Origin of the sequence: Brevibacillus nigriterrae, assembly GCF_049846925.1 — a bacterium.
Taxonomy (GTDB): domain Bacteria; phylum Bacillota; class Bacilli; order Brevibacillales; family Brevibacillaceae; genus Brevibacillus_H.
The window spans coordinates 23,393-76,172 of sequence record NZ_JBNCMT010000027.1 but is presented as its reverse complement, the minus strand read 5'-3'; the positions used below and the strand labels follow the sequence as shown (position 1 = coordinate 76,172).

Sequence of the window (52,780 nt, the reverse complement as noted above, 5' to 3'; positions counted from 1 at the left end):
TTTCATACCTTCTATAACACTTTATCATAATACTGCAGTTTTAACGTTGCTTCATTAATTAACCCCATTCCTTCCAGCATACACGGTTCTTGCATGAGTACTTTTTCTGCCTTGGCAGCAGCCTCTTTATTATCCCATCCTACAACCTCAATCCATTCTTCACTTGTATGATTATAAAACACTTCACGATGGATAAACCCTTCCAAACCTGCTACCATTTCTTGCAGTTTTTTTACATAGTTCATATAGCTTTCTTTGCTAACACCCTGTTTCAACTGATAGGTTACCACTTCTAAGCATGACATCATTCTTTGATTCACTCCATTCATACAGGCAGATTTTTGCTTACAACTTCACTATAGACCTAAATATAGACAGATTCTGTCACCTTTCTGTGTTATATTTTTTCTGAGGTGAGCGGAATGAATAAATCTCAACGACTTCTTGAGCTATTGCTAACAGTGAATACTCGTCAAAAGTATACACTCAAGGAGCTTTCTAACCGTTTTGGGGTTTCTAAGCGAACCATTCTACGTGACATAAACGAATTAAGTTCGCTTGGAGTTCCACTTTATTCAGAATTAGGTGTCCACGGCGGCTATCGAGTCATTAAAGAACGAACGCTTCCCCCGCTTTCGTTTACAGAAAAGGAAGCCACAGCGCTTTACTTTGCTGTTCAATCTCTGCAATATTTTCATTCATTACCGATGGAGTCTGACTGGAAATCTGCACTCGCCAAGTTTTATTCTGTGTTACCTGAAGACATTCGTGAGCGTTTAAATAAGCTTCAGCAGCGACTATTGTTCTGGATTCCTGTCCAAACTTGGGAAGCACCCCATTTAGCTGACCTTCTTGAAGGAGCTATCGATCAAAAAGTTTACCATATTCGCTATGAATCAGTACGTGGGATCAGTGAAAGGGATGTGCAACTGATCGGTTTGTACTCGATGAACGGAAGATGGTACTGCCCTGCTTTTGATTTTCTCAGCAACCAATATCGTCTGTTTCGTGCTGATCGCGTGATCTCCCTTTCCGTAAGCTCAAACCAAGTGCAGAAGAAAAACTTTGATGAATTCCCCATAACAGACTGGTTCAGAAAAGAAATGCAACATGAGGAAGAGAATGAGCGATATGAGTTAAGCGTACGATTGACAAAAAAGGGAGTTCTACTCTGTAAAAACGATGCATGGCTTGCGGAGGGACTTATTGTGACTAAGGATGGAAGTGGCATGATACAAAGGAAAATGACATCTGGTTATTTGGACTGGGCAGCTAGCTTTTTTCTAAGTTGTGGAGCGGAAGCAATCGTAGAGGCACCTTCAGAACTGCAACAAATGATCCGAAGGCACCTTGATGAAATGGCATCCCTTTATAAGAAGGAGGTTAGTAGTGAATGAAAAAAACAATGAATCTGAAAAATATTGGAGCGAAAACAGAGCCATGGTTACGTGAAATTGGTATACAAGGGTACGATGATCTAAATCAGCTCGGTTCAGTGGAAGCCTATAGACGTCTGAAAGAAAAATACCCTGAGAAAATAAACCTTCTTGCTTTATACGCCTTGGAGGCTGCACTTTGGAACATACATTGGCTTGAACTAGCTCCCGAAGTCAAGGAACAGTTGAAGCGGGAGGTCTCTGCCGGAGGTCCTGTTTAAAAGATAAACTTTTCAGTGCTGCAGTTTGGACGATTGACTGGCTTGAACTATAACCAGAAAGTAAGGCACAATAAAACATGGAATTTGAAGTCGCAAGATCGTTTGAAAGGAGAAATAAGGTAAATGGAAAAATCGATTTATTTCGTTGTAGCCTGGTCTGAAGCAAAACAGTATTCGGATGCGCTTAAATCTCTTGGAATTCGGTATGTGATCGAAACACCCGAGGATATCCCTACTATCGAAGCAGGAAATCTTGCCATCGTTTTCTCCAGCCTTCCTATTCGCATGTATGCAAAGGTCAAAACGCTTTTTGGCCGAAATGGGGAGCCCTATTAGGTGCTAATTTTGCCAGACGTAATGCAAGTAGTAAAGCAAAAAGTAAAAATCCGGAGATCATCGCAACGACACCTCCCCAACCAAATAAAGACCAAAAAACCCCTCCTGCCGTCCCACCAATACTGGAGCCCGCATAATAAAAGAACAGATAAAGAGAGGAAGCTTGGGCTTTGTCGTGAAGCGCTCTTCTCCCTACCCAACTACTCGCAATGGAGTGGCTTCCGAAGAATCCGAAAGTCAGGATCGGCAAACCCACAATCTTTATCCAAAGATGAGAATCCAGCGTCAAACAGGCTCCAGCCAGAGTAAGAAACAATGAGAAAAGCAGCACCTTTTGACGTCCGTATTGATCTGCCATTTTGGCCATCCAGACGGAGCTGACCATGCCTACCAGAAAAACGATGAAAATCCAGCCGACCAGTGTCTGACTGAGAAAATAAGGTGCGGATGTCAAGACATACCCCATGTAATTATACAAAGCAACATTACTGCCAAGAATGAGAAACCCGATTCCATACAAACAAAGTAGACCAGGATCCTTCAGATGACTGAACAATGATGCCGTCAACATTCGAAAATCCGGTGAACGTGGATGAAAATTTTGAGACTTTGGCAAGTTCACCCAAAAGATGAAACTGGCAATGATACTGATCAAACTGATCGTCCCCATCGCAATATGCCAGTTAAATAAATCTGTCATCATACCTGAAATGATTCTGCCACATACCGCTCCAAGTGAATTTCCGCTGATATAAAGCCCCATCGCCACACCGAGACTAGCAGGCTCCATCTCTTCTCCCAGATAGGCCATCGCAATAGAAGGAAGTCCTCCAAGTGCAATTCCTTGTAGTACTCGAAACAACAATAACGCTTCAAATGATGTACTGAATGCTGTCAAAATGGATAAGGCAGAAGCAAACAGCAAGGAGATGATCATCACCGGTTTACGTCCCCATACTTCAGAAATCGAGCCAAACAACAGCAAGCTGAATGCTAGTGAAATCGTTGACATGGAAAGCGACAGGCTTGCCATCGTGGGCGTAATGTGAAATTCTTTTGTAAATTCTGGCATTAATGGCTGCGTGCTGTAGAGTATGGCAAATGTATTAAAACCAGCAGCAAAAAAAGCGAGATTGGATTTGCGAAAGGCTGAAGTTCCTTGCTGTATGTATCCCATGCTGGTTAAGACCTCCCTGTAAAGCGTTCTGAATGTACTTTTATACTACCATCGCTGTTTTATGATGTATAATTTATAATAATCATCATTTTAATGCGTGTAGGTAATGATTCAGACAAAAATACAGTACCAGTGGAGGTTTCCCCCATGGAGTGGCAACAACTTGAATACTTTCAGACGCTAGCCAGTTTGCAGCATGTCACACGAGCAGCAGAATCTTTGTCTCTTTCTCAACCAGCCTTAAGCCGTTCGATTGCCCGTTTGGAAGAAGAACTGGGTGTCCCACTGTTTGATCGAATAGGCCGTACCATTCAATTGAATCGATATGGACAGCTTTTTTTGAAAAGGGTCAATCGAATATTGAATGAATTTGATGAAAGTAAAAAGGAGCTCCACGATTTGATTCATCCGGACCATGGAGAGGTTGCCATCGGATTTTTGCATACGCTTGGCACAACACTGATCCCTGACTTAATTGGAGCATTCCGTACTCATTCCCCCAACATCAGCTTCGAACTGACGCAAAATCACAGCTATTCACTGTTGGAGCATCTGGATGCTGGCGAGCTTGACCTCTGCCTGGTTGCTGAACCAACCGAGATGAAATTGCCGATTCAGTGGACCCCACTTTGGAGTGAGGAGATTTTTGTCATTGTCCCCCATGGACATCCGCTTGCAAACGCCGAGAATGTCACGCTGGAGGAAATCGCTAGCGAGCCGTTCATTTCTTTGAAAAAAGGCTATGCCATGCGAATGACCACCGATCGTCTGTTTACCCAAATGGGAATCAATCCGAACATTACTTTTGAAGGCGAAGAAGCAGCTACCGTAGCAGGACTTGTTGCAGCAGGCTTGGGAGTCTCTCTTCTCCCTCATCTAAGAGGGTTGGATGAGAGCAAGATTGTGCAAATTCCTGTCAGTCAGCCAAAATGCCATCGTGTGATCGGACTCGCATTCGTTCAGGGACGTTACTTATCACCAGCAGCTTTGCGATTCAAAGAATTTGTGCTTCATTTTTTTGATAATAGCCATCTCATGAAAGAAGGCCCTTAGGAGTTCTCCAAGGGCTTCTTCTAGGTCTCATGAACTTACACTAGTAAATTGAACAGATTCGAATCCTTGTTAAGCTCACTAAACTGAATGCCTCGTGCTACCATCCGCTCAATCAATGGTTCATAATCATCTCTTTGCTTAAGCTCAATCCCTACCAAAGCAGGGCCATTCTCTTTACTCGTTTTCTTTACATATTCAAATCGTGTGATATCATCGTTCGGCCCGAGGACATGTACCAGAAACTCACGAAGTGCACCTGCACGTTGTGGAAAATTCACCAGGAAGTAATGCTTCAAGCCTTCATAAATCAGCGAGCGCTCTTTAATTTCCTGCATGCGGTCTATATCGTTGTTGCCGCCGCTGATGACACAAACGACCGTTTTCCCTTCAATCTGATCCCGGTAGAAATCCAGCGCGGCTATGGATAAAGCTCCTGCCGGCTCGGCCACAATTGCATTTTCATTATATAGTTCGAGAATCGTAGTACAAACTTTCCCCTCGGGAACGACCACAATATCATCGATTACTTCCTGGCTGATCTCATACGTCAGTTCACCGACACGCTTTACCGCTGCGCCATCCACAAATTTATCAATCTCATCAAGCGCAACCACTTTGCCATTTTCAAGGGATTTTTGCATGGAAGGTGCACCTGCTGCTTCTACCCCAATGATCTGTACAGTAGGCTGAACGCCTTTCACATACGTCCCGACTCCGGCGATCAAACCACCACCGCCGATGCCCGCAAAAATGTAATCGACTGGCTCTCGCATGTCATTTAATATCTCCAGTCCTACAGTTCCCTGCCCTGCAACAATTTTCGGGTGGTCAAACGGATGGATAAACTGCATACCCTCTCGCTCGCAATACGCTACTGCCTCTCGTAAAGAATCATCAAATGTGTCTCCGATCAGAAGTACTTCCACATAGGGACCTCCGAACAGCTTAACTTGGGAGATTTTTTGGCGGGGAGTGGTCGCTGGCATAAAGATTTTCCCCTGTACCTCCATTGCTCGGCAAGAGTAAGCAACACCTTGCGCATGGTTGCCTGCACTTGCACAGACGACTCCCCTTTCAAGCTGTTCATCACTCAGGCTTCGCATCAAATTATAGGCACCACGGATTTTGAACGAACGGACTACCTGTAAATCTTCTCGTTTCAAATAAACATTGCAGTTATAACGCTCCGATAAAATCAGGTTCTTCTGCAAAGGGGTATGGTCCACGACATCCTTCAATAGGTGACCTGCTACAATCAGGTCTTCTAGTTTGATTCTCTCTGTATTCATCTTTTTTTCCTCCACTCCTGAATTCATCAAAAAATAAAAAATCCCGCCCCATGAAGGGACGAGATTTGAACTCGCGTTACCACCCTTGTTCCTGCAAGATCATGTAAGAAAATGATCCCACGGCACCTTATGCGACGTACTATCATACGCGTCCCTCGTAACGGCAGGAAACCGGGGCAGCTTACTAGTTTACATTCAGCTTTCCTTCTCGGAGAGGATTTTCAGCTAACTCCTGAACATTGGCTTTCAGCACGTGGCCAACTCTCTGGGGAACAAGACAGTAGCTTACTCGTTCTCGTCAATGAATTTTTGTTGATTTGTTGATCATAATGTTAAATTATTTTCTATTTTTACACTATTCATTATTCAATGTCAACTAAAGGAGTCAATCAATCAAGAAATTCGTTAATAAAATTTTATTATTCTGATATTGATTTCAGCAATACTCTTGAATAATATGGTAAAAAAACATCTGCCAAGCTTGAAAAGGTAGAATAGGAGACTGATAGAGTTGAAAGACAAGGGAGTTATTGTAATAGATGGTTTTGCGCTTGGCTATCGCATCGAGGGAGAAGGAGTTCCCGTCATGGTTGTGGGAAGTAAGGTCTACTATCCCCGACTTTTCTCACAGGAAATCAAGAAAAAATTGAAGCTGATTTTTATTGACCATCGAGGCTTTGTCCGACCACCACGCCAGTTGAAGCCCGAAGATTACACCCTGGATCGTGTGGTCGATGATCTGGAGACCATTCGAGAAACGCTGAATCTAACTGATTTTGTCATTCTAGGTCATTCAGGTCATGCTTTCATGGCATTGGAATACGCCAAAAAATATCCCAAGCATGTAAAAAAAGTCGTGTTACTCAATTCTGCGCCTTCTAACAGCAACGAAAGACAACAACAAAGCTTCGCCTATTTTAACGAGACAGCTAGTCCCGAACGAAAAGAAAAATTCGAACGTGACATCGCTTTACTCGCCAGCGATATTGAGAAAGAACCTGATAGACGATTCGCTCATCTGTTAATCCGAATGGGTGCTCACAGTTTCTATGATTTTACATTTGATGCAACTGCCATGTGGGATGGCGTCTATACAAATATGCAAATTATCGATTATCTGTGGGGAGAAGCCTTCGCCCAACTAGACCTCGTAAAAGGGTTATCCGATTTGGATAAACCGGTGTTCCTTGGCCTGGGCAAATACGATTATCTGGTCGCTCCCGCCTCCTTGTGGGACTCGATTGAAGACCAATGCCCTCATGTGACAAAGGCAGTTTTTGAGCAAAGCGGACATAATCCGATGTTTGAAGAACCTGATACTTTCGATACACTACTGACCAACTGGATCTACGAAAGGAAATAACGATGGTAACCTTACGTCATTATCAGCAAGGCGACTTTGAAGCATTAACCCATTACTGCTTGCCAAATGAGCAAGCGATTTACACCTCTATGCCTGTAGATGCCTTGAGAGAATGCGAGAAAGATTCGCAACAATGTCCAATCGTGATTTGTTTGAGTGATTCCATTATCGGTTTTTTCGTACTGCATTTTGGAGATTCAGCCAATCGATACACGGCGAACAAACAGGCGGTTATCTTCAAGTCATTTTCTATCGATCAGCGTTATCAGGGCAAACAATTGGCAGTAGACTCACTTCATCTACTGCCCTCCTTTGCCAAAAATCTATTTCCGCAAAGCAATGAGATCGTCCTGACTGTACATCATACGAATCTTCCAGCTATACATTTATACAAAAAATGCGGCTTTCTCGATAAGGGGAATCGGTATATGGGAGAACATGGCGAGGAATTGATTTTGAACTCTTCTCTCGCCATCCCATATGGATAATGCCTTACTTCTCCAACTTGCGGAAATCATCAGTCAAAATTCCTGCAAATCCCCAATTCTCATCCTCAATTTCTTGGATTACAATATGGGTATGTTCAGGTTTTTTGCCTAGCACCTGCACAAGTGTTTGTGTGAACTCTTTCACGATCTGTGCTTTTTGGTCTCTTGTTGCACCCTTCGTTATTTGCAGATTGATGTATGGCATCGCAATGGTCACCTCTGGAAAAAAATTGTTTTGGACACAAGTGCATGATAACATTTTTTTCCACCGGCGACTCTTTTTTTATTAAATTTTATCTAAAATAACCAAGAAGACTCCCTCTTCTATAAGAGGGTGATGAATCGGTGATTTTTGTGCACACAACCGAACGTATGTGCTATACTGTAGGAAACATCTACCAAAGGAGGTGGACGTTCCAATGTTGCACCACAAAGCCTTTCGCTTTCGCATCTATCCTACCAATGATCAGCAATTACTCATTCACAAAACATTGGGATGCTCTCGCTTTGTCTTTAACCACTTCCTTGCCAAATGGAACGTTACCTACAAAGAAACAAACAAAGGGTTGTCTTACAACACTTGTGCAACACAGCTTCCTGATATGAAGAAAACCTTTGCTTGGCTTAAGGAAGTTGACAGCATTGCCTTGCAAACCGCTGTTCGCCATCTGGCGGATGCGTTTGATCGCTTCTTTCAGAAACAAAGCGAAGCTCCTTGTTTTAAGAGTCGCAAGAATCCTGTGCAAAGCTATACCACCAAGTACACCAATGGCAACATTGCTATCGAAGGTAACTTTCTAAAACTCCCCAAGTTGGGATGGGTTCGCTTTGCCAAGTCAAAAGATGTAGAAGGACGTATCCTTTCGGCCACTATCCGCAAAAACCCGAGTGGCAAATACTTTGTTTCCATCCTCTGCGAAACGGAGATCCAACCGTTACCGAAAATGGATACCGCCATTGGGATTGACTTAGGGATCAAATCGTTTGCCGTTTGCTCCAATGGCGAAGTTGTTGCCAATCCGAAGCATCTACGTAAATTTGAGAGACAACTTGCCTTTTGGCAACGCAGGCTCTCTCGACGCACAAAAGGAGGTTCCAATTGGCACAAGGCCCAGGAAAAAGTGGCTTGTATTCATGAGAAGATTGCCAATTGTCGACAGGACTTCTTGCACAAGCTCTCAACGAAGTGGATTCGTGAAAACCAAACGATCTGCTTGGAAGATTTGCAAGTAGCCAACTTGTTGAAAAATCACAAGCTGGCTAAGTCTATCGCTGAAGTGAGTTGGGCAACGCTTCGTACGATGTTGGAATACAAGGCTACCTGGTATCGACGAGATCTAGTGGTCGTGGCGAAGAACTTTCCAAGTAGTCAGCTTTGTCATGTGTGTAGCAGTCGCAATCCAGATGTGAAAAATCTCAATCTACGAAAATGGATTTGTACGAAATGCGGAACTCGCCATGACCGTGACCAGAATGCCAGCATCAATATCAAGCAAGAAGGACTTCGTTTGTTGGCACACGCCAACTAAGCTGCGGGAACCGCAGAAACGCTTGCTAAGAAAGGGAAGAATACTTCTCTGTTCGCAAGAATCCCTCACCTCTAAAGGTGGTGGGAGTGTTCAATTTTGGAACCATCCGCTTGGTTGTACCCGTAAGTTGATATTGATCTGTTTGACCTCGGTGTACGCTTCATACCCATACGTGCCTAGCTCACGCCCGATTCCACTCTGTTTGTACCCACCCCACGGCGCCTCATTAAACGTTGGGTGATAGGTGTTGATCCACGTAATACCTGCACGAAGTTTGCGAATCACCCGCTGTGCTTTTGCTCCGTCATTGGTAAAGACAGCACCCGCCAAGCCGTATTTCGTGCCATTTGCCAGTCGAATCGCCTCGTCTTCGGTACGGAATTTCTGTATGACCAGTACAGGACCAAAGATTTCTTCCTGAACGATTCGCAAATCGGATCGGTGGGCCTCCAATATGGTCGGTTCTACGAAATACCCTTTTTCGAGACCTTCACTCACCATTCGATGTCCGCCGCACAACAGTCGGGCTCCCTCATTGATCCCAAGCTGAATGTAGGAAAGCACCCGCTCCATATGGCTGGCAGAAATCAGCGGTCCCATCTCCGTATTTGGGTCAAGCCCATTCCCCACGGTTATTTTCATGGCACGTTCCACTAAGCGCTCGACAAATTGGTCGTATATGCTTTCTTGCAAAATAAGACGGGATCCAGCCGAGCAGACCTCCCCTTGGTTGGCAAAAATGGCAAACAGCGCATAGTCAACAGCCGTTTCGAAGTCTGCGTCTGCAAACACGATATTAGGCGACTTGCCCCCAAGCTCCAGTGATAATTTCTTCACGGTGTCAGCGGCATTTTTCATGATGGTGATTCCGGTCTCCGTACCACCTGTGAAAGCAACCTTATCGACGAAAGGATTTTTGGAAATTTCATCACCGACCACACTTCCTGGCCCTGTTACCAAATTAGCGACTCCTGGCGGGAGGCCCGCTTTCTCCAGACATTCGAACAACATGATTGTGGAAAGTGGTGTCAAATCTGCTGGCTTTAATACTAACGTATTGCCTGCTGCAAGTGCCGGGGCAATTTTTTGTGCGTTCATCACAAGTGGATAATTCCAACACGTTATCGCACCCACCACACCGATGGGCTCCCGGACGACAAATGCCTGTATATCATCAGGTACATCGTACGTTTGCCCCTGCGGCTTGGTACATAACCCAGCGTAATAGCGGAATTGGTTGATAGCATCTGCTACATCATAGGTAGATTCCCGCAAGGGTTTGCCGTTGTTCAACGTATCGATGCGTGCAAACTCCTCTGCCCGCAGCTCGATCAGATCAGCCACCTTCCATAATAGTTCCGCTCTCTCCCGGGCATGGGAATCAGCCCAGCCTGACTCGTCAAATGCTTCTCTTGCGGCAAGAATGGCTCGTTGCGTGTCATCTCTGTTCCCTTTGGTGACATTGGCAATGACTTCTCCCGTAGCCGGATTCGTCACAGTGAATGTTTCTTGTGAACACGAATCAACCCACTCACCATTGATATACATTTGCTTATGGGCCATCAGTTCATCCTCCGCTCTCAGCTTATTACTTTGCACTCTTTGGCTAACTGTGCGATTCCCTCTTCGATGCAGGCGAGAACATAATCGATTTGTTCGTACGAGATGATGGCAGGTGGTTCGATACGGATGACTGTGGCGTTATTAATCGTGCCGCCAACAAGGATTTTCTTGCCAAATAGTTGTTTGGCTAGTGTATAGCCGAGACTGTTATTGGCAAACTCCATCCCAATCAGCAAGCCTTTGCCACGAACGTCAACGAGAATGTGCGGATACCTTTGTTGAATTTCTTTCAGATTTGATATGATATAGTCTCCTTTTTCCTTCGCCATCTGAGGGATATTCTCTTCCAGAATGGTATGAATCCCAGCGATCGCTCCCGCACAGCACAGCGGGTTGCCGCCAAATGTGGATGAGCCCAGCAAAAACGGGTTTTCTTCCATCTTGCCCCACCATTTGCGTTTCGCTACCATGGCTGCAATCGGCATGACACCTCCACCAAAGGCTTTGCCAAGCGTCATAATATCTGGAACGACATTCCAGTGATCGACGCCGAACAGTGTTCCTGTACGCCCCATACCCGTCTGCACTTCATCGACGATCAGCAAGCATTCGTATTTATCACAGATTTCACGAAGACGAGGCAAATAGTCATCGGGAGGAATATTCACGCCGCCTTCCCCCTGGATTGGCTCTACGATAACCCCGGCAACCGTTTCTCCCGTACTAATCAACATCCGAATGGCTTGCTCAACCGCATCGGCATCACCATACGGAACGTGCTGGAAGCCCGGAACCAATGGATGATACGGTTCCCGGAACAACGCTTTTCCTGAGGCGGAGAGCGAAAACATCGTTTTTCCGTGAAAGCCTCTTTCCGTCGAAATGAAGTACTTTTTCCCCGTTGCCAAACGAGCCAGCTTTAACGCCATTTCATTTGCTTCGGTCCCGCAGTTGACGAGATAGGAATGCTGCAAATCACCTGGAGTAATATAGGCGACCAATTTGGATAAGTATCCTCTTAGCGGATCAACCATTTCCTGACTGTGCAACGCATAACGTCTCATCTGGGATTCCACAGCCTTCACTACTTTGGGATGACGGTGCCCTAAAAGATACACCCCATATCCTCCCAGACAGTCAATGTATTCGTCTCCCATCGTGTCCCGAAAAACTGCACCTTCGTCTTCCCACTCCACAACCGAGAAATCTGTTGAGACTGACTTGCGATGAGACAATATGGCTTTAGTCACGTAATTACTAAAGTTATCAATGGAGTCACTGACGATTTTCTTTTTCTGTTCGATTGTTAGGCTTTCACCCTGAATAAACCCGAGAACCTCACCCGCCAATTGCAACGCTTCTTCTCTCGATTTGCGTTCCATTTCTATCACCCTTTCCAGAATTTGAATTCACTAATTATTTAAGCAATTTCAATGCCAAAAGATATTTATGTACTCTCTCCCCATGAACGAATGATTTCAGCATGCAGTTCGGACACATTCCTTCTCATCAAATGGAATTAAGCAGGCTTATTCTTGAGAAAACATTCTCAAAAAATAGAAAAGCACCAGCCTTTTCGACCAGTGCTTACGTATGTACATTCTATACTTTATTAACTTGCAATATATACTGCCACAGGAGAAAGATCAATAATTTTGATACTTACGCTACCCAGCAGTTTGCCACGGTGGCCAATCATAATTGTGTCGTACCCCTGCTCTTTGGCCTCTTCAATGATCGTCAGTGCGGGTGAGCCAACCTTTACAATCGGTTCTGCTTCCAGTCCGTTTGCACTCAACTGCTCACAGACTTCATCCACGTCTTTCTCAGCTTTGTGAATACATTCGGCGTGCCACTCCCCATACGTGGGAACTTGATCAAGAAGTTTTTTGTCTGCTTCTGGCACTACTGAGATTACCCCGATTTCCATATCCCCGATTCTTTTTCCTAATTCAATTAATTGCTCTACTGCCCTTTTGGAATTATCAGAACCATCATATGCAAACAGCACTTTCTTCATTCAATATTCCCCCTGTGAGAAATCACGCTCTCTGTTAACTATAGCAAATTCAGGAAAATTGTACTACTATTCTTACTCTTCCTTCAAAAACCAGACACGAGTAATCACATTACCTTCTACCTCATACATGGCAAGAGCCTGAAACGGTTCCCGATTGACCCGTCCTGTCAAATGCTCCAGATCCAGCACAAACTTCCCGAACACCGTCCGATTTACTATTTTGCAGTGCATTTCTGGATTGGAGTTGAAAATTTCCGAGTATACTTCTCGTAATTCAGCGTGTCCTGTCATGATGAGCTTTCCGCTCGGATGCTCCAAAATCTGCACATCCTCCGCATAGGTACGCAAGAAAGCCTCTATATCTCTGGCGTTATATGCATCCAGTTGATCTTGAACAACCGCTTCAGGTGACAGTTTATTTTCATTCATTTGTCTAAGCTCCTTTACCCTGGTAAAAATCCGCATTGGCTAATAAACAACTGATCATCTGTGAAATGTTTCGAGAATTGTTCGTGTACATGGTTAATCGCTTCTGGTGCATACCATTTCTGCAAATCTCTCTCTTCGTATTTCTTCAACAAACCTAAGCGAGCAGAACGCTTCCCACCTGAGCCATCGCCAACGAAATTGTCCAAAACAACTCTTGACGTACAAGCAGACAGTTTTTCAACAAACTGATCACTCGATGGCAAAATCGGCGATACAGCAGCCTGGACATCATATCCCGCTTGAAAAAAAGTTCGTAGCGCACGCATTCTGGCAGCGATTGGCGGAGCTTGCGGGGTGAATACTTTACGCATCTCTTCCCAATCGGTCTCAATGGTAATGCTGATTCGTAGTCTGTCTTTTAATCGTTCTAGCAAATCCATGTCTCGCAGAACGAGCGGTGAACGGGTCTGGAGAAATAGATAGTCAGGATGCTCTTCGGTCATGACCTGAATCAGGCTTCTCGTAATCTGTTCCTTGTATTCGACTGGCTGATAAGGATCAGTTGCCGAGCTCATAAAGATCGTAACTGGGCCTTTTTTCTTTGCCGTACGCAATTCTTTACGAAATTTTTCAGCAGCCTGTTCCTTGACATCTACCCACGTTCCCCATTCTATTCCCCGGAATTTCGCAACTGGCATTTCTCTCACATAGCAATAACTGCATGCAAACTGGCAGCCAACATACGGATTCAGTGTATGAGAGTATCCTTGGAGAAAGCCGCTAGCAGGTGTTAGTAGTTTGGAGGGAGTTCTTCTATCTATTAACATGTCTTCACTCTCCCCTGGATATGATTTCCTATGTTAAAATAAAATACAGATTGTGGAAGGAGTTGATAGAATGTCTTACCGTTACAAAGTAATCGTCCAAAAATGGTTTTCTGGCGTTTTTACCGCTGGAAATCATCAGGCAGTTGACGAAGTATGTGATGTTGACATGATCGTTTACTCCCAGGGTCACGACGAAGGCTTTAAAGGCAGCGGCAAGTTCAAGTCATGGCTCGACTGGTATTGCACCTCATTTGTAGACCGAGAGTGGTTTGTCCACGATATCATCGAACAGGGCGACAAAGTAGTTGCCCGCTATTCTGGATATTCTACCTACAAAGGTGGGCTCTTGGATATTCCTGGTGAGGACCAACGAATCAAAGAAACAGGGATTCTTATCTTACGAATAGAGGATGACAAAATCAAAGAATTATGGTGCGAGATGAGTGATCTGCAAGTCATCCAGCAACTGGGTCACTTAACGGGATATAAGTAACTATCGTACATCGAGCAGTACTTTTCCGGTACTTTGTCTACTTTCTACCCAGTCGTGTGCTTTCGCCGCGTCTTGTAAAGAAAACCGCTTCCCAATCCGGATTTGCAAGCTTCCATCACTTAAAAAGCGAAATACTTGTTCAGCCGTTGCCCCTATCAAATGCGGCCGCATTTTGCGAGTAGTTCCAAAGCTGAATCCAAGAACAGAGCGGCAGCTAGCATGCAAATCTACTGTTTTGAACGATCCAACTTCGCCGCTCGAATTGCCAAAATGAACAAGCCGACCATAGGGAGCCAGACATTCAAGGCTGTTTTCAGTTACTCTGCCTGAGATGGAGTCCAGAATCACGTTGGCCCCTTGACCATTTGTTACTTCTATTACTTTATCAGAAAAGATTCCATTTTCATAACAGATGACATGGTCGGCACCTGCTTCTAATGCTATGGCTGCTTTATTCTGATTGCTTACAGTGCCAATTACTGTCCCTGCACCGAGCCGTTTGGCTAATTGTATCGCTGTCGTCCCGATTCCGCCTGCAGCGGCGTGAATCAACACAGTCTCTCCTGCTTCTATTCTCGCCACATTCGCTAACAAATTATAAGAAGTAAAGGAAACAACCGGACATGCTGCAGCGATCTCATAATCTAATTCATCAGGTATGACGAAGGTTAGCTTTTCATCTGCTACAATATATTCGGCATAAGACCCGTTCGCAGGGAAGGCAATCACACGTTGACCAGCCTTCAAATGCTGTACCCGAGAGCCTACCTGCTCAATGACACCTGCGGCATCGAGACCTGGGATAAAAGGCAGTGTGCCAGCTCCCTTTTTCCCGTAGCGAGATTTGATATCGGCAAAGTTGACACTCGTTTTTTGTACCCGGATCAACACTTGTGTCGACTCGATGGTTGGCATCTCAACGTCAGAATAGATCATATTTTCAGTCCCGCCAAACGCAGTGACCAGAATTGCTTTCAATTGGATTTCCTCCCCAGCATTTACTTGTCTTCGTATTCAAAATTGCATACTCTTGCAGAAATGAATGGATCTTTGGGATACTCAACCTCTACATCGATCGTATAAGTTGCAAAAGGCTTTTCATAAGAAATGAGCATCGGTTCTGATATAGCCTGAACACGATAGCCTTTTGTGAACAGATAAATGCCATGTGTTATTAAGGCCGACTTCTGGTTTCCCTCTTGTTTTAAAGGGAGCACGACACCATTCATTTCTATTGGATGTAGACTTGCCTCGGATAAGGATGAGTAATATCGATTGATTTGGGTTCTTGCCTGTCTTCCTTCTCGACCAGGGTCTTCAAATTCCGGTTTTTGATAACAACCTGTCAGGGTTACCAGCACCAGCAATAATAGGAGAACCATGTATCCTAAAACGCTTACTTGTTTCATGCTTTGCCCCCTCTCCACAACCACATTTTACCATAGGATTCTGAAGTTAAACGGAGGTCATTATGTTACGCTATTTCTTTTTGAATGGGGACAGCCCATACAAGTTACTAATCAAAGCCTTGATCTTCTCACTGCTCTTTACCCTTTTGGTTCTCTTTCTTTTACCGATGGCATCAGGCATGATTCTCACATACTTTTATACGCCCGACATCGTCAACTCCTATGAAAATGTACAGTATTTGCAAAATGAGGTCTCTTTTGGTGTAATCAATCGTCCTGACAAAAGCGGTGTCGGTATTTTCAGTTTATTGTTGCTTGGACTTGGTTTGTACGGATTGCTTTTGTTGCTTGTCAGGAAATTTGTGAAAGAAAAACAATAAACTCTTGGACTTTGGTGAATATCATATCCGGCTCAGCCTCGAAATGAGTGCTTTGATAAGTCGATAACCACTGGACTCCGACTGTTCGTACACCTGCTGATTTGCCTGCCTGGATATCAGCATTGCTATCACCGACAAAAATGGCATCTTCTTTGGGAACCTCCAGCATGGATAACGCTGTCCTGATGCCTTCCGGGTCTGGCTTTGGCTTTTGTACATCATCTCCAGTAATAACAACGTCAAAATAATGCGCCATGCCAAGAGAATTTACTGAGATATCGTAAGCGTTTCTACTTTTCCCTGTGATGACTCCCATACGGATGCCTTTTGAATGTAATAAATCTAGCAATTCTAGGATTTCTTTAGCCGTTATTTTATTTTCAAGATGCCCCTGCTCATAGATTCGGTAATAATCTTGAATGGCTGCTGAAACATTTGCTTGATTTGAAAAGTTTTTGGCAATAATTCCATCTTCCGTTGGGCCAAACATGGCAATGATTTCTTCCTGGGAAACTTCCCGTTGCTCATACTTTTGAAATACGTACTGAAAGGCAGTAAAAGACAATGGCAATGTATCAGCTAATGTTCCATCAAAATCAAATAATACAGCTTTAATACCCATGTATTTCACACCTGCTCTCCTCCACAAAATGTAACTCCCATTAATTTTACAGCCAAAACATGGAAAATGTATCTAAATATTTCTCTCACGTTTATTCTTCTGTCCGATCGATTGTAAGGCCCTCCACATGCCTTTTTTTCATGATCCGTTCCTTTTTCCTTGTCTCTTTCGAATCGAAGACAATGGCCATATCATAGTTATCTGGATACAGTTTTTTACTCTTAATCTGGAGGGCAAGCCGTTTCTTGTTGATTTTTAACTTCTTTTGTCCCACCATGACACCCAATTCACCTTTATGATTCTCCAACTCGCAGATGATGCCATACGTCTTAATACTGCTGATGTAAACACGATCGCCAATGGAATACTCCGCTTCACTCACTGGCTCCCTTGGTTTTTGTGACTGTTTTTTGCTTAATTCTTCCTCCTTCTCCCGCTTTTCTTGTTGAGTAGGCCTGTTGTCATAATCCTTTACTGGTGCTTCGAAACTTGATTTATCATACACTTTTGTTTCCTTATAAGTAATTTCATGTGCTCTTTCGATTAATGCCCGAGCCATACCTAAACGGAGCGCAATGGGAAACGCCTGACTTTTTCCCGCTTTTCCGATACGAAGGCGGTAGAGTGGTCGCAGCGTCTCCAGGTCAAATTCCATAGAACCGTTCTCGAAAGCCGCCTCCTTTTCAGCGAACTCCTTGATTTCGCTGTAATGAGTGGTGGCAAGTATGGTAGCCCCTCTGCGATTCAGTTCCTCCAGAATGGAGATTGCTAAACCCATCCCCTCCATTGGATCTGTGCCAGTTCCAAGCTCATCTACAATGACGAGTGTTTGAGGCCTTGCACGCTCAAGAATGCTAATGATATTACGGATATGCGCTGAGAACGTACTGAGAGATTGATCAATACTCTGACCATCTCCTATATCGACCAGAATGTCCTGGAAAACAGGAAATTCACTATCCTCTTGAACGGGGACGTGCAATCCCGCCTGAACCATGATCGCCAAGAGTCCTACTGTTTTGATTGCTACCGTCTTGCCTCCCGTATTCGGACCCGTGATGACTAAAGCTGTATAACTTTTACCAATGGTAACATCAAGCGGTACTGCTGATTCTCCGATTAGGGGATGCTTCGCCCCCTTGATGCGGATGGTATTATGTCTGTTCAGCGTAACTGCTCTCCCTTGGAAGGATCTGCTTAACTTCGCCTTTGCAAACAGAAAATCGTAGTGAGCCATTGTCTCGATATTGATTGATATCTCTTGTTTGTATTCCTCTACCATGCTCGTCAAGTAGATAAGAATTTTCTCTTCCTCAACCTCTTCTTCTGCTTTGAACAGATGTAGCTCATTTTGCAGCTTTTTCACTTCGACAGGTTCAATAAATACCGTTTGGCCGCTTGCTGAACTGTCCAGTATGTTCCCTTCTATGTGTCTTCTGTGCTCTTTCTTGATGGGAATGACATACCTGCCATCGCGCATGCTGACAACACCATCCTGAATGTAATCACGGTATGCCGAAGACTTCAAGATACTGTCCAGTTTCATTTTGATTCGATCTTCTATCATACGAATTTTCTTGCGTGCCTTGGATAGTTCTTTGCTTGCTTGATCATCTACTTTTCCAAAGCGGATGCACCGCAAGATTTCTTTGGACAAATCGTCCAGGTCATAAATAGAACATGCATAGCTGCTCACTTGTGGGGCCAATGTTTTTTTATCATTCATATATTTCTTCAGCTTTTTCCCTGTTTCCAATAAACCCTGTACGACCATCAGTTGATCTGGGTGAAGACTTGCTCCCTTCCCTAATTTCTCCATCACCTGCTCGATATCGTGAAGACCATGAAGAGGAACACTTCCTCCTTTATCCACGATTGCTCTGGCTTCGGTGGTTTCATGCAATGCATTTTCAATGACTACCAAATCAGTGTAGGGTTGGAGCTTGCGCACTTTTTCTTTCCCTTGTTCTGAGATGGCAAAATTCATCAGCTTTTCTTTTACCAAGTCAAATTCGAGTGTACTGATTGCGTTTTGATTCAATGTTGAGCCCTCCTTGAAATCGATTAATGAAAACACAAAAAGGGCTGCAAACGAACACTCGCTCGTTTGCAGCCCAAGAAATATCGGTATGCAGGTGTATCAAAATAAAGGTATAAAGCCAGTGCAAAAAGCGTGGATTCATAGCCTGTATTTGATATCCGTCCCGAAATTGATCGATGCGTAAAACAGTGTCCTTAACTATCGTGGCTCTCAAAAAGATTCCTTGAAGAATCTCCAAAAGTGAACATACGAAACAAGCATGCAAAGATGTGCTTTTTTGCATGGATTCACTTTCTTCTTAAAGCCCTTATGAAATTCGATTAGTTAAGAACAACCACCGACATCAACACAACTCCCTTGTTTTCATTAAAAAACATTGTATAACATTATTTTCCTTTCAGCAACCAGTGTACCCATAAGGATGAATCTCACCGATTGGTGTTATATCAGCGTGTGTTCTTTTCTTGGAAAGGATGAAGAAACTTATCAGGAATTTTTGTTTCAAATCGTAGCTTTTGCTTGGTGGTAGGATGCGTGAATGCGAGCACCCTGGCATGGAGCCCGAGACGTCCAATTGGATTTTTCTTCGCACCGTACTTTTTATCACCTACAACCGGATGTCCAATATCTTTCATATGCACACGAATTTGATTCTTTCTGCCTGTCTCCAGGTTCACTTCCATCAGAGAATACTCACGATTCGATTGCAGCAACTTGTAATGGGTGATTGCTTTTTGACCGTCATTTGGCTTTTGACTGGAATACATCATGAACGTTTTGCTTTCTTTCAGCCAAGAAGTAATTGTCCCCTCAGTACGTTTCACAGTCCCTTCAACCAAAGCGACATACGTCCGTTCCTCAACTGCTTCGTTCCAGGAATTTTGCAGTGCTTGCTGTGATTTTTCATTTTTGGCAAACATCATGACCCCAGAGGTATCCCGGTCAAGACGGTGAACAATAAAGATTCGATTCTTGGGATTTTCCCGGCGGACATGCTCCATCAGTTGTCGGTACGCTGTCAGTTCTTTTTCGTCGGGCGATGCAATCGATAATAGCCCTGCGTCTTTTACAACAACGATGATGTCCTCATCCTCATGCAAAATTTTCAGCCCAAACAGCTTCACTTCTTCCACTGGCTTTCCCCATTGAATCGTTACTTGCTCATCTGGCCGTAACAGGTAATTATATTTGGTAACCACCTGATTGTTTACGGATACCTGACCACGGGCAAGGATGGATTTGACCGCATTACGTCCTCGGTTTGACAACTTGTCCAGTAAAAATGCCATCAACTCCACTGGCTCTTTTACTATCAGTTTGGTCACTTTTTCTTGTTGTGAATTTGACGATTTATCATGTTTTCGCATTATGTGCTCCCTTTGCCATACTTTGAAATAGGATTGATGAGTTCTATATGAATCATACCTCTTCTTCGGACTTTCTGCATTCTTGTTCGTATTGGACGGCCATAATCAGGAAACTACTATCATAACGTATCTTTGCTGACTTCTCCATCTCTCAAGAAGATCGATGGATGAATTCTAAGAAGCAGTGAGAATACATTAGAAACATAAAATGATAGTGGGAGGTATTTTTAAAAAAAATGAGTAGTGTACCATATGTGATTCATATTGGAGGCAGTCTCTATTTAGATAGCAATGGAAATATTATTCAAGGACCACCCCCAAATAGACCAGCTTATAATGCTCCGTTTGAACTCCCAGTCGATCCTAAAAAGGTAAGTGATGCACTAAAAGAGGTTAAGGACGTACTCAAAGATATTAATAAGAATAAGAATAAATATCATGAGGATACTGTCAAGATTTTCAACAATTTGTCTGTTCCTCTTGACCTCCTAGATGTTCTCAATGTTATTGGAAAAATTGCTGGTTATGTATCAGTGGCCGGATCTGTACTTTCCGTTGCGGTTGACCTTGCCAAAATTTTCGGTTTTCTTAAAGAGGGTCCATCAGCATTAGAGTTACTGGTTCAAAAGAGGTTTGATGAGCTTCAAGAAGCTGCTTATTCAAACCAAGAAACGACGAGAGAAATCCTTTGGCAGGGATTTTTCGATTCTAGAGACTTCGCTAATACTGTCAAAGAATACGTTGAACAACTGAACCATACAAAACCTAGCATAACACAGTTGGAAAATGATCGGATCATACTACACAATTCACACTCAGTTCATAGAAGCAATATCAGCTTATTATTAAATCCAAGAACCTGGTTCTCCATGTTCAACCAAAACGAGCATACTTTCGTTTGGGGTAATCTTCCTGGTATTTTGTATACAATGCCTGGTGGTCCCAGTAGCGCTCCGCTACAGGTGACGATGCCGAAACAAAATGAGAATTATTTTGATCATAGAATCATGGTTCCGATGGTTTCAAAGGTTATAGGCGATTACTTATACGGTATCCGAGGCATCTCACCTGAATACCGTACAACGAGTGAGTTCCAAAATAATTTAAAAAGTTTGGCTAAACAAGTCTCAGTTCTTGCACAGTCAATGCGTCAGTTTGTGCTGGCACGTACAATCTATTCACCATATCATTTTTCAAGTATTGTATTATCCGAAGATGAGGTAACATATGATTCCTATGATTGGTTACATGGTATATTTAAGGTCAGAGTGTCCCCTTACTGTAGGCTTTGGCCTGTAGGTGCACTGGATCTTCGGTATCATAATAACGATTTTTTCGGTAACTTCCACGTTACTTTGGGTAGACATATTCCATCAGAAGAAACAATTCTTTCTGGTTATAAATCCACAGAAGGCTTGATGAACGGACAGTGGATTCCGCCAGCCATTCTGGAAGAACTTCCCCCTACTCCTGGTATTATTTCTAGTTCTAGACTTTTTATCATCAAAAATCCAGAGGAGTGCGCCGAGGCGGCTAATGCACAATCCAAAAGTGACTATGCTAAACTGCTCGCGGTAAGCGGATATTTCGAACTTCTTCATCTAGAAACTCTTTTACGACATGAGTCAACAGAGCCTGATCAGAGTCAGACAGTACATTGTAAAAAACCAGGCCTATGGCGTAATCCCCTTCAATCAAGCAACGTCACCGTTGAGAGTGCACATATCATAGGTACTGGTATTATCAAGTCAAGTGCCGTCCGAGAGCCTCAGGAATTCTTTGCAACAGCTTCGATAAGAACGCAATCCATCAAACGAGCAAGACCCGTACAATACAAAATCAAGTTGCGTACTTTGAATTCGCTTGAGCCGGAGTACACGCAGTTCCAATGGGCACAATATGTACCTGACCCAGACGAGCCCGACTTCAAGAAACTTGAATTGATTCAAACTTATGCTGATCTTGACGAAATCACTTTAATATCAGAATGGACATCAAGTCCTCGTGACAAATCCATTCGCTTACAAGGTACCGCTGAACTGACAGCAAAGACATTCGATTGGTGGATTCCTGTGAAGACAAAATCAATATCACCACTTTTACCCATACAAGATTTTGAGATTAGCAAAAAACTGTTAATACCCTCAACTATCTTACCTATTGAAATCGATGTTATACCGACTCACGTGATCGGGAAGCCAGGCGATCAAGATTGGGAAGGCGAAAAACGTGATTTGAAGAACCAAAAGGTCAAAATCGACTACACTTTGGAATGGACTAAAGATCGGCTTACTGTGAGTATTAATAACAACCCGGAGTACCGCAATTTTGTGGTCTTTGTAGTGATCGAAGAGCTATTGATTGGTTCTGGGCAAGTGTTACATACAGCGGTTCCAATCCCAATCAATGGATTGCTTACGTATGTTCCCCAAAAGTTTTTTGATGAAGAATTTAAAGCCTTAGCAAAAACTATCCAAATTATTTTTAAAAATAGCAGAAGGTATTACGTGGAAAAACGAATCCCGAGTCCTCCTGAACCCATAGAAAAATGGCTACGTCTTGATGATCTTTCTGTTAATATCGACAGCATCAATCGATTTGTACAGCTCGCGGAAAAGCACGAACCTGAACTCCTTAAAGAAATAATGTCATCAATTGAGGAAAATCACTAGTATTTGTATTTTTGTAAAGCGTTTGGCGGGGAAGTGTTGAGGTCTTTCACTTTTTACAGAAAAAAGAGCACCCATGCGTGCTCTTTTTTTCCCTACAGCTTTTGCACTTGTACATAGGGAACTTTTTTAATTTCATACGTATTGGAAAGTAAATCTTCCGTGATGATATTTAGCTTGAGCAAACTGGTTACCTTGGATGTGTCCACCTTGGAGAGCAATCTCCAGATACTAGGGTCCGGCAATGCATTGTATAGTTTGCTGTCATCGAATTCCCTTTTCTCCTGAAAGGATACCTTTAATTGGTACTCTCCTACGTCTAGTTTTGTCGGTTCAGGATGTTCGTCCAGGATCTGCTGGCGCAAGTTGTCCAATTCTTCGTCCATCTGTTTCTTCAAGGCTTTCAATTCATAATAACGTGCCAATTTTGTTTCCATACACATACCCACTCACCTCGAAGTATGTGTATGTATCCTAACACTGGTCTAGAACCTAACCTTGGTTATTATGAGTACCCTTGTTTCCGTTCTGTTTATTGGAACGCTCTGTCACTTCTGCAGCTTTCCCTTTTGAACTCTCCTGATGAATATTGATATTTTTGTTCTTGGACATGTTGGTCACTGCCTTTCTCCATATGGTTCCATAGTAGTATATCCAGTTTCTTTTATTACAACTCTTAGGCAAAAAGTGTCGGACTATCTGCTTATTTGTGGATTTTTGATAGATTCTAGTCTAGTAATCAGGTAAAATTTACTTGTACTATTTATCATCTATCAATCGAGCCGTGGTGAAACTATATGAACAATACAAACTATCGAATGATTTGTTGCAGTCTGTTACTCACGCTATTATTACCAACATCTACATATGCAGCTTCCCAACCTGCAACAACTACATATACTGTTGCACAAGGCGACAGTTTATATAAAATCGCCAAAACCTACCAGACTTCTGTACAAGAGTTGATTGCCATCAACCATTTGGCAACGGACAAATTGCAAATCGGTCAAGTGCTTCAACTTCCTGCTAATTCGGGTGCGAATCCAACTGCCTCGCAGCAGATACCCAATCAACCGGTAAAACAGCCAGTAACAGCCTCTTCTGTAGAACAACAAGTAAGAACCTCTTCTGTAGGACAACCTTCTGATTTGCCTGCCCTCGATCAAGCTTCTCAAGCAAAGCAGGCAAGTGTTTCTGTCCCCTCATTGAATGTCCGAGCAACTCCATCTACGAGTAGTGAAATCGTAGGAAAATTGTCTTGGGGCACATTAATTGATATTGTTGAAATCGGCGCTGAATGGAGCAAAATTACATATAACGGAAAAGAAGCATACGTAGCTACTCCTTACATCACCTACCCCGCTGTCCAATTCACAGCAACGGATGCTGACTTATCTACACTTCAATCCATTGTACAGCCATTGCTCAACACCCGTTATGTCTCCGGTGGCTCTACTCCAGACGGCTTTGATTGCAGCGGCTTTACTTTGTATGTATTTCAACAATTAGGAATTGCACTTCCTCGCACATCTGAAGAACAATTTACGATTGGTCAGGAGGTTTCTCTTGATCAATTGCTGCCAGGTGACCTCTTGTTCTATGATTCGTTGAACAAAGGCAAAATTTCTCATGTCGCTATGTATATGGGAGATGGCATGATTGTACATGCCAACGGGTCTGAAGTGCGTTATGAAAAAGTAGCAAATATGCACAAACTATATCCGTACTATGGTGCCAAACGCTACCTGGCAAAAGGAGAACAACAGTGAGTCAAAAAGAACTGGAACAAAGAATCATAGAACAGTACCAGCGAGACGAGGGAATGATGATTCTTGTATTCGCTCAATGGTGTGTGAATCATGGCCTCGATCCTCAGGAATTATACCACCGAGCATACCCTGCCCAACCAGAGAATGTACACTTGAAACAAGTACTCGAGCTTACCGTATCAAAAGAGGAATCCGGTGACATCCCCGACGAGACACTCCTTGGCGTCCTCTCTTTATTTGGTAACGAAGACCTCGCCTTCGTGGTTACTGAGGAGATTGCGAAACGTGATGCGTAGCACGCCATCTCGACTCGCAGCGACGACAGTAGCCTTTGCGCAAGCGGAATTGCCTGTATGACTTTTCTTTTTTGCAGCCTCGACAAATTCTCACTAACGAACAACTCTCCCCCACAAACGATGGGGGTTGATTTGTTTCTAACGGAACTTGATCAGAGTACAAGAGAAACAACTTGGCAGTGTTGATTGCATCAACAATCGCACTGTGCAACCTGCCTTCCACCTCAATATTCGCAATATCCAATGCCTTCGATAGTCCCATCTGATTGTTTGGACCAAGTAATTTGGAAATCCCTGTTTGAATATTGTTTGTATTTTTCAACCAATCATAGGGCATGCCGAATCGAATACAATGTTCCAGAAGAATCCGCTTGTCATCAGGTCCCCACGCACAGAAATAATAGTCGTCACCCATCCATTCAAGTAACGCTTGGATTGATTGTTGAAACGAAATGGCATTCTCTACTTCCTCTACGCTCATCCCGATAAAAGAACGTGTCCGTTTATCGAATCTGCCCCGAATTTGTGGAAAAACATAGCATTGGAAAGAATCCACGATTTGACGGAGGTCTGGATCAATTTTCACTGCTCCGATTTCGACTACTTCTGGAATTTGCCCTTTTTGATAGGTATAGGTTGTTTCTAGATCGTATATGATGATTTGCAACGGTATCATCCTTTCCACATATCAGCATACCAGAGTAGTAGGTCAGTTAAAAGCGCCTCCGCATCAAGACGGAAGCGCTCCAAAAATAGCCTACAGTAAATCCTACTTGGTTATAAACATCTGAGTCCAATAATACCGATAACTTCCTCCAGAAGCATATCCGACACCAATTTGGGTAAAGGTGGGATTGAGGATATTTTGGCGGTGTCCTGCGCTATTCATCCATCCTTGCATCACTTGTGAGGCAGTCGTTTGTCCTGCAGCAATATTCTCCCCGGCCGCTCGATAGGTAATTCCAAAATGTCTCAGCATATCGAATGGAGATCCATACGTAGGAGAAGTATGGGAAAAATAATTTTTATCCCTCATATCGGCTGATTTGTACCTGGCAACTCGTGAAACCTCCCAGTTTATCACAAGAGGACGGAGTCCATTTTTTTGACGTTCCGCATTTACCAACCGTACGACTTCTGCTTCAATTGATTTGACAGCAGTGATCAACGGCACCTTGACTCTGTCATTCGGATAAATGAGTCGTGGATTGGGAAATTGAGGATTGGCAGCAATGATTTCATCCAGTCCGACCTGATATTTCACGGCAATTTTCCACAAGCTGTCGCCTGGTTGCACGATATATGTATCGTACGTCGTTTGAGCCGTAACAGTACTTGATCCTATACTCCCTGCAACAAGTACGACTAACAAAAGCCAAATCAATCGATACTTCATAGCTCTTTCTCGCTCCCTTTTTTCATGAACTCGGTTACTGTACTAGGATGAGCGAGAGTAAGTGTTCCTATGTAATTATTCCCTAATCTTTTTCCGCCCAGCAAATCCTTCTTCAAGCGAGTGGTAGTGAGTCACCATTGATTCTCCCTGTCTCCAGCAAAGCAGGACTTCCTCTCCCTGGAATGTAGAGGGAAAATCAATTAATCCCAAATCAACATCCTTCACATGTACACCTGTGGAAAGAATAGACTTCACATGCATGTCATATTCAATTTGCATGAACTCCAATCTGCACTCCAGTTCGAACTTTTTTGCTTCTACGTCCGTTGTTTCCTTTTCCTGTTTGGAGCGCACACGTACTTGCTGCAATTCCTGATATGTTTTGTAAAACTCTTTTTGAATGCCTTGTAGTGACTCCAATTCAGCCTGTAAAAACGGTAAAAGTTGATTCGCCTCTTCTACCGTAAAATATTTTTTGTTCATGGCCCCAACTCTCCCTGTTTTCAATAAGTCATAGTAAAAAAAGAACCTCTTCCAAATCCACGAGGTTCTTTTTCTGTATTATCTCAATTTTGGCTAATTTTGTATACTCTTAGACTGCTTTTTCAGTTGTTTTTCTAACAGGTCTCTGAAATCATCCACGGTTAATGGCATGCTAATATAGTACCCTTGAATTTGGTCACATTGCTGATCACACAGAAAATCAAATACTTCCTGCGTTTCCACACCTTCTGCAATTACTTGGAGATTCAGGTTATGAGCAAGATTAATGATGGCCTTGACAATAGCTACATCATCCGGGTCTGCCATCACATCTCTTACAAAAGACTGATCGATTTTGAGCGTGTTTATGGGAAAACGCTTCAAATAACTCAGTGAAGAATAGCCTGTCCCGAAATCGTCGATGGAAATGGTAATACCAAGTTCACGCACCTTGGCTAGTGTTTCAATACATTCTTCTGTATTGTCCATGATACTGTTTTCGGTAATTTCAAGCTCAACATAATTTGGGTCAATCCCGGTTGACTGGATCACCCGTCTCACTGTCTCAATAAAGTTCACACGTTGAAATTGAAGTGCAGATACGTTCACACTGATACGCATCGGCTCATATCCTTCGTCAATCCACTTTTTGTTTTGCAAGCAAGCGGTATGCAGAACCCATTCACCCAGTGTGACAATAAAACCTGTTTCTTCAGCAATCGGGATAAAGGTTGCAGGAGATACGTACCCAAGAGTAGCATGGTTCCAGCGAAGGAGAGCTTCCATGCCGACCATTTCCCCTGTTCGAATATCAACTTTCGGTTGGTATACCAAATACAATTCATTATTCTTGATTGCTTTACGAAGCTCAACCTCTAACATAAGGTGCTCGTTATATTTGGCATTCATCTCTGGTGTGTATAGTTTAAAGGTATTCCTGCCATGGTTTTTGGCATAATACATGGCAGTATCCGCATTTTTCATCAGCTCTTCACCGTTCGTACCATTTTCAGGATACAAGCTGATACCGACGCTCGCTGTAATAAAAAACTCTTGCTCATCCAGATAAAGAGCTCCCGTAAACAAAGCAAGTATTTTTTTTGCCAAACACGATATTTCGACTTCATCCTTGACATCGGGCACGAGAATGATAAATTCATCTCCCCCTACTCGATACAAGGAACAATTCTGATTAACCAGGACTTCATTTTGCAACCGATGGGTCACAGCAGTCAGAAGCTTATCACCTACAGAATGCCCTAATGAATCATTAATTTGTTTGAACCGATCCAGATCAAGGAACATGACGGCAACTTTCTCATGATTGGCCTCGGCATGTTCAATCGCTTGCGACAAATTTTCGATGAATTTTCGTCGATTCATCAGGTTGGTTAACGGATCATGATAGGCCATATGAAAAATAAGCGACTCAGCCTTAATTAGGTCCGTTATATCGCTAACTGATCCAACAACTTCAACAACAACTCCGTTCACCTCGATCGGAGACAGCGTTGTATGATAGGAACCGCCTTTGTACTGAAAGGTAAACGTAACACTCTCCCCAGAGAATGCCTGTTTGTATGACTTATTCAGATTTTGAGCTGTTTCTGAATCAAACACTTCGTTTGGCGTTTTACCAACCGTATTTTCAGAGTAAAGCTCTAATTCACGTGCTAGTCCACCCTTGAAAAGAGTATATTTATAAGAGCCATCTTCACAACATTTCAATTTATAGACAAAATTATGAATGGCATCGATTGTGCTCTCAAACTCGTAGCGCAACGATTCCCGGTATTTTTCTTCTACAATTTTTCCTTTGGTAATGTCCGTTCTGAGTGATATGTATTGATACGGCTTCCCATGTTTATCTAACAAAGGGATGATGGTCGTCTTGACCCAGTAATACGATCCATCCTTTGCTTTATTCTTAAGTTCGTCACTCCATATTTTTCCATCACTAATCGTAGCCCACATGTTTTTAAAGAAAGATCGATCATGATAGCCGGAGTTAAGCATTCGATGATTTTCCCCGATCAATTCTTCTTTTGTGTACTTGGATATTTCACAAAACTTGTCATTCGCATACAGAATGACTCCCGATAAGTCAGTGATGGCAACAATAGTTGATTGATCAAGGACACGCTTGAATTCTGATAGCTCAACCAGCGATTCGTGCAACTCTGTTTCTATCGTCTGCAACAGTGTTTCTAGCTCTGAATCACCATTCCAAGTCTCCCGCAATTTTGCTAGTGACGAGACAAGCTTTGTGTAAGTATAATTCGGGTTAATCATGTACATCGCTCCGTCCGTGCCTTCTGTATTCTTCTCTTGTTCCTGGACATGAGAAACTTTGACCCGATAATCCTCCTTCTATGCTTTACCCCATAGTAAGGATTACAAACCAAAAGGTTTAAAAATTTTTTCAACTCTTTTTATAATAGCGTATAATTATTCTTTTTGTATGAATTCTTATAAAATAAAAACTTTAGAACTCATACTATTTTACCACTTTTTTCACTTTAATAACATTTATTTTGAATAAATCGATATATCATAGTGGCATTCGCCTTGTCTCCGATTCAGTCTCCACGGACATATAATACAAAATCTACAGAAAGCAAGAATAGGATGCTTCCAAACTTGGTACAAAGGAGACGTGCACGATGGTGGCTGCTTTGTGGGGCGTCGATTCGGCAGCAAGAGTAACAGAAACAATATATGAATGTGTCCGCAGAAATTATGGTGTCCCTGCGTATTGGGGGCGGTATCTTACAACAGTTCCCGGTGCGGCTGATGGGTTAACTACGAATGAGATATCATTTTTACATCGAAAAGGAATCAAAATTCTCCCCGTCTACAGTGCTTTCAGGAGAGCAGTCGGCTTTGCCAATGGTCAAATTGTTGCAAGAAATACGCTTTTTCACGCCAGGCGGTTGCGAATCCCGAGAGGTACTGTAATCTTTGCCAATGTGGAGCGCTTCTTTGAAGTGGATGAAGGCTGGATACGCGGCTGGGTGAATACATTTCTCCCCAGCGGTTATCGGCCGGGAATCTATCATGACCCTGTTACAGGTAACTTCAATGCAGCTTTTTGTGCTGCCGCTGCTCGTGATCCAATGGTGTCCAGGCGAGCGATTCTCTGGAGTGCAGAGCCTGACCCAGGTGTCACTTCCAAGCAAAAAGCTCCTCCGTTCGCTCCAACAAAAGTAAATTGCCCTGCTAATGTCCTCATTTGGCAGTATGGCAGAGACTCACAAACCTGTCCAATTGATACGAACCTCCTAGATAGTTCGATGTATCGGTATTTATGGTAACGAAACAGCTTGTATAAAAGGAAAAAGCCCAAATCAGGGCTTTTTTTCGTGTTACGTCGTGTAAATTTTATGGTGTGCAGCTAGGAATGCCTATTCCCAGGATTTCTTTCACTTTCTCATCTGTATCCACTTTCGTATTCAGAACAGGACAAGTGCTTTCCGCATGTTCGATCGTCCAGCCAGCAACTTTTGTGCCGACATAGGCAGCTTCTTGAATACTAGCACCACGTACCAATGCAGCAACAGCGCCGGAGAAAAAGGAATCCCCTGCACCACTCGAATCAGCGACTTTAACCGGATAAACGGGCTGAAATCCTGCAGTGTCTGTGTTGGCATCATAAAACACACTGCCTTTTTCACCAAGAGTCGCAATCATTTGGGAAATACCCGCTTGTTTGGCAAAGCCAGCAAGGATCACTTGTTGCTCTTCAAGAGTGCTTTCTGAGAAGTCCTCTCCAGTCAACAGATCAACCTCGTAGTTATTGCAAATAAAACAAGCCATGCCCCTTAGCACTTCACGATGCTTTAAAACAATATCCAAATTGCCAGGAATACCGTAGACTGGAATACTGTGCTTTGTAGTCAACTCCAGCACCCGTTGAACGATTTCAATATTCAAATCAATCTCAAGTACGAGGTGGCTTGATCTGGCAATGATTTCTTCACCGTGCGCAGTTACGAGATTTTCAAAAACAGCCAAATCGGGCATCTGGGAAATCGATCCTGCCAATTCTCCGTTCTCATTCAAGATCGCCAACCACCACCCCATGCCGTTCACTTGAGACGGTTTGGTAAAAGCTGTATCAACTCGCAGACTATCCAGACGGTCTGTCACTTCTTTACCCATGGCGGAATCATCGACGGTGGACACGAAAGAGGTTGAGATACCAAGGCGTGCCAGGTTCTCAACCACATTTCGCCCTACACCCCCATGAACGAACTGAACCCGCCCCAAATTGCGAGTAAGTGGTGCATACTTTTGAAAAGGAAAACCTTTACAATCAACAAACACGGTTCCAACAACAGAGACTTGCGGGTTATTCAAAATCGGTCAACTCCAATAAATATATATCGTCCATCATCCTATATCAGTATAGGAACAGTGGGATGAGTTGTCTAGACCGATTCTTTTCTTTTGCGCAAAAGAAACAGTAACGGAAGACAAAGAAATACAGGAATGGCTGAAGCAACGAATGTATCTGCGATTGCTCGTACTGCCGCTTCCTTGACAATTAAGCCACCCAGAATCTGCGAAGCGAATCCTCTTCCCGTTATCGCATCGACCCCATATTGTCCGTATAGACCCGTAAGCGTTGAGATAAAGTCTGTCGCCCAAATATTCGTAGAGGTAACCGAATCGTTAATTTGTGCAACATGGTAGTTTTGACGTTGTGTCATGATCGTGGTCAAAATAGCTATCCCGAAAGAAGCCATAACCTGACGGATTACATTGGAGACCGAAGAAGCACGCCCCACTTGTTCTTTTGCGATGGTAGCCATACCAACAGTCGTCAGAGGCATCATACACAATCCGATCCCCAGACCGCGAATCGTCAGGATCGTATTCAACCAATGATTTGGTGTTTGTTGCGTCAGCATGTGAAGTTCATAAGTCGTAATGCCCAAAATCGATATCCCGACTAATCCCAGAGGCACAACGCCAAATTTGTCAAACAACTTGCCGCTGATCGGCATCATGAATGCCATAGCAATGGACTGTGGCATCAGCAGCAATCCGGTATCAATCGGAGTCAACCCCTGAATGTTTTGCAGATAAAGTGGAACGAGGAAGACCCCGCCGAACATCCCGATCATAACCAAACCGGATGTTAGCGTACTGATTGCGAATATCGGATTTTTGAAAAACCGCACATCCAGCACTGGTTGGTCGGTTCCTAGTTCGACAATCACGAGGAGTACCAAACTAAAGAACGCCACAATCAGGAAGCTGACAATCATGAATGAGTCCCAGCCCTCTGACTGTCCTTTACTCAGTGCGTAAAGCAATGTACCAAAACCGATAATCGACAGGATCGCACCGGGAAAGTCAAACTTGAGATTTTCCTTGATTGGTGTTTCTTTCAACAGAATCATACCGAATATAACCGAAATGATCCCAACTGGTACATTCATGAAAAACAACAGACGCCAACTAAAATACTCAATCAAATAACCACTTAGTGTTGGGCCGACTGCTGGAGCGACCATCGCGGCAACTCCCCAGATCCCCAACGCCATTCCGATTTGATGCCGTGGAATCAGCATGTAGATGATTGCCATACCGACTGGCATGATCAATCCCCCGCCAACCCCTTGGACAATTCGGAAGATGATAATACTCGTGTCATTCCAGGCAAAGCCACAAAGCAATGATCCGAGCACAAAGGCGATCAGCGATCCAAGAAACACTTTTTTGTAACCAAAGCGATCCCCCAGATAACCGCTCAAAGGAATAACAACGGCAGAAGCAAGCATGAACCCGGTGAGTACCCATTGAATCACTTCAGTCGTTGAACCGAAAACCGTAACCAGTTCTGGTAACGCTACATTGATTAAACTATTGTTAAGAACACTGACGAACGTTCCCATAATGATCGCAATCAAGGCAAGCCATTTCTGGGAGCTGTTCTCTTCTTTCACTGTTTGATTCTCTACTTGTTGAGACACGTACGCCCCCCCTAGTTGTTGCTAACCTGGACTTTGGCTCCGTCACTCAGTCGATTGCTCGGATTGATTACGATTTGGTCACCCTTATTGATACCAGCAGTAACCTCAACCCAGTCTGGGTTAATCTCTTTGATTTGAACTTCTACTTGTTTCACCTGATTGTCTTGCTGTTTGAAGACAAAATGCTTGCCTTCCTTGTTTACCAGAGCAAAAGCAGGCAATTCCAAATTGTTGGATGAATCAAAGAAACGCAAATCTACCAACATGCCTCCACGTAATTTTCCTTGATGCTCCTTCACTTTTACCTTAATTGGATAAAGGTTGGTCGCAACATCAGATACAGGGCTGACGAATGTAACTTCTCCTTCGATGGTTTGTTGGAAGGAAGGTCCTGTCGATACAATGACAGATGATCCTACTTTCAGGTGTTGTACTTGCTCTTGGCTCACGTTTGCAACAATTTGAATATCACTAACCGTAACGATTGTCATCATCGATGTAGTCGGTTGAATCACTTCACCCAAATCGATGTTTCTTTTCACCACAGTTCCGTTAATTGGTGACTTAATCACCGTGTTTGCTAATGAATCTTGTGTCAAAGCCAACCCTGATTGCAAACGCTCCACTTCGGAAGCCAAGGCTGCAACGGAGTTGGATGTCGGCCCAGCTTGAGCAAGGTCGAGTTGAGCTCTTGCCTGATCTACGGCTGTACGTTTACGATCCAATTCAGCAGAAGCTTTGTCTAGATCGTTTTGGGCAATCGCACCGCTTCCGAACAGTGCCTGCAACCGTTTAAATGATTTTTGTTCAATTTCATAAGCAGTCTGTGCCTGTTCTACTGTACTTTTCAGCCGATTAATCTCTTCTGGTCTTGCACCAGCTCTCACATCCGCCAATTTTGCATTCGCAGAAGCTATCCCAGCTTGGGCTTGTTTTACCTGTTGAAGATAATCACTTGATTCCAATTCAGCAAGGACGTCACCTTTTTTAACGACTGCTCCCTCTTCAACAAGTACTTTGGCAATCTTCCCGCCAATTTTGGAATTGACCGTCACTTCTTCATTTGGTGCTACTCTACCACTCGTAACAAAACCTGAATGATAAACCGATCCAGCCGTGACCGTATTCACCGTCATAACTTCATCAATTGGAGCGCTTGCTTGTGTCGTGCAACCCGATACTGCCAGCATGGCGGACAGAATGCCGATGGATAAAATTGATTTCGTTCTCATACTGTTTGTCCCCCCTTAGTTCCCGTTCACATGAACTTTGATCGCTGTATTCATACCTGGATACAAGTCAACTTCATGTGAATCATTGATGGAGATCTTGACAGGAATTCGTTGCGTCACCTTAACAAAGTTCCCACTTGTATTAATTGCCGGAATTAATGAAAAAGTTGAGTTCGTCGCATGTCCAATCTCACTGATTTGACCGTGCAACTCCTTGCCAGGGAAAGCATCTACAGTAATATCTACTGGCTCTCCCACACGCAAGCGGTCGATTTCGGTTTCTTCGATGTTGGCTGAGACATACAACTTTTTGAGATCAACAACTAATGCAGCGTTTTGACCCACAGTAATTACTTCACCTGGGCGTACCAATGTTTTGATCACGGTCCCATTAATCGGTGAGCGAAGAAGGCTTAAATCCAGGTTATTGGATGGTACGGTCGTGCGGTCTAACTGACCAAGAATTTGATCTGCAAGGACTGCATCGCCTTCCTTGACATCAACAGAAGAGATTTTACCGGACATCCGTGGCAAGACTCGATAAAGATCACCAGCTACCCGTGCGTCCTCTGTTTTGATAAAGTTGGCAGATTGATACCAATAATAATAACCAACGCCTCCACCTACTACGAGGAAGAGTGCCAGGATGGTCATGAGAATTCCTTTTCGTTTCATGAAATCTCCTCTACTTTCTTTTCTAATTGTTGCGTTAACAGTTTCAATGTTTTATGGAAGGTTTGGAGTTCTTCTTCTGAGAGCTCATCGAATACATGTGTGTACAACGTCTCAGTCAACTCTGTCAGCTTTTCGCCCAATTCTTGTACTTTATCGGTTTTTCCGATCCATACGACACGACGATCTTCCTCATCCCGGATTCGCTGGACATATCCATTTTTTTCAAGGCGATCGATAACGCCAGACGTGGTGCTGTAAGATAAATCGACTCCTTTACTGATTTGACCGATGGTTTTCGGGCTACAAATTATTTCACGAATAACAAAAGCTTGAGAGCGAGTAATGCCTAATTTGCTTAACTCATGGCCAGTAATTATGTTAAACTGTTTGGTTAGTTTCTTCAGATCATCACGAATGGATGAAACGATAGTCAATTTATTCCCCTCTTTCCATCAGATATTTCGAATGCGAAATTTTTGAGCACGAAACAAATAGTAACTCTTTTTTTAACGTTGATCAAGTGAAAATTTTTGAAAGTAAAAAAAAGAACCAATCGAATTGCTCGATTAGTTCTTTTAAAATCCTTCTTTAATTTGTCTGTGACTGTGTTGCTTTTCTCCGTCTCAGCTCAGGAATTGCAATAGCAATTAATATGAGGATGACACCAAGCCATTGCAAAAGACTCACTTCTTCACGGAGTACCATTCCCGACAAAAGAACAGCTACCGGTAATTCAGCAGAACCGAGGATGGTCGCCATACCCACCCCGATTTTTGGAACCCCTATGGAAAACAACAGCGTCGGGATCATGACACCAAAGAATCCCAACAAAAATACCCATTGAAATAGTCCCTCGAACAGGGCGCCACTTACAAGAAATTTTGGTGGAAAGACTAGAAACACAATGAGTACAGATCCTATACTCATCATTGTGCTTCTGCTCCACGAATCGACTGTTGTAGCGACCTTCCCGCTAAACAGGATGAATAATGTGTAAGTCAGGGCTGACAGCAAGCCCAGTATGATTCCACTGATTGAGAAAGAGCTTGCTTCAGACTCCATCACTCCCGCAGCAAGAATGGTTCCCACCAGGATGATCAGTAGCACCAGCCATTTTTCTTTGCTCGGCCATTTACGATCAATAATAGCCTCAAAAAGTACACCAATCCAGGTGAATTGAAACAGCATGACAATGGCCATAGATGCACTCAAATATTGCAAGCAGGCATAATATAATATACCTGTCGATCCAATCGTCAATCCGACACCCATCAGTTGAAACCATTGCTTTCTGGTCATCACTGATTTTTTGATAAATAACCAAGGGAGCACCATGAACAAGGCTCCAAAAAACATTTGACCGCCTACTACTTCCCCTACCTGAAAGCCTTCCTGATAGGCAAGTTTTACAAATGTAGAGAGGATTCCGTAGCTGCAAGCGCCCAAAAATACAAAAGCAATAAAACGAAACATGATTCTCTCCTTACCAATATCTTCTCGAGATGCAATGCTCAACCTCATATGCTGAACCCTTGATCGAAATGATTTCAATTGTTTTTCCCGTATTTGGTGCGTGGATCATTTGTCCGTCACCGATATAAATGCCGACATGATGCACTCGACCCTTTCCTTCCTCGAAAGCGAAGAAGACCAGATCTCCCGGCAACAGTTGATCCGGTGCTATCTCTTGACCTGCTCTTGCCTGATTAGATGCGTCACGTGGCGTCTTGATTCCGTTCGCTTTGTGCATGGAATGGGCAAATCCTGAGCAATCATATCCGAATGCTGACGTACCACCCCACAGATAAGGAAGCCCAAGAAATCTTTTCGCTTGTTCTACAATACCCTGCCCATTACCCACCGGAACAGCTCCAGGATATACTGTGACATCCTCATTTCTCAGCAATCTTCTTCCAAGTGGTGTTGCTACTGTTACCAACTGATCGCTTTCTTCCAGAACAGGCAATTGGGTTACATAACTGATTTCAAAATCTTTTGTGCCCTCTGAAAGATAAAGGAATGCCGTATCGGCGGTAACAACTGCAATTTGGTCAGGGGACTGTGCAAAATCATCGGTGATTGGACTAAGCTGACGGAGCGGTACCCAGCCTGGATAACCTCTCTCATCTTTTATGGATGGCTGATCGGCAACCACGATATAGGCCCAATCTCCATTCACTTCTACTACTTCTACATTTGTTCCAAACAGCACCTGTGTCTGATCCTTGTCCTTGTCATACAACGTATGTCGATCTTCTATTGTCATTGAGAGCCATCCTCGAATATCAGCAGGCGATTGCAAAGCTGGTTGATCGACTGACTCTGGTGATGATGGTGTAGTCCAAAGCGTTGCAACTGACACGTTTACGGTCATCCATTGTTTTTGCATTGTCATCTCTCCCCATCAGAAACAATTTTTTTGATCCCAAGGCCACGCTCACTTGGAAGTGTCATTCGTCTTCCTTCATATATTACTCCGCCTTCTATTAAATCACTGATCAGCATGAGTGGTGCGTCAAAATCAAACCGGGTTATATTTTTCTGACTGGCCGCCAGGTGAGCCGCAGCCGTGATACCTAAGCGTGACTCTATCATACTGCCTACCATGCACTCTACTCCGCATTCTTCCGCCATTTGGCTGATCCGCAACGCTTTGTATATCCCACCTGCTTTCATCAGTTTAATGTTAATCAGATCGGCAGCACGATTCGCTAATACTTCAAATGCTTGTTTGGGGCTAAAAATACTTTCATCCGCCATTATCGGAGTGTCTACTCCATCCGTAACCATTTTCAAGCCAACGACATCATGTGCCTTTACTGGTTGTTCGACTAATTCAATATCCAGGCCCATATCTTCCATTTTCCGAATGGAGCGAACGGCCTCTTTGGCACCCCATCCTTGATTCGCATCGAGGCGTATCTTGATTTGATTACCAACACGGTTGCGAATCTCCTGAATTCGTACAATATCCTGATTAATATCGTCTTTCCCCACTTTGATCTTTAGGACGTTAAAACCATCTTTTATGTACTGATCAGCATCATTGCCCATTTCTTCAGGTGAGTTGACACTTACGGTATAGTCGGTTTCCAATTGATTGCGATATCCGCCAAGAAACTGGTACAGCGGCAAACCACAGTTCTGTGAAATGCAATCGTATAATGCCATATCAACGGCAGCTTTCGCGCTTGGATTCGCAACCAAAACAGCGTGCAAGGTTTGAAATACTTGTTCGTACAGAACGAGATTTTTCCCTACCAATGCAGGCTTAAGAGTATGTAAAATGGCTGATTCAATACTTTCTAGACTATCTCCGGTGATCACGACAGTTGGAGGAGCTTCGCCGTATCCAATAATACCGTTGTCACAAATGACCTTCACAACGATCATATGAGCTACTTCTACGGTTCGGAGGGCTGTCTTGAATGGTTTTTTTAATGGAATGGCGTGGCGTTGTACGTCAATTTCACGAATAAACATGGATTTCCTCCATTTTCAGTTTTTTCACTCGTTTCTTACTTTACCTTATTTATCGATTTCATACTAGAACCTGTTCGAAAAGGAAGAGAGAAACGCTTATCTTTGCATGTAATAGGTAAATTGGGACATACTTCTAAAGGCAGTTGTATGCCATTAGAAGAACAAATTGGAGGAGACCCTACATGAATCAGTGGCAAAATCAAAATACCCATCTCCATCTGGCAAATGCCCATCGTCAACAAGCAAATTACCATCAACAGCAAGCCCAACTCCATCATGAGCAAGCAAATGCCCATGCTCGATCCCACAACTGGTCTGTTCAGCGTACTCAAACTGGATACACTGGCGGAAATACATGGCAAGTCGGAACAACAGGTCAAACATTGCCTAACTGGCAAACAGCGAATGCAAATCAGCAAAACTTGTATACGAACCAATCTGTGCAATCTCAATGGAATAATCCTCGCTATACTGCTAGCAATAATCAGGTATCTCCGGCGGCACTGGTCTTCCACGGTCAAATTAGCCCGGAAGCAATGCGCTCGATCCAAGAGTACCAAAATCCATATAATCAACAGCGTGGCTCTCAACAATTTACGAGTCCTATGTCTCAACATGCACAACATGCAACAGACAATGCAACGTCCGTGTACCGCACAATCGGTCAATACTTCAACACATAAGATGTTAGTCTTCACAAAAAAGGCATCCACGAACAGTTCATCGACTGTCATGAATGCCTTTTTTTATTTTATTGGTGCTTGTTACTAATCTTTCTTATGGCTGCCATCGCAATACGGGAGCTTCTCTGATTTCCCACATCCACAGATTTTCGCTACTCTTGGTTCTACCACTTTGACCAGGTATGGTCTTTTCCCTGTTTCTTTCCCCATGTGTGAACCGTCACAGTACGGTCCCTCTTCCGTTAACCCACAGGCGCAGTACTCTTTTAAGCCAGGCTCTTCATTCACGATATATGGTTTGTTCTTATCATACATTGCCATCTCTCATGCTCCCTTGCTCGTTTGATCATCTCGTATTATACCATAAACAATCCTTTTGAGAGTGAGAGAGGACAGGCACTTCAACACTTCCATTTATGACAGTGTTTCTGTAGATGTCTCTTGACTATCCTGATTATCAACAATCGGTTTCTTTCGCATGATCAGATAAAAAGTGCCGCCAAGAGAACCAAGAATAATCCCCCACTCTGCAATCGCAGATGCGAGATGACCATCTCCATCTCCCCAGTGAGCAGATACAGGTGAAGAAAACAACGTCAGTGCCATTAAAAGAAACCAGCTAAAAGTAATTTTACGCTTCACGTTAAGCCCTCCCTACGCTTTTTAATAATCGACACACTAATCAGCAGCAAAATAATGAGGAACAAGTACCCTTCCACCACTAACCTCGGTGGTATTGGTTGTCCCAGGGCATTTTTATCCATTGCAAGAATGCTCTCATCTTTCAGCACGTTATCATACCCGGGGATCGGCTTCATGACATGAATCATGTAATGTCGTAAGTCCAATTCATTTTCATGTCCGATCTCCACTCGCATATCAGACATGCCTAATGAAGGAAACATCACATTTCCTGAATAGTGACCAGGCTTGGTGGACGTTAATGAGTAGCGATATTTATTTCCGGCAGCATCAGTAACTGTTATTCCTACTTTTGCACCGATTGTTGGCAACCCTGTCTTTGTTCCGATTAACTTGACCAACACTTCAGCCTCTTCATTCTGGTCTGGCATATCCGGATCCATCGTCAAAGTCATATTTGGTGGGTCAGTGTGAGCATACGAAGCTGTTGCTCCAGAGAAAACCAGTAATAAAGCCCAACACAAGCAAACTATCCAGTTTTTCATCGTCACACTCCTCACATACTCGTTCTCATTTCCATCGGCTGTGCAATCAAATACAAGCTGATCACGGAGTAAACAATCATGGCGATGACCATCGGGAGTTCATCCTTAAATGATCGGTTTTCTCCATAGGTCACGGCTGCCACCTTGTGGCTAATGATTAGCGACCAGACATGGCCTACGAGCACAAAAACTACTTGCCACAACCAGATTGCTTCCATAGAAAGCAGCGGGCCGATTCCAAGGTCTCTCGTACCAAACAAATTCCAGCCAAATCCAAATGGGTCCGAAATCACCGAGAAGACTTTACCGCCCTCCATGGAAAAGTGCATCAAATTGTGTGCTAAATGGTAAAACAATGCGATTGGCAGTAAGGAGTAAGCTTGTTTGATAAATATTTCTTTCAACGTCTTGATTTTCTTCATGACGATATGGGTGAGATAAATCGTCAGATAGTAGTAAAGCCAGACAACGACTAATGATACAGCCATGCCGATAGTGAAAGCCATTGTATAATTAATGCCGAGAAGTTGTTCGATCCAATCAGTGAAGGTATACCATACAGGAGTCATCGTTAATCCGTGAAAGGATGTCATGGCCAGCATGATCAAAATCAATGCCGCTTCATCTTTTCGGCTTTGATGAACTTTCAGCAAATCAACTCCAAAGGGACGAAGCTGTACAGTTGCATTATTTTTCGTACAGGTCTTCACACATTCCATACAAGTAATACAATATGTGTTCTTTTCCATGCTGCCCAGATACTGATAAGTTGGACAAGCATATCCAAGCTGATTTCCATTGTAACAATCTTTGGTTGTGCAAGTAGCACATATATTTTTATCCCTTGCTCGCACTTCGATCGGTGAGATGAGTGCATACAGCCCGCTGATTCGACCAATGAGGCAAGCATACCGACAGAAAGACTTGCGATCAAAGATTACTGTAGCAAAGATTGACATAAACAGGATTACGAGCGCCAGGTACGCAGTTACAGCAGGTTTGCTGGTAACTCCCCAGCCAAGCTCAAGCCAGGTCAACAGTAGAAATAACCCTGTCGCAAAATAAATATTTCTCCAAAACTTCGGCCATTTCTGGCTCAACGAAAATACACTTTTCCGCACCTTGTGCAGATGAAGCTTATCGATCCAGGTAGCAATTGCATCCCACGGGCAGATATAACACCATAGTTTGCCAGCAAATAAGATAAACAAGACAAGTACTATCCACCAGATGGTCCAGGTAAGTACCGTTGACAAGTTCAAGCTTGCATCCTGAATACCAAAAAGACCTGTTGCAATGATAAACAAAAACAGAAATACAGTGAACATTTGCAAGATTAGCCTGGTCTTCCTCGAACGAATCAACCGAGACACCCAGGGAAATCGAAGCAAATCAAAGGTCCAATAGCCTGACCCAGAAGTTGTTGATACCCGTTGGTAGCGAACCAACAGATAAAAAGAGAGTGCGAGAATGATTGCAACTCCGATTGTAAAAATGTAGGTTGGGATCCCCGGCATGACATGTCCGTTCATTTGTAGCTCCCTCTCTTCTTGTTACACCCGCTGATAGCAGAACATCTGTATGAAAAAATAGGAGAAGGGTCTGTCACTTTTGACAACAGACCCATAATTCAGAAATTGACTTACGCTGAACGCGTAGTAGAATCAATTCCTTGTGAGCGAGAAATTTTTATTACTTTGTAAATGTTAATCGCAAATACAATCGATGCCAACGTGGTCACGGCACCCGAGAATGCACGAGCAACGAGGTAAGGCTTAATGGCCTCATGAACCGTGTAGAAGTTTTCGCCATCCATTGTACCCTCGATAATACCTGCAATCGTGAGTGGAATGAACATTCCGAGGAAACCGATCATAACCAGCCAGTAGTGAAGACTTGCCATTTTCTCGTTGTAGCACTCGCCCCAATAGGTTTTGACCATCCAGTAAACGATGGAGAACATACCGAATGAGATAAAGCCTAAGAGCGCCAAGTGAGCATGACCTACTACCCACTGGGAACCATGTACAAAGTCGTTGATGAAACGGATCGATTGTGAAGAACCTTGGATACAGTTCATTACATAGAAGATCATCGTTGCAACTACGAATTTACCTACTACGCCAAGTGATTTTTGGCTGTTTCTTACGCTTACTGTGATGATGTAGAACCAGATGAACGTAGGAATCAACATACCTACACTCGTCCACTCACCCATCAGCTTCCAGAACATGTTTACCGGTGCATCTTTGTACAACAAGTGGTGCAATACGGAAGGCGGAATGAAGACAGCTACGAACCAGAAGTGAACTTTACTTAACACTTCAGGATATACATGCTTGCCTTCTGTACCAGTTAATTTCGGAACCATAAAATAGAAGATACCTTGTAAGCCAAACATGAACCAACCGTTTACTTCATTGTGAGCAAAGGTCCAGATAGCGAGATTGTCGCGTACGCCTTCCCACGGAATAAAGTTACACCATACGAAGTTAAGGCCGAGATAAAGGATAGACAATAGCAAGAAGTTAAGAACAGGCGAATGCTCAGGAATATTCCCTTTGAATACAGTGGTGAAAATATTTACTGCAAAAATGACCCAAACGACTGCGATTGCAGCATCTACCCAAATGACAGGTTCAAGATATTCACGTCCGTCAAGTTGTCCGCCTAAAATGGAAACAGCAACCAGGACAATACCTACATGCATCAGGTAGTAATGAAGGTTACCCATCGCTTTGCTGAACAGGTCGCGTTCAACTACTCGTGGAATGATGTAATACATCGCTCCCATTAGAACCATTGATAACCAACCAAAAATAATGACTTGCAAGTGAAGTGCACGCATTTCAATAAATCCGAATGCTCCAGGAATGGCATCAGGAGCAACCAATTTGATACTCATGATAATCCCCAGTACTGTGACGAGGATCAGGTAAAATGCACTGGTCAACAAAAACTTCTTTGCAACATTGTCAGCGCTTGCAAAACTGATATTTGAACCAGCGTTGTTCTTTAATGCGGTAGAAAGCTTAGCCATTTTCCCCCACCTTTCTTGATTGGGTTGATTTTACGAATTAACGGTCAATTGGTTTGTTAAATGTGCTCAACCATTGAGAAAGAGTTTGAATTTCTTCTTTTGTCAATCTGTCTTTAAAAGCAGGCATGATTTTGGTTCCGTTGGTGATATACGCTTCAATTGCTTGTGCATTCATGCGTTTGCCAACTTCATCAAGCTCAGGCCCAGTAACTTGGCTTTGTTGTCCACGGTAGCTATGGCATGCATAGCATCCTGCAGACTGGTAAAGACGAGCCCCTTCTTTCTCTATAGCTGAGTTACCCCAATAAGGAGCGCCATGATCAGGAGCAAGACCTGCATCGACTGTCGTAAACCCTGCTACGAGGAAGAGCAACAGCAGCAAAGTGCCGCCACCAACGCTAAGGATTAAATTTTTCATAAGTTTCTCCTTCCTTTCTGGTATGTGAAAAACAAGGTGAACCTCCGCTGTACATCCGCTTTTTGTCGCTTTCACCTCCTTCAAATGAATGCAAGCGATTAGTACACGTAATAAACTGTTTTTGTCACATCAATACTTTCTCCGGTGTTTGACAACAGATTGATCTGAATCGTATATCTCCCTGACGGCAGTTTTGCGTTCGGAACAATCTGTACAGTGTCCTCAAATTTAGAAAGTGGTTGAATGTTGAAAGTGGATGGCTTCACGGCAAATTCCGCTTGAATCTGTTGCATACCGGGACTGGTACCGCTTTCAAGTGCCTTAACTTCGATTGTGAAATTCTGCTCATGCTGCGTGCGATTAACGATTTTCAGTTCATAGGGAACACTGCCTGAAGTTGAATTCTCTGTTGAGGTGGTGGTCGAAGCGGTTGTATCCTGCTGTAACTTGATTGCGAGGTCAACACCATCGTCAATCGTTACACCAACCAGGAGGATTCCGCTGAATAAAACAAACACAGCTCCCATTACAATCGTTTTGAAGTCAAAAAGCGGTAACTGTTTCTCTTGCGGGTTTAGAGGCTGAAAACCAAATGACAAGCTGTTGATCGATCTCTTTGCAATCCCTTTTGCAGCCAGCTTCTCTGCTTTGACACCACAAGCGACGATACATTCAGCACAGTTGATACAGGGGTCGGACGTTGTTAGTTCTCTTGGTTTTAATTTCATTAAACATGCCTTGTCGCACAGGTTACAATCGATGCACTGATCCGGGTCAAAGGTGATCCTCAGTGCTTCGTTCTTCTTGGCCTTTTGCTGCATAATTCCATACGGGCACATTGATTGACAAAAGCTGTGTCTGATGATGAGCAAGTCAATTAAGCCGACTACACTGAATTTTGCGAACAGAACAAGATACCAAGTAGGTGGCCCCAGTGTGATCCATGACCAAATCACCTTAGGTGCAACAAAGAATGAAACGAGTAAAGTGTAAAATCCCAACATCAGCGGAACGGACAAAAGCAGAAAGACAACTACGTGTGCCAATGCTGATATTTTTTTGCCGCTGCTCTTTACTCGCTTGAATTCCTGCCATTTCTTGATGATGTGGTCACCCAACTCTGACCAAGTTGTCTGAAAACACATCCATCCACAGAAAATTCGACCAAAATTTCTGGCAATTAACGCTAAAATAATAAGTGTTAGTACAAATGCGATTAGTGCTAAGTAGAGCTGGTTGATAAAGAAATACTTACCCAAAATAACAAAGCGACTTTCCGCCATATCCAATCGGAAAATGTCGAATATCGGAGTGATCGTCATAACAATCAAGAAAAGTATCTGGGTGAGATGACGCATTCGCTTTGTACTTCGGATAGATTGGTGACTCATGTGGACTTCCACCCTCTTTCCGTATCTAGGCTGTTTCTCCTTTAAATATGAATGATATGTAAAATTTTCGGATATGATAAATTTCACAGTTCACAAAGTTTTAATAAAAAACAATATTTGCACCATTTTGGAATTGTAATTGTTGCAAATATTTGAATTTTTTTCGTAAAGGGAGGATTTTTACATGTATGGATACATCATGTTTATCGGTTCTGTTCTCGGTACACTGATTGGGGGTGCCTGGCTAATTTACTCTTTTCTTCGAGTTGGAAAGGTAAAGTGTGTTGATTGCGGTACCCTGATTTCAACATTTAAGAAGTACATCGTCTGTCCACAATGCGGCTCCAAATTTGCAAAAAGGCGAAGTCAAATCTTCCGTGTAGAAAAATAAAATTCTGACATATCTTTCTAGTAATTGTTAAAATCTTTTATTATAATAGGGATGCTATTTTGGCTTATTCAGACAGAAGGTAGGTTTTTTGCTTGCGAAAATTACATATTAGTACCGTAAAACCGGGAGACAGAATTGCCAAAACAATTTTTACTGAAAATGGGAATGTTCTTTTAGGTACGGGAGTCGAGTTAAGTGAGAGGTTCATTGAACGTTTGAAGAATATGGGGATTGATACCCTGTACATTGAGGATAAAAACACAATGGACATTTTCCCGGAAGATATTATCCGGGATGAAACGAGGAAAAAGGCTGTTGAAAGTATTCACAAGACCTTAACGACTCTGATGGATTGCCCCGTTGTCAAGGGACGTACCAGTTTGCCGGATTTGGGAAAAACCTTCCGTTCTGTCTTTGGTGAGATTCTAACAGACATTAGTTCTCGCAAAGATATTCTGGTCAATTTGACCAACTTACATATACTAGATGGCTATTTGTTTCACCACTCTGTAAACGTGGCAGTACTTGCCGGGATTATGGGGATTTCGAAAGGATACAATCGTGATCAGTTAATTGAGCTTGGTGTAGGAGCCTTGTTGTTTGACATTGGTATGACGCAATTGCCAAAAGAATTGTGGAACAAGAAAGGTCCGTTAACGGATGAAGAACGCAAAAGGGTCGGCAACCATACTGAAGATGGCTACCATATTCTCAGACAACAACACGATATCTCTTTATTGTCTGCCCACTGTGCTTTGCAGCATCACGAACGTTTTGCCGGTACTGGTTACCCTCGTGAGCTGCGTGAACAGGAAATACACGAATATGCTCAGATTATTTCGATCGCAGATGTGTATGATGCATTAATTTCCCCTCGTTCTTATCGGCAGGGATACACACCAAATGAGGCCACTGAGTTCTTGATGGCTACAGGAAATTCACTTTTTGATCTGAATTTGATAAAAATCTTCTTGCGACATGTATCTGTATACCCAATCGCGACCACAGTATTGCTCAATACGGGCCAAGTTGGTGTTGTCTCTCATGTTGACCCGCTTGCTGTCCACAGACCAATCATTCGCGTCATTCAAGAACCAGATGGCTCTCCTGTACGTTCGCCATACGAACTTGACCTAAGAAAAGAACTCCACCTCATCATCACAAAAACGTTATAAGAACACCCAAACGATCAAAATCACAAATAAAGAGGCGCTTCTTTCATAGAAGCACCTCTTTTTGGGTCTACTTTCAAAAAGGTCAGACCATCTTTTCGAATAATATCTTCCCTATCAAAATGCACATACATGTCTTACTATATCGCATCCAACATTAGAATATGTACTTTCATATAATTTATGGAAAAATCACCAAAAATCACTTTGCTGAAGAATCAATTTTTTTTTTGTTTCCTTTACTACAGTCCATTGCATGCTATAAGTACATTAGTGGAATCACTGTAACATTTAAATAATATACACTTCAGAACAATAAGTCATATTTTAAAAAACTTTTTATTAATAATCATTTAAGACAAAACGGATTTCCTGAGGGTAATCCCCATCACTCATCCATTCTTTTATTTGTTCTACATAATTTGAAAATTCATCTTCAATTAAAAAACTTACCTGTTTAGCCAATTGACTGCTTTTAGGAATGGAGCTAATAGTTGCTTTGATTAAATGCTGCGCTCTGAATCGATTATAGTGCGTGGCATGTGTAAGTAGCTGTTGAATCATATCTAACCTATTTTTATCCTTTGTAAAGGAGTAAAACATGCTGGCTATTGTATCATCAATACTTTTCCAAATCTCATATGGATACCCAATTGAATTGTTAAGCTGTTCCAGATTATCTCGTAATACAGACAAAAATGGACTAATTACTTCTGGAGAGTTTTTACAACATATGTCTAGAACATTTCTCGGGATAGAGAGAAATGGTTTAATAAAATATTGATAAACTCTATTACTAGATTCGGACTTCGCCAAAGCAAGTAAATCTAAAACATATGTAGCATCTTCTTCTGCTACACCCGTGTAAACATAGCTACTCAAACTGTCAAAAGATTGAAATTGCGGAGAACGCATTCTCTTAATAGTATGCTCGATTGCATCCCGAAACTCATCAATGGATTGATATCGTTCATGTCTTCTATCTCTCATTGCTTTATCTACAATTCTATGTAGCGTTACATTTTCTGTAAAACGATATAAAGGCGATTTATTTGAAAGGATAAAATACAGGATTCCACCTAAAGAGAATATGTCGGATAAATGATCTGCGTCAGCAAGTTTATTACTTTGTTCCGGAGCTGTGTAATCTTGATGACCTAATCCATGAACAGAATGACCTGTCTTAAAGGATTTAGATTGTAAGTCTTTTGCTAAACCAAAATCTGCAATTTGAATCGATGGTAAAGTGCTATTTTCACCCGCTTGAAACATCAAGATATTTGAAGGCGCTAGGTCTCTATGGAATTTATCATGTTTATGCAAATATTTTACACCATCAAGTATTTTCAAAAACAATTGAAGTCTATCTTCTTCCGATGCATTCTGGTTATTATTTATCCATTCTTGAAGTGAGAAATCCGCTAGAGGCATTGTGAACCAATATGGTTGTTTTTCAAGTTGTGCTTCATAAATTGGAATAACATTTGGATGATTAAATTCCCTCATCATACGTACTTCTCTCTTAAAGCGAACTGCAAATTCTTCTCCTTCGGTACCATAAATTGTACTTAACACACTCGACGGAAACATTTCTTTACACGCAACAAAATCACTTTTCTTTATATCAATTCCTTTAAAAACAGTTGCAAAAGCTCCTCTTCCTATTTCCTCTGGCTGTATAAGACCATTCCTTTTATCCAAACGATAATATTCTACGAGAAAAGTCTTAAGAGGGTCGAGATCCCTGCTAATTATGTCTTCAACATTATGTTTCGAATATTTATACTTACCTTCCTTAATTCGTCTATTCAACCATTCTATATTACTATTCAATGTTGAGGATAATCTTGAAACATTTCCTGCTTTTGTTATTTTTAACAACTCTTCTACAATTTTATTGATTCTATGTACATATGAAACCACTAGATTATGATCATCCATTTCCAATAAGGGTAACAATTTTTCTGCTAATTCTTTAATCTCATCTACACATTTTAAAGCAGAGATTAACATAAGTTCCTCCATAGTATTGAAATTGATTTTTACACTCGAAGTTACTGCTCAACAATTCCTAACAATTACACTTGAAAAAATTTAAGACAGGTAATTAATTTGAAACCAAAAATTAATTATTTTTCATAACAAAGGATTTTTTTGTGTTCCTTACAAAAAGAAAAACCGCCAATGATATGAACGGTTAAACCATTGATCTCAGTTAGTTAATTAACGAGAACATTTATGTAATAGGTTTTAATTGCCCTTTTGTTATACTTAAATTTCTTATAATTCGTCTTATTTTATTGTGTTATCATATCACTGATCACTTATCAGAATGTTGAATCCTTTGGTCAAAGACCTCTTCCCAAAAAGTAGAGTAATCCAGACTCAGTCGTATCACAGAACGGGATAGGCAAAGTTTCGATGAAATTATACCATTTTTTACTTCTCCATAAAATACCACCATTGTAACCAAATGATTTTTGAACATATTAACAAATTTTTAAGAATCAACCCATCTATTTTTCGAACAAATCAATGCTGAGGATGCCTTTTAAAGTTATTGTTTCTTTCTCGCGAAAATATGTCATACGCAGCATACAAAAAACAACCACAATAGGTGGCTGTTTATAGAAGTTATTTGATATTTATTGAATTCTAGAATATTTTTCATATCTCAAACCTTCTGAAATTGGCACTATAACTTTGCGGATTCTCACATTTTTTTGTCTCAAACTATCTGAGTCCAATCTCACACTTCATGACTGGCTTCAGTTTGCTTTAGCTATAGCTCTCCCCTATCCCGTAACAGCGCATATTCCTCATCGCTAAAAACTCGAGAGCGTGTGAGAAATCGCAAACCTTCTGGACCCTCCAAAGAGAACATGCCCCCTCTACCTTCCACCACATCAATAATCAGTTGCGTATGCTTCCAGTAATCATATTGTGCTTTGCTCATGTAAAACGGAGCTCCACCGATTGTTCCCAACAGAACATCGTACTCACCAACCAGAAATTCATTGGCTGGATAGCACATCGGTGAACTGCCGTCACAACATCCGCCTGATTGGTGAAATAACAAGGGTCCATATCTTTCTTTTAGCCGATCAATCAGTTGGAGCGCTTTATGGGTCGCCATAACCTTCTGAACACTCGCCATGGGAAGAGCCTCCTTGCAAAACATTTTAAGCGCCGGTTGAAGAGAGGGTCATGAACAGCTTTTTTTAGAAGAAGCCTAATGCATCTTCACTGTAGCTGACAAGCAGGTTTTTGGTTTGCTGGTAATGAGACAACATCATTTTATGTGTTTCCCGACCGATTCCCGATACTTTGTAGCCACCAAATGCTGCATGTGCCGGGTAAGCATGGTAGCAATTGGTCCATACACGACCTGCCTGAATTTCTCTGCCCAGTCTGTATGCCGTATTACCATCACGAGTCCACAAGCCTGCACCTAATCCATACAAGGTGTCATTGGCAATTTCCAGTGCTTCATCCGAATCTTTGAACGTTGTCACGGAAACAACCGGTCCAAAGATCTCTTCCTGGAAGATACGCATCTTGTTGTTTCCTTTGAATACCGTTGGTTTGATATAATAGCCATTTTCAAGATCACCTTCTAGCGTATTCCGTTCTCCCCCAATTAAGCACTCTGCTCCCTCTTGGCGACCAATCTCAAAATATGAAAGGATTTTCTCAACTTGTTCTTGTGATGCCTGGGCACCAATCATGGTGTTTAAATCAAGCGGATTTCCTTGTCTGATTGAGGCAACTCTCGCAACGGCACGCTCCATGAACTGATCATAAATCGATTCCTGAATGAGCGCACGAGATGGGCATGTGCATACTTCCCCTTGATTCAGTGCGAACATAACAAAACCCTCAACTGCTTTATTAAAGAAGGCATCGTCTTGTTTGCAAACATCTTCGAGGAAGATATTTGGAGATTTCCCGCCCAACTCCAGTGTGACAGGGATAATGTTGTGTGAAGCATATTGCATGATCAATCTGCCTGTCGTTGTCTCTCCCGTAAAGGCAATCTTGGAGATTCGATTGCTGGAGGCAAGCGGCTTACCCGCTTCCAGACCAAAACCATTTACGATATTTAACACACCTGGAGGAAGCAGGTCCTCTATTATTTCGGTGAGAACAAGGATAGATACAGGCGTTTGTTCAGCTGGTTTGAGTACTACGCAGTTCCCAGCAGCAAGTGCAGGCGCCAGTTTCCATGCAGCCATCAAAATCGGGAAATTCCACGGAATGATTTGGCCGACTACACCAAGCGGCTCTTGAAAGTGATAGGCTACCGTTGTATCGTCAATCTGACTTAGCGTACCTTCCTGTGCACGGATGCAACCAGCGAAGTAACGGAAGTGATCGATTGCAAGAGCAATATCTGCTGCCAGTGTTTCACGTACTGGCTTGCCGTTCTCCCATGTTTCTGTAACCGCTAACAATTCTTTGTTTTCTTCCATTCGAGAGGCAATGGCTAATAGAATACCTGAGCGCTCTGCGACGGATGTCCGCCCCCACTTGTCTTTGGCAGCATGGGCTGCATCCAGTGCCTGTTCAATATCCTCAGCGGTTGAACGAGCGACTTCACAGTAGACCTGACCGGTAACCGGTGTGATGTTATCGAAGTACTCGCCTTTGACTGGTGCTGTCCACTGTCCTCCGATGTAGTTGTCATACCGCTTTTTGAATGTGATGAGAGATCCTGCTTGTCCCGGCTGGGCATAAATCATAAGCCTATTACCTCCCTTTTCTGTGGAAAACGCCTCTGCGTTTTTCCATTAAGTTGGTTGACCGCCTGGGGGCAACGCATTTCATTTAACTTTCCTTATGTAGTTGCCACCCAGACATCCTAGTAGAGCATATGTGCAGCAAATCAAAAAAGAACTTGATGTAAAAAGAAAAAAAGAACCTTTCTCGGGGAAGAAAGGTTCCTTGTTACATCCTGTTATTTGGCTGGTATAAAAGGGCTTTTTGCTTGACGAATGACTCGAATCATCGTTTCCGCATTTGGATATTCACCCGATGTAAATTGTTCGACGACCTTATCTAAATCGTATGGTACCCGTTCAATGGTTGCACGGTATCGATTATTTTCGGCTTCCACAACTGCATACGATGCAAGCGGCAGCCCGTCAAAAGGAAGACCGACACTGCCTGTATTTATCAGGCATTTTCCGTTCATATAGCGTACGTAAGGCAAATGGATATGAGCATATACCGTTATGGCTGCCTGCTCTGACAAAATCTTTGTCTGAAGTTGCTCTACGGATGCATCAGGTAGCACGATATCGAACAGACTCTCTTTTGTCGCATGAAATGCGTGTAGTCGAAGGGAATCTGTCAATTGCAATTGAAATTCATCAGGAAGATTACGCAAATAGATAAGATCACTCTCATCAAGCCGATCGATCGTCCATTCTCTTTCCCGGTTCATCATTTCCAACAAATCTTCTCGCACTTCACCTGCCTGTACACCTCTGACGGTCCATTCATCTGCATTTCCTTTTATGACAGTCGTTTGAAGACTTTGCACAAGTTGAATCGATCTCTTCGGTTCAGGACCTCGATAGGCAATGTCTCCCAAAACATAGATTTGATCAATTCGTTGTTTTTCGATGTCAGCCAGTACTGCTTCAAGGGCTACGGCGTTTCCGTGAATATCAGAGAGAAAGGCTATTCTGATCATTATTTATTCACACTCCTCGAACATCCAGTTATTGGTGTTATGTATAACGTTATATTATAATGGTACTGAACTCAACCTCGAGTTTGTGATTTAAGTCCGTTTCAACCGACAAGGAGGATGTTTATGACAGAAAATTTGCCACCAAAAACCTGTACCATTGACCGTCTCGTTACCCTTGAGGAAGATATTCAACGTGTTTTAAATGGAGAAAAAACTGCTACTCGTCGCAATGGGCGGTATGCTGATCCAGGAGAAATCATGGAACTCAATGGGAAGAAGTTCGAGGTACATAATGTGTATCAACAAGCACTTGGCGAGTTGACTGATGCGGACGCTAAAACAGAAGGGTTCGCTGACGTGGAAAGCTACAAAAACTACATACTATCCATGCACCCGGGAATGCCGTGGATTCCCCAAGCGAGAGTGTGGGTCCACGAATTTCGGGCAGTTTAAAAAGAAAAACAGTGTAGAGCCCAAGAGGCCTGCACTGTTTCTTTGTTTGTTGTCATTGTATCGGAGGAAAAATCATGTATTTATTTCTTGTTAATATACACATCGTAAGCGCCATCGTCTCCACCATTCCTGTGTTGCTCTTCATCCCTATCCTGATCGAGCTGCGTAGAGCAACGGTTTCAAGAAGGGCAGATTTGCTTGCGATCTACAGTAAAATTGTATGGGTTATAAAGCATGCTGGCCATGTATTAATCACAAGCGGGGTGCTACAGATTTGGGTAGGAGGATGGTCTGTCTTTACTCCCTGGATTCTGTCATCG

At 42.8% G+C, this 52,780-nt stretch carries 55 protein-coding genes, 1 pseudogene and 1 other annotated feature; of the genes and pseudogenes, 18 read left to right on the top strand and 38 right to left on the bottom strand.

Annotated features, from left to right (window positions below):
* Positions 1–11: 11 nt before the first annotated feature.
* A complete protein-coding gene (locus ACPW7N_RS19035) occupies positions 12–308 on the bottom strand; it encodes a hypothetical protein (protein ID WP_425652686.1) in 297 nt (98 codons plus the stop codon).
* Positions 309–422: 114 nt separating this feature from the next.
* Here ACPW7N_RS19035 and ACPW7N_RS19030 point away from each other — a divergent pair, with 114 nt between their 5' ends.
* The 3 genes from ACPW7N_RS19030 to ACPW7N_RS19020 all read left to right on the top strand — a co-directional run bounded on the left by ACPW7N_RS19030 (position 423) and on the right by ACPW7N_RS19020 (position 1,993).
* The gene (locus ACPW7N_RS19030; RefSeq protein ID WP_425652685.1) at positions 423–1,397 is read left to right on the top strand and encodes a helix-turn-helix transcriptional regulator; all 975 of its coding nucleotides are present in this window, start codon (positions 423–425) and stop codon (positions 1,395–1,397) included.
* Positions 1,394–1,657: a TfoX/Sxy family DNA transformation protein gene (locus tag ACPW7N_RS19025; protein ID WP_425652684.1), complete on the top strand. Its 264-nt coding sequence runs from the start codon at positions 1,394–1,396 to the stop codon at positions 1,655–1,657. Before ACPW7N_RS19030 ends, ACPW7N_RS19025 begins: the two co-directional genes overlap by 4 nt.
* 123 nt (positions 1,658–1,780) lie before the next feature.
* Positions 1,781–1,993, top strand: a complete 213-nt coding sequence (locus tag ACPW7N_RS19020) for a hypothetical protein (RefSeq protein WP_425652683.1) — start codon at positions 1,781–1,783, stop codon at positions 1,991–1,993.
* Here the strand turns inward: ACPW7N_RS19020 and ACPW7N_RS19015 are convergent.
* Positions 1,956–3,170 (bottom strand): MFS transporter, encoded by a 1,215-nt coding sequence (locus tag ACPW7N_RS19015; protein WP_425652682.1) that lies wholly within the window; start codon positions 3,168–3,170, stop codon positions 1,956–1,958. The genes ACPW7N_RS19020 and ACPW7N_RS19015 overlap by 38 nt on opposite strands.
* 147 nt (positions 3,171–3,317) lie before the next feature.
* On the opposite strand from ACPW7N_RS19015, the gene ACPW7N_RS19010 reads away from it, so the two are divergent.
* Positions 3,318–4,223, top strand: a complete 906-nt coding sequence (locus tag ACPW7N_RS19010; RefSeq protein WP_425652681.1) for a LysR family transcriptional regulator — start codon at positions 3,318–3,320, stop codon at positions 4,221–4,223.
* Between the two features lie 35 nt (positions 4,224–4,258).
* On the opposite strand, the gene ilvA is transcribed toward ACPW7N_RS19010, so the two are convergent.
* Positions 4,259–5,512 carry a threonine ammonia-lyase IlvA gene (gene ilvA, locus ACPW7N_RS19005; RefSeq protein ID WP_425652679.1) on the bottom strand — a complete coding sequence of 418 codons (1,254 nt, stop codon included), beginning with the start codon at positions 5,510–5,512 and terminating at the stop codon, positions 4,259–4,261.
* 51 nt (positions 5,513–5,563) lie between these two features.
* Positions 5,564–5,823 (bottom strand) — a binding site (T-box leader).
* A gap of 200 nt (positions 5,824–6,023) precedes the next feature.
* On the opposite strand from ilvA, the gene ACPW7N_RS19000 reads away from it, so the two are divergent.
* Positions 6,024–6,875, top strand: a complete 852-nt coding sequence (locus ACPW7N_RS19000; protein WP_425652678.1) for an alpha/beta fold hydrolase — start codon at positions 6,024–6,026, stop codon at positions 6,873–6,875.
* Positions 6,876–6,877: 2 nt separating this feature from the next.
* The gene (locus ACPW7N_RS18995; protein ID WP_425652676.1) at positions 6,878–7,363 is read left to right on the top strand and encodes a GNAT family N-acetyltransferase; all 486 of its coding nucleotides are present in this window, start codon (positions 6,878–6,880) and stop codon (positions 7,361–7,363) included.
* A gap of 4 nt (positions 7,364–7,367) precedes the next feature.
* Here ACPW7N_RS18995 and ACPW7N_RS18990 read toward each other — a convergent pair whose 3' ends face one another.
* On the bottom strand, positions 7,368–7,568 hold the full coding sequence (locus ACPW7N_RS18990) for a tautomerase family protein (protein WP_425652674.1): 201 nt from the start codon (positions 7,566–7,568) through the stop codon (positions 7,368–7,370).
* A gap of 214 nt (positions 7,569–7,782) precedes the next feature.
* On the opposite strand from ACPW7N_RS18990, the gene tnpB reads away from it, so the two are divergent.
* Positions 7,783–8,892 carry an IS200/IS605 family element RNA-guided endonuclease TnpB gene (gene tnpB, locus ACPW7N_RS18985; protein ID WP_425652672.1) on the top strand — a complete coding sequence of 370 codons (1,110 nt, stop codon included), beginning with the start codon at positions 7,783–7,785 and terminating at the stop codon, positions 8,890–8,892.
* A 90-nt stretch (positions 8,893–8,982) separates the two neighbouring features.
* Here tnpB and ACPW7N_RS18980 read toward each other — a convergent pair whose 3' ends face one another.
* The 5 genes from ACPW7N_RS18980 to ACPW7N_RS18960 all read right to left on the bottom strand — a co-directional run bounded on the left by ACPW7N_RS18980 (position 8,983) and on the right by ACPW7N_RS18960 (position 13,731).
* The gene (locus ACPW7N_RS18980; RefSeq protein WP_425652670.1) at positions 8,983–10,455 is read right to left on the bottom strand and encodes an aldehyde dehydrogenase family protein; all 1,473 of its coding nucleotides are present in this window, start codon (positions 10,453–10,455) and stop codon (positions 8,983–8,985) included.
* A gap of 17 nt (positions 10,456–10,472) precedes the next feature.
* Positions 10,473–11,837, bottom strand: a complete 1,365-nt coding sequence (locus tag ACPW7N_RS18975) for an aminotransferase class III-fold pyridoxal phosphate-dependent enzyme (protein WP_425652669.1) — start codon at positions 11,835–11,837, stop codon at positions 10,473–10,475.
* A gap of 230 nt (positions 11,838–12,067) precedes the next feature.
* Positions 12,068–12,475 (bottom strand): universal stress protein, encoded by a 408-nt coding sequence (locus ACPW7N_RS18970; protein ID WP_425652668.1) that lies wholly within the window; start codon positions 12,473–12,475, stop codon positions 12,068–12,070.
* A 72-nt stretch (positions 12,476–12,547) separates the two neighbouring features.
* Positions 12,548–12,904: a nuclear transport factor 2 family protein gene (locus ACPW7N_RS18965; RefSeq protein ID WP_425652667.1), complete on the bottom strand. Its 357-nt coding sequence runs from the start codon at positions 12,902–12,904 to the stop codon at positions 12,548–12,550.
* 14 nt (positions 12,905–12,918) lie between these two features.
* Entirely contained in the window at positions 12,919–13,731 is an 813-nt protein-coding gene (locus ACPW7N_RS18960; RefSeq protein ID WP_425652666.1) for an SPL family radical SAM protein, read from the bottom strand.
* A gap of 70 nt (positions 13,732–13,801) precedes the next feature.
* Between ACPW7N_RS18960 and ACPW7N_RS18955 the strand changes: the two genes are divergently transcribed.
* On the top strand, positions 13,802–14,224 hold the full coding sequence (locus tag ACPW7N_RS18955) for an ester cyclase (protein WP_425652665.1): 423 nt from the start codon (positions 13,802–13,804) through the stop codon (positions 14,222–14,224).
* On the opposite strand, the gene ACPW7N_RS18950 is transcribed toward ACPW7N_RS18955, so the two are convergent.
* Positions 14,225–15,202, bottom strand: coding sequence for a quinone oxidoreductase family protein (locus tag ACPW7N_RS18950; RefSeq protein ID WP_425652664.1), 978 nt, complete (start codon positions 15,200–15,202; stop codon positions 14,225–14,227).
* 20 nt (positions 15,203–15,222) lie between these two features.
* Positions 15,223–15,633 carry a hypothetical protein gene (locus ACPW7N_RS18945; RefSeq protein WP_425652663.1) on the bottom strand — a complete coding sequence of 137 codons (411 nt, stop codon included), beginning with the start codon at positions 15,631–15,633 and terminating at the stop codon, positions 15,223–15,225.
* A 62-nt stretch (positions 15,634–15,695) separates the two neighbouring features.
* On the opposite strand from ACPW7N_RS18945, the gene ACPW7N_RS18940 reads away from it, so the two are divergent.
* Positions 15,696–16,013, top strand: a complete 318-nt coding sequence (locus ACPW7N_RS18940; RefSeq protein ID WP_425652662.1) for a hypothetical protein — start codon at positions 15,696–15,698, stop codon at positions 16,011–16,013.
* On the opposite strand, the gene ACPW7N_RS18935 is transcribed toward ACPW7N_RS18940, so the two are convergent.
* From ACPW7N_RS18935 to ACPW7N_RS18925, 3 genes are all read right to left on the bottom strand, one after another.
* Positions 15,985–16,635 (bottom strand): HAD family hydrolase, encoded by a 651-nt coding sequence (locus ACPW7N_RS18935; RefSeq protein ID WP_425652661.1) that lies wholly within the window; start codon positions 16,633–16,635, stop codon positions 15,985–15,987. The two genes, ACPW7N_RS18940 and ACPW7N_RS18935, sit on opposite strands and share 29 nt — an antisense overlap.
* A gap of 91 nt (positions 16,636–16,726) precedes the next feature.
* Entirely contained in the window at positions 16,727–18,676 is a 1,950-nt protein-coding gene (locus ACPW7N_RS18930; protein ID WP_425652660.1) for an endonuclease MutS2, read from the bottom strand.
* Positions 18,677–19,122: 446 nt separating this feature from the next.
* Entirely contained in the window at positions 19,123–20,043 is a 921-nt protein-coding gene (locus ACPW7N_RS18925; protein ID WP_425652659.1) for an RluA family pseudouridine synthase, read from the bottom strand.
* A gap of 236 nt (positions 20,044–20,279) precedes the next feature.
* On the opposite strand from ACPW7N_RS18925, the gene ACPW7N_RS18920 reads away from it, so the two are divergent.
* On the top strand, positions 20,280–22,715 hold the full coding sequence (locus ACPW7N_RS18920; protein ID WP_425652658.1) for a hypothetical protein: 2,436 nt from the start codon (positions 20,280–20,282) through the stop codon (positions 22,713–22,715).
* A 92-nt stretch (positions 22,716–22,807) separates the two neighbouring features.
* Here ACPW7N_RS18920 and ACPW7N_RS18915 read toward each other — a convergent pair whose 3' ends face one another.
* Entirely contained in the window at positions 22,808–23,149 is a 342-nt protein-coding gene (locus tag ACPW7N_RS18915) for a hypothetical protein (protein ID WP_425652657.1), read from the bottom strand.
* Between the two features lie 360 nt (positions 23,150–23,509).
* On the opposite strand from ACPW7N_RS18915, the gene ACPW7N_RS18910 reads away from it, so the two are divergent.
* Positions 23,510–24,481 (top strand): C40 family peptidase, encoded by a 972-nt coding sequence (locus tag ACPW7N_RS18910; RefSeq protein ID WP_425652656.1) that lies wholly within the window; start codon positions 23,510–23,512, stop codon positions 24,479–24,481.
* Complete coding sequence (locus tag ACPW7N_RS18905; RefSeq protein WP_425652655.1) at positions 24,478–24,777, top strand: hypothetical protein; 300 nt, start codon at positions 24,478–24,480, stop codon at positions 24,775–24,777. The genes ACPW7N_RS18910 and ACPW7N_RS18905 overlap by 4 nt, the downstream gene beginning before the upstream one ends.
* Here ACPW7N_RS18905 and ACPW7N_RS18900 read toward each other — a convergent pair.
* The 4 genes from ACPW7N_RS18900 to ACPW7N_RS18885 form a co-directional block, all read right to left on the bottom strand.
* A complete protein-coding gene (locus ACPW7N_RS18900) occupies positions 24,746–25,444 on the bottom strand; it encodes a 3'-5' exonuclease (protein WP_425652654.1) in 699 nt (232 codons plus the stop codon). The two genes, ACPW7N_RS18905 and ACPW7N_RS18900, sit on opposite strands and share 32 nt — an antisense overlap.
* 102 nt (positions 25,445–25,546) lie before the next feature.
* Positions 25,547–26,173 (bottom strand): SafA/ExsA family spore coat assembly protein, encoded by a 627-nt coding sequence (gene safA, locus ACPW7N_RS18895; RefSeq protein WP_425652653.1) that lies wholly within the window; start codon positions 26,171–26,173, stop codon positions 25,547–25,549.
* Positions 26,174–26,248: 75 nt separating this feature from the next.
* A complete protein-coding gene (locus ACPW7N_RS18890) occupies positions 26,249–26,656 on the bottom strand; it encodes a DUF2203 domain-containing protein (protein ID WP_425652652.1) in 408 nt (135 codons plus the stop codon).
* Positions 26,657–26,749: 93 nt separating this feature from the next.
* Positions 26,750–28,948, bottom strand: coding sequence for a sensor domain-containing protein (locus ACPW7N_RS18885; protein WP_425652651.1), 2,199 nt, complete (start codon positions 28,946–28,948; stop codon positions 26,750–26,752).
* 371 nt (positions 28,949–29,319) lie between these two features.
* On the opposite strand from ACPW7N_RS18885, the gene ACPW7N_RS18880 reads away from it, so the two are divergent.
* Positions 29,320–29,970 (top strand): glycoside hydrolase domain-containing protein, encoded by a 651-nt coding sequence (locus ACPW7N_RS18880; RefSeq protein WP_425652650.1) that lies wholly within the window; start codon positions 29,320–29,322, stop codon positions 29,968–29,970.
* Between the two features lie 67 nt (positions 29,971–30,037).
* On the opposite strand, the gene ACPW7N_RS18875 is transcribed toward ACPW7N_RS18880, so the two are convergent.
* The 8 genes from ACPW7N_RS18875 to ACPW7N_RS18840 form a co-directional block, all read right to left on the bottom strand.
* Positions 30,038–31,015 carry a PfkB family carbohydrate kinase gene (locus tag ACPW7N_RS18875; RefSeq protein ID WP_425652649.1) on the bottom strand — a complete coding sequence of 326 codons (978 nt, stop codon included), beginning with the start codon at positions 31,013–31,015 and terminating at the stop codon, positions 30,038–30,040.
* A gap of 71 nt (positions 31,016–31,086) precedes the next feature.
* Positions 31,087–32,637 (bottom strand): DHA2 family efflux MFS transporter permease subunit, encoded by a 1,551-nt coding sequence (locus ACPW7N_RS18870; RefSeq protein WP_425652648.1) that lies wholly within the window; start codon positions 32,635–32,637, stop codon positions 31,087–31,089.
* A gap of 11 nt (positions 32,638–32,648) precedes the next feature.
* Positions 32,649–33,869 (bottom strand): efflux RND transporter periplasmic adaptor subunit, encoded by a 1,221-nt coding sequence (locus tag ACPW7N_RS18865; protein WP_425652647.1) that lies wholly within the window; start codon positions 33,867–33,869, stop codon positions 32,649–32,651.
* 15 nt (positions 33,870–33,884) lie between these two features.
* Positions 33,885–34,544: an efflux RND transporter periplasmic adaptor subunit gene (locus tag ACPW7N_RS18860; protein WP_425652646.1), complete on the bottom strand. Its 660-nt coding sequence runs from the start codon at positions 34,542–34,544 to the stop codon at positions 33,885–33,887.
* Positions 34,541–34,978, bottom strand: a complete 438-nt coding sequence (locus ACPW7N_RS18855; protein ID WP_425652645.1) for a MarR family winged helix-turn-helix transcriptional regulator — start codon at positions 34,976–34,978, stop codon at positions 34,541–34,543. The genes ACPW7N_RS18860 and ACPW7N_RS18855 overlap by 4 nt, the downstream gene beginning before the upstream one ends.
* Before the next feature lie 154 nt (positions 34,979–35,132).
* The gene (locus tag ACPW7N_RS18850; protein WP_425652644.1) at positions 35,133–36,017 is read right to left on the bottom strand and encodes an EamA family transporter; all 885 of its coding nucleotides are present in this window, start codon (positions 36,015–36,017) and stop codon (positions 35,133–35,135) included.
* A gap of 10 nt (positions 36,018–36,027) precedes the next feature.
* Positions 36,028–36,933, bottom strand: coding sequence for a C40 family peptidase (locus tag ACPW7N_RS18845; RefSeq protein ID WP_425652643.1), 906 nt, complete (start codon positions 36,931–36,933; stop codon positions 36,028–36,030).
* A 2-nt stretch (positions 36,934–36,935) separates the two neighbouring features.
* Positions 36,936–38,027 (bottom strand): dipeptide epimerase, encoded by a 1,092-nt coding sequence (locus ACPW7N_RS18840; protein ID WP_425652642.1) that lies wholly within the window; start codon positions 38,025–38,027, stop codon positions 36,936–36,938.
* Between the two features lie 182 nt (positions 38,028–38,209).
* Between ACPW7N_RS18840 and ACPW7N_RS18835 the strand changes: the two genes are divergently transcribed.
* On the top strand, positions 38,210–38,710 hold the full coding sequence (locus tag ACPW7N_RS18835; protein WP_425652641.1) for a hypothetical protein: 501 nt from the start codon (positions 38,210–38,212) through the stop codon (positions 38,708–38,710).
* An 84-nt stretch (positions 38,711–38,794) separates the two neighbouring features.
* On the opposite strand, the gene ACPW7N_RS18830 is transcribed toward ACPW7N_RS18835, so the two are convergent.
* From ACPW7N_RS18830 to ACPW7N_RS18800, 7 genes are all read right to left on the bottom strand, one after another.
* Positions 38,795–39,031, bottom strand: a complete 237-nt coding sequence (locus ACPW7N_RS18830; RefSeq protein ID WP_425652640.1) for a CDGSH iron-sulfur domain-containing protein — start codon at positions 39,029–39,031, stop codon at positions 38,795–38,797.
* A 93-nt stretch (positions 39,032–39,124) separates the two neighbouring features.
* Positions 39,125–39,352, bottom strand: a complete 228-nt coding sequence (locus ACPW7N_RS18825; protein ID WP_425652639.1) for a hypothetical protein — start codon at positions 39,350–39,352, stop codon at positions 39,125–39,127.
* Positions 39,349–39,897 (bottom strand): hypothetical protein, encoded by a 549-nt coding sequence (locus tag ACPW7N_RS18820; protein WP_425652638.1) that lies wholly within the window; start codon positions 39,895–39,897, stop codon positions 39,349–39,351. Before ACPW7N_RS18820 ends, ACPW7N_RS18825 begins: the two co-directional genes overlap by 4 nt.
* A gap of 11 nt (positions 39,898–39,908) precedes the next feature.
* A complete protein-coding gene (locus ACPW7N_RS18815; RefSeq protein ID WP_425652637.1) occupies positions 39,909–41,429 on the bottom strand; it encodes a 4Fe-4S binding protein in 1,521 nt (506 codons plus the stop codon).
* 110 nt (positions 41,430–41,539) lie between these two features.
* Positions 41,540–42,937, bottom strand: a complete 1,398-nt coding sequence (locus ACPW7N_RS18810; protein WP_425652636.1) for a cbb3-type cytochrome c oxidase subunit I — start codon at positions 42,935–42,937, stop codon at positions 41,540–41,542.
* Positions 42,938–42,974: 37 nt separating this feature from the next.
* Positions 42,975–43,355, bottom strand: coding sequence for a c-type cytochrome (locus ACPW7N_RS18805; protein ID WP_425652635.1), 381 nt, complete (start codon positions 43,353–43,355; stop codon positions 42,975–42,977).
* Between the two features lie 98 nt (positions 43,356–43,453).
* Positions 43,454–44,746, bottom strand: coding sequence for a 4Fe-4S binding protein (locus tag ACPW7N_RS18800; RefSeq protein WP_425652634.1), 1,293 nt, complete (start codon positions 44,744–44,746; stop codon positions 43,454–43,456).
* Positions 44,747–44,930: 184 nt separating this feature from the next.
* On the opposite strand from ACPW7N_RS18800, the gene ACPW7N_RS18795 reads away from it, so the two are divergent.
* Positions 44,931–45,137: a hypothetical protein gene (locus ACPW7N_RS18795; protein ID WP_425652633.1), complete on the top strand. Its 207-nt coding sequence runs from the start codon at positions 44,931–44,933 to the stop codon at positions 45,135–45,137.
* A 92-nt stretch (positions 45,138–45,229) separates the two neighbouring features.
* Positions 45,230–46,312 carry an HD-GYP domain-containing protein gene (locus ACPW7N_RS18790; protein WP_425652632.1) on the top strand — a complete coding sequence of 361 codons (1,083 nt, stop codon included), beginning with the start codon at positions 45,230–45,232 and terminating at the stop codon, positions 46,310–46,312.
* Between the two features lie 339 nt (positions 46,313–46,651).
* Here the strand turns inward: ACPW7N_RS18790 and ACPW7N_RS18785 are convergent, their stop codons facing one another.
* The 4 genes from ACPW7N_RS18785 to ACPW7N_RS18770 form a co-directional block, all read right to left on the bottom strand.
* On the bottom strand, positions 46,652–48,322 hold the full coding sequence (locus ACPW7N_RS18785; RefSeq protein ID WP_425652631.1) for a serine/threonine-protein kinase: 1,671 nt from the start codon (positions 48,320–48,322) through the stop codon (positions 46,652–46,654).
* Positions 48,323–49,091: 769 nt separating this feature from the next.
* Complete coding sequence (locus ACPW7N_RS18780; RefSeq protein ID WP_425652630.1) at positions 49,092–49,466, bottom strand: DUF779 domain-containing protein; 375 nt, start codon at positions 49,464–49,466, stop codon at positions 49,092–49,094.
* Positions 49,467–49,530: 64 nt separating this feature from the next.
* Positions 49,531–51,051, bottom strand: a complete 1,521-nt coding sequence (gene adh / locus ACPW7N_RS18775) for an aldehyde dehydrogenase (protein WP_425652629.1) — start codon at positions 51,049–51,051, stop codon at positions 49,531–49,533.
* A 215-nt stretch (positions 51,052–51,266) separates the two neighbouring features.
* Positions 51,267–52,004: a metallophosphoesterase family protein gene (locus ACPW7N_RS18770; protein WP_425652687.1), complete on the bottom strand. Its 738-nt coding sequence runs from the start codon at positions 52,002–52,004 to the stop codon at positions 51,267–51,269.
* Between the two features lie 126 nt (positions 52,005–52,130).
* Here ACPW7N_RS18770 and ACPW7N_RS18765 point away from each other — a divergent pair, with 126 nt between their 5' ends.
* Positions 52,131–52,460 (top strand): ASCH domain-containing protein, encoded by a 330-nt coding sequence (locus tag ACPW7N_RS18765; protein WP_425652628.1) that lies wholly within the window; start codon positions 52,131–52,133, stop codon positions 52,458–52,460.
* A 74-nt stretch (positions 52,461–52,534) separates the two neighbouring features.
* A pseudogene (locus ACPW7N_RS18760) lies at positions 52,535–52,780 on the top strand (hypothetical protein); the annotation flags it as partial.

Excerpts from the sequence above, each read along its gene's own strand:
- ACPW7N_RS19035 (WP_425652686.1), bottom strand. The coding sequence starts at position 308 with ATGATGTCATGCTTAGAAGTGGTAACCTATCAGTTGAAACAGGGTGTT.
- ACPW7N_RS19030 (WP_425652685.1), top strand. The coding sequence starts at position 423 with ATGAATAAATCTCAACGACTTCTTGAGCTATTGCTAACAGTGAATACT.
- ACPW7N_RS19025 (WP_425652684.1), top strand. The coding sequence starts at position 1,394 with ATGAAAAAAACAATGAATCTGAAAAATATTGGAGCGAAAACAGAGCCA.
- ACPW7N_RS19020 (WP_425652683.1), top strand. The coding sequence starts at position 1,781 with ATGGAAAAATCGATTTATTTCGTTGTAGCCTGGTCTGAAGCAAAACAG.
- ACPW7N_RS19015 (WP_425652682.1), bottom strand. The coding sequence starts at position 3,170 with ATGGGATACATACAGCAAGGAACTTCAGCCTTTCGCAAATCCAATCTC.
- ACPW7N_RS19010 (WP_425652681.1), top strand. The coding sequence starts at position 3,318 with ATGGAGTGGCAACAACTTGAATACTTTCAGACGCTAGCCAGTTTGCAG.
- ilvA (WP_425652679.1), bottom strand. The coding sequence starts at position 5,512 with ATGAATACAGAGAGAATCAAACTAGAAGACCTGATTGTAGCAGGTCAC.
- ACPW7N_RS18995 (WP_425652676.1), top strand. The coding sequence starts at position 6,878 with ATGGTAACCTTACGTCATTATCAGCAAGGCGACTTTGAAGCATTAACC.
- ACPW7N_RS18990 (WP_425652674.1), bottom strand. The coding sequence starts at position 7,568 with ATGCCATACATCAATCTGCAAATAACGAAGGGTGCAACAAGAGACCAA.
- tnpB (WP_425652672.1), top strand. The coding sequence starts at position 7,783 with ATGTTGCACCACAAAGCCTTTCGCTTTCGCATCTATCCTACCAATGAT.
- ACPW7N_RS18980 (WP_425652670.1), bottom strand. The coding sequence starts at position 10,455 with ATGGCCCATAAGCAAATGTATATCAATGGTGAGTGGGTTGATTCGTGT.
- ACPW7N_RS18975 (WP_425652669.1), bottom strand. The coding sequence starts at position 11,837 with ATGGAACGCAAATCGAGAGAAGAAGCGTTGCAATTGGCGGGTGAGGTT.
- ACPW7N_RS18970 (WP_425652668.1), bottom strand. The coding sequence starts at position 12,475 with ATGAAGAAAGTGCTGTTTGCATATGATGGTTCTGATAATTCCAAAAGG.
- ACPW7N_RS18965 (WP_425652667.1), bottom strand. The coding sequence starts at position 12,904 with ATGAATGAAAATAAACTGTCACCTGAAGCGGTTGTTCAAGATCAACTG.
- ACPW7N_RS18960 (WP_425652666.1), bottom strand. The coding sequence starts at position 13,731 with ATGTTAATAGATAGAAGAACTCCCTCCAAACTACTAACACCTGCTAGC.
- ACPW7N_RS18955 (WP_425652665.1), top strand. The coding sequence starts at position 13,802 with ATGTCTTACCGTTACAAAGTAATCGTCCAAAAATGGTTTTCTGGCGTT.
- ACPW7N_RS18945 (WP_425652663.1), bottom strand. The coding sequence starts at position 15,633 with ATGAAACAAGTAAGCGTTTTAGGATACATGGTTCTCCTATTATTGCTG.
- ACPW7N_RS18940 (WP_425652662.1), top strand. The coding sequence starts at position 15,696 with ATGTTACGCTATTTCTTTTTGAATGGGGACAGCCCATACAAGTTACTA.
- ACPW7N_RS18935 (WP_425652661.1), bottom strand. The coding sequence starts at position 16,635 with ATGGGTATTAAAGCTGTATTATTTGATTTTGATGGAACATTAGCTGAT.
- ACPW7N_RS18925 (WP_425652659.1), bottom strand. The coding sequence starts at position 20,043 with ATGCGAAAACATGATAAATCGTCAAATTCACAACAAGAAAAAGTGACC.
- ACPW7N_RS18920 (WP_425652658.1), top strand. The coding sequence starts at position 20,280 with ATGAGTAGTGTACCATATGTGATTCATATTGGAGGCAGTCTCTATTTA.
- ACPW7N_RS18915 (WP_425652657.1), bottom strand. The coding sequence starts at position 23,149 with ATGGAAACAAAATTGGCACGTTATTATGAATTGAAAGCCTTGAAGAAA.
- ACPW7N_RS18910 (WP_425652656.1), top strand. The coding sequence starts at position 23,510 with ATGAACAATACAAACTATCGAATGATTTGTTGCAGTCTGTTACTCACG.
- safA (WP_425652653.1), bottom strand. The coding sequence starts at position 26,173 with ATGAAGTATCGATTGATTTGGCTTTTGTTAGTCGTACTTGTTGCAGGG.
- ACPW7N_RS18890 (WP_425652652.1), bottom strand. The coding sequence starts at position 26,656 with ATGAACAAAAAATATTTTACGGTAGAAGAGGCGAATCAACTTTTACCG.
- ACPW7N_RS18885 (WP_425652651.1), bottom strand. The coding sequence starts at position 28,948 with ATGATTAACCCGAATTATACTTACACAAAGCTTGTCTCGTCACTAGCA.
- ACPW7N_RS18880 (WP_425652650.1), top strand. The coding sequence starts at position 29,320 with ATGGTGGCTGCTTTGTGGGGCGTCGATTCGGCAGCAAGAGTAACAGAA.
- ACPW7N_RS18865 (WP_425652647.1), bottom strand. The coding sequence starts at position 33,869 with ATGAGAACGAAATCAATTTTATCCATCGGCATTCTGTCCGCCATGCTG.
- ACPW7N_RS18860 (WP_425652646.1), bottom strand. The coding sequence starts at position 34,544 with ATGAAACGAAAAGGAATTCTCATGACCATCCTGGCACTCTTCCTCGTA.
- ACPW7N_RS18850 (WP_425652644.1), bottom strand. The coding sequence starts at position 36,017 with ATGTTTCGTTTTATTGCTTTTGTATTTTTGGGCGCTTGCAGCTACGGA.
- ACPW7N_RS18845 (WP_425652643.1), bottom strand. The coding sequence starts at position 36,933 with ATGCAAAAACAATGGATGACCGTAAACGTGTCAGTTGCAACGCTTTGG.
- ACPW7N_RS18840 (WP_425652642.1), bottom strand. The coding sequence starts at position 38,027 with ATGTTTATTCGTGAAATTGACGTACAACGCCACGCCATTCCATTAAAA.
- ACPW7N_RS18835 (WP_425652641.1), top strand. The coding sequence starts at position 38,210 with ATGAATCAGTGGCAAAATCAAAATACCCATCTCCATCTGGCAAATGCC.
- ACPW7N_RS18830 (WP_425652640.1), bottom strand. The coding sequence starts at position 39,031 with ATGGCAATGTATGATAAGAACAAACCATATATCGTGAATGAAGAGCCT.
- ACPW7N_RS18820 (WP_425652638.1), bottom strand. The coding sequence starts at position 39,897 with ATGAAAAACTGGATAGTTTGCTTGTGTTGGGCTTTATTACTGGTTTTC.
- ACPW7N_RS18815 (WP_425652637.1), bottom strand. The coding sequence starts at position 41,429 with ATGAACGGACATGTCATGCCGGGGATCCCAACCTACATTTTTACAATC.
- ACPW7N_RS18810 (WP_425652636.1), bottom strand. The coding sequence starts at position 42,937 with ATGGCTAAGCTTTCTACCGCATTAAAGAACAACGCTGGTTCAAATATC.
- ACPW7N_RS18805 (WP_425652635.1), bottom strand. The coding sequence starts at position 43,355 with ATGAAAAATTTAATCCTTAGCGTTGGTGGCGGCACTTTGCTGCTGTTG.
- ACPW7N_RS18800 (WP_425652634.1), bottom strand. The coding sequence starts at position 44,746 with ATGAGTCACCAATCTATCCGAAGTACAAAGCGAATGCGTCATCTCACC.
- ACPW7N_RS18795 (WP_425652633.1), top strand. The coding sequence starts at position 44,931 with ATGTATGGATACATCATGTTTATCGGTTCTGTTCTCGGTACACTGATT.
- ACPW7N_RS18785 (WP_425652631.1), bottom strand. The coding sequence starts at position 48,322 with ATGTTAATCTCTGCTTTAAAATGTGTAGATGAGATTAAAGAATTAGCA.
- ACPW7N_RS18780 (WP_425652630.1), bottom strand. The coding sequence starts at position 49,466 with ATGGCGAGTGTTCAGAAGGTTATGGCGACCCATAAAGCGCTCCAACTG.
- adh (WP_425652629.1), bottom strand. The coding sequence starts at position 51,051 with ATGATTTATGCCCAGCCGGGACAAGCAGGATCTCTCATCACATTCAAA.
- ACPW7N_RS18765 (WP_425652628.1), top strand. The coding sequence starts at position 52,131 with ATGACAGAAAATTTGCCACCAAAAACCTGTACCATTGACCGTCTCGTT.